Genomic DNA, 55,267 nt, shown 5'->3' with positions numbered 1-55,267 from the left:
CGGGGTCGAGGCGCAAGCGGATCTTGCCGCCCGGTTCGAGGATTTGCCCGCGATCGGTGCCCGCGAACGGGTCGAGATGCGCCATGCCGACCCGCTCGATTTTCTGCAACACGCCGCCGACAGGGCCAAGCGGTTCGAACTGGTGGTCCTGATGGACGTGCTGCGCGATGTAAGCGACCTGCACGGTGTGTTCGCGGATGTCGCCATGCTGCGGCCCCGGATGGTGCTGGGCGACGGTGTCGTGGCGGGCTCACATGACCCGGTCCTGCGGCTGGAGCCGCGGCGCGCCACTGGCGGGCCGTCCCGTCCGCCGCACATGATCCCCAGCCGCGGCGCGATCACCCAGGCCGCCGAGGCGGCAGGCTACGAGGTGGACTGGACCGACTGGACGCAGCTGCCGCCTGGCTTGCGCGACGGTCTGTCGGATTACTACCGCACCGGGCCGATCGGACGCGCGAGCTTTACGCTGATCGCCAGGGACAGCTGAGCGTGCGGCGAAAGTCTGGCACCAGGGTGGCGCAGGTGCCGCCCGGTCAGCGACTTGGCAAAAGGGCGAGGCAAAGGCGCCCTCGGGGCCAAACCCGTCGAAATCGAGTTGCCCGGCGGCAAGGCTACGCGGACGCAGCACAGAGGGTTGGAAAGCCTGCGGCCTGGTCGACATCACGCGATGTACAGACCCGGGCACCGGCACATTGGGGCCGGGCTCAGCCGTCCTGCAGGTTGGTTTCCAGCCAATGTTCCAGCCAGTGAATGTTGTAGTCGCCCGAGTGGATGTCGGGCTCCTGCAGCAGAGCGTGAAACAGAGGTACGGTGGTGTCGACGCCGTCCACGATCAACTCGCCCAATGCGCGGTTCAACCGCGCCAGCGCCGTGGCACGGTCCTGCGCGTGGACGATCAGCTTGCCGATCAGGGAATCGTAATAGGGCGGGATCTTGTAACCGTCATAAAGCGCCGAATCCATCCGCACGCCCAGGCCGCCCGGCGCGTGAAACTGCGTGATCTTGCCCGGCCGGGGCGAGAAGGTCGGCAGTTTCTCGGCGTTGATACGCACCTCGATGGCATGGCCGTTGATCTTCAGATCCTCCTGGGTGAAGGACATCGGCAGCCCTTCGGCCACGCGGATCTGTTCCTGCACCAGGTCGACGCCGAAGATCGCCTCGGTGACAGGGTGTTCGACCTGAAGCCGGGTGTTCATCTCGATGAAATAGAACTCGCCCTTCTCGTACAGGAACTCGATTGTGCCCGCGCCGGCATAGTCGATCTTGGCCACCGCATCGGCACAAATCTGGCCGATCCGGGCGCGCTCTTCCTCGGTGATGCAGGGGCCGGGCGCCTCCTCGAACACCTTCTGGTGCCGCCGTTGCAGCGAACAGTCGCGCTCGCCCAGGTGGACCGCGCGACCCTTGCCATCGCCGAAGACCTGGATCTCGATATGGCGCGGCGTGGTCAGGTATTTCTCGATATAGACCTCGTCATTGCCAAAGGCCGCCTTGGCCTCGGACCGCGCGGTCATGAAGGCGTTTTCCATGTCGGCGGCGGTCTGCGCCACCTTCATGCCGCGCCCGCCGCCGCCCGCGGTGGCCTTGACGATCACCGGATAGCCCATCTCGTCACCAAGCGCCTTGGCCGCGGCGAGATCGGCCACCCCGCCCTCAGAGCCCGGCACGCAGGGCACGCCCAACGCCTTCATGGTGTCCTTGGCGGTAATCTTGTCGCCCATCACCCGGATATGCTCGGCGGTGGGGCCGATGAAGGTCAGGTCGTGGTCCTCGACGATCTGCACGAAATTGGCGTTCTCGCTGAGAAAACCATAGCCGGGGTGAATGGCCTGCGCCCCCGTCACCTCGCAGGCGGCGATGATTGACGGGATCGACAGATAGCTCTCGGACCCGGGCGGCGGCCCGATGCAGACGGATTCGTCGGCCATGCGCACATGCATCGCGTCGGCATCGGCGGTGGAATGCACCGCCACGGTGCGGATGCCCATCTCGCGGGCCGCGCGGATCACCCTCAGGGCAATCTCGCCCCGGTTGGCCACAAGGATCTTGTCGAACATCGCGCTGCCCTTATTCGATGATCATCAGCGGCGCGCCGTATTCCACCGCGGCGCCGTCCTCGACCAGGATGCGCTTCACGGTTCCGGCACGGGGGGCGGGGATGTGGTTCATGGTCTTCATCGCCTCGACGATCAGCAGCGTGTCACCCTCCGCGACCTGCTGGCCGGTCGCCACGAAGGCGGGCGCGCCGGGTTCGGCCTGCATGTAGATCGTCCCGACCATAGGCGAGGTGACCGCGCCGGGATGGCTGGCCGGATCTTCGTTCGCGGGGGCGGCAGGTTCGGATCCTGAGGCGGCCGGTGCCGCGGCGGGCGCGTGCGGCGCAGAGGGTGCCGCCGGGGCGGGGGCCGACATCTGCTGCACGACCTTCTGCTTGCGGCTGACCCGGACATTGAGCGTGTCGTCGTCGCCGTACTCGCGCTTGACCTCCAACTCGGTCAGGTCATTCGCGTTCAGCACTTCGGCAAGCGCCTTGATAAACGCCACATCCGCGTCGTGGTTCGTCTTGGAAGTCTTGTCCGGCATCCCGTATCCTCGAAGCTAGGGTCGCGGCCCACTGTCCCGTCCGGCCGCGCCTGTCTTGTTTTGCGCGCTTATAGGCCAGGATGGGCCTACTTGAAAGCGCCTATTTGCAAGGAAATCTGAGGCATTCGGCGCAGGATTGCGAGCGGAAAATCAAACGCGTCCCAAGCGGGTGGCTTTTTGCCTTCGAAAGTCCCCGCTGACGCGCGGTGACAGAGTTTGCGATTGAACTGGCCCGCGGTCGGGGAAACACTGGCCGCAACCCCTAGGCCGCGAGGATGCGCATGAACATCGCCCATTGGCTCCAGCGTCAGGCACAGGCAGGCGGGACCAAGCCGGCGCTGTTTCACGGCACGCGAAGCATCGCCGACTACGCCGGGTTTCACGCCCGCGCCGCCGCCTTCGCCGGCGGTCTCGTCGCGCGCGGCACCGGCCCCGGCCCCGGCGACCGCGTGGCGCTCTTCATGGCGAACCACCCCGATTATCTCGTGGCGCTTTTCGGCATCTGGATCGCCGGGGCCGTGGCCGTGCCGGTCAACGCCCGGCTGCACGGACAGGAAGTAACTTGGATCCTCGACAATGCCGAGGCGTCGCTCTGCATCGCAACCGGGGCGCAGGTCGAGGCGCTGGCGGCGACCGCCTGTCCGGTCGCCTCCCCGGACGAGGTCGCGGGCGATCCGCTGCCCCTCGTGCCACGCGCGCCGTCGGACCTGGCCTGGCTCTTCTACACCTCCGGCACCACGGGGTGGCCCAAGGGTGTGCAGATCACCCACCGGATGCTTCAGACGATGAGCCTTGCCTACCTCGCCTCGGTCGACGCGGTCAGTTCCGAAGACGCCACGCTTTACGCCGCACCGATGAGCCATGGCGCCGGGCTCTATAGCCTCGTGCATGTGCTGATGGGCGCCCGCCATGTGATGCCCGAAAGCGGCGGCGTCGACCCGCGTGAAATCCTCGACCTTGCGTCGCATTACGAACGGATGCACATGTTCGCCGCGCCCACGATGGTGCGCCGGCTGACCGATTACGCAAAAGCCGAAGGTCGCGACGGGACCGGCCTGCGCAGTGTCGTCTACGGCGGCGGGCCGATGTACGTCTCCGATATCGAGGCGGCGCTGGATGTGTTCGGCCCGGTTTTCATCCAGATCTACGGGCAGGGCGAGGCGCCGATGGCGATCACGTCGCTGAGCCGCGAGGACGTCTCGGCCCGGCGCGCCCTTGCCACTGTCGGCCGTGCCCAGGCTGGGGTCGAACTGCGCGTCGGCGACGCCGCGGGGCAAGCCCTTCGGCCTTGCGAGGTTGGCGAGATCATGGTGCGTGGCGACCTCGTGATGCCCGGCTACTGGCGCAACGAGATCGCCACAGCCGAGACCATTCGCGACGGATGGCTTTTGACCGGCGACACGGGGCATCTCGATCAGGCGGGATTTCTCACCCTTCAGGATCGCTCGAAGGACGTGATCATCTCGGGCGGCCAGAACGTTTATCCCCGCGAAGTCGAGGAGGCGTTGCTGACCCACGCTTCGGTTTCCGAGGTGGCCGTGGTGGGTCGTCAAAGCGCCGAATGGGGCGAGGAGGTGGTGGCCTTTGTGGTCCCGAAGGACGGCACACTGGACGAGCCCGCGCTCGACGCCCATTGTCTGGACCGGATTGCCCGGTTCAAACGCCCCAAGGCCTATGTCGCTGTCGATGAGTTGCCCAAGAACAACTACGGCAAGGTGGTCAAGACCGCGCTGCGAGAGCGTCTGGCGCAGAGTTGATGGCGCGGGCGGAAATTTGCAAATTTCCGCAGCATTTTCTTGCAAGAAAATGGACCAGGTTTGCGTAAATCCTGATCCGGAAAATACGTATTTTCCGGCCCGATTTCTGCGCAGAAATTGGTGGCTCAGCCGTCGTCCTTGTCCCCGGACAGTATCCGGTCCGCCTTCTTGCGCACCAGCACCGTCCGCAAGTCGTGCATCGCCAGCAGCAGGGCGTCGGTCACGTCCTCCAGTTGGTCGTCCGTGGCCCGCGACTGTGCCCAGTGGGTCGTCAGGTTCAGGTAATCCACCGCACGGTGAATATCGTCGATGTCCCGCTTGGCGAGCAGCTCGGTGCGCTCGTCCATCCACTGCTTGATGACCCGCGCGTCCTCGTCGCTGAGCTCCCTGTCACCATGGGGTTTGACCTGGCCGTTCTTGATGTTGATGACCGCGATCTGGTCCATCTCGATCCGCCGCTGGCGGTTCTCGGTGTCCACGCGAAACACGAAGGCCCCGTTCTCACGGACGCGGAAATAATAGTCTGGCAACTCGCCGCTCAAGCGGGTCTCCCATGCGTCTCGCGATGGTTCCGGTTAATCGCCTGACGCATTACGACAATTTCCCGCAAAAGTCCGCAATCCGGGCGCACGCCTCCTTCAGCGCGTCATCGGATGTGGCATAGCTGACACGGAAATAGGGCGACAGGCCGAACGCCGCGCCATGCACCACGGCGACGCCCGTCTCCTCCAGCAGCGCGGTCACGAAAGCCTCGTCACTGTCGATAACCGCACCATTCGCGCTGGTCTTGCCGATCAAGCCTTGAATGGACGGGTAAACATAAAATGCCCCCTCCGGCCGCGGGCAGGTGAGGCCCGGAATGCCATTCAGCGCGTCGACCACCAGGTCGCGGCGGTGGACGAACATTTCGTTATGCGGTGCCAGGAAATCCTGCGTGCCGTTCAGCGCCTCGACCGCGGCCCACTGGCTGATCGAGCAGGGGTTCGAGGTCGATTGCGACTGGATCTTGCGCATCCCGCCGATCAGCACCTCGGGCCCCGCGGCATATCCGATCCGCCAGCCGGTCATCGCATAGGCCTTGGAAACCCCGTTGCAGGTCAGCGTGCGCTCGTAAAGGCCCGGTTCGACCTGCGCAGGCGTGCAGAAGCGGAAATCGCCGTAGGCCAGATGCTCGTACATGTCATCCGTCATCACCCACACATGGGGATGCCGCATCAGAACGTCCGTCAGCGCCTTCAGGTCGTCCCACGAATACCCCGCGCCGGTCGGATTCGACGGCGAGTTGAAGATGAACCAGCGGGTCTTCGGCGTGATCGCCGCCTCCAGCGCCTCGGGTGTCAGCTTGAACCTGGTCTCGATCCCCGCCTCGACGATCACAGGCGTGCCGCCGGCCAGTGTCACCATGTCCGGATAGCTGACCCAGAAGGGCGCCGGGATCACCACCTCGTCGCCGGGGTTCAGCGTCGCCATCAGCGCGTTATACAGGATCTGCTTTCCACCCGAGGCGATGCTGACCTGAGAGCGCGTGTATTCCAGCCCGTTGTCACGCTTGAACTTGGCGCACACCGCGTCTTTCAACTCGGGAATGCCATCGGGCGCGGTATAGCGCGTCTTGCCGTCCTCGATGGCCCGAATACCCGCCGCGCGGATGTTTTCCGGCGTGTCGAAATCGGGCTCGCCCGCGCTCAGGCCGATCACGTCTTCGCCCGCGGCCTTCATTTCCAGCGCCTTGGCGGAAATTGCCATGGTCGGAGAAGGTTTCACGCGGGAAAGTGTCGCTGATAGCGGAGACATGTCGCACCTCTGGTGGTTTTTCGGCTGTGGTCTTCGTAGGTCATGGCTCGTATGCTAGGCAAGATGCTTTCGATGAGCCAAACCCCGGAAAGGAAGACCATGACCGCCGAGACGCAAAACGACTGGTTCGATCCCGATGCCACCACGTTCGGTGACCGGCTTGCGGGGGCACGCGAGGCGGCGGGCATGACGCAAAAGGAAATGGCGCAGCGGCTGGGCGTCAAGCTCAAGACCCTCCAGGGCTGGGAAGACGACGTGACCGAGCCGCGGGCGAACAAGCTTTCCACCGTGTCGGGCCTGCTGAACGTAAGCCTGCGCTGGCTGCTGATGGCCGAAGGCGACGGCCCCGAGGCCCCCGCCGACGCCGAGGACAACGCCGACGTGACCGCCATGATGACCGAGATCCGCGCCCTGCGTACGCAGATCGTCGGCAGCGCCGAACGCCTTGGCAGGCTGGAAAAGACCCTGCGCAAGGTGCTGCAGGACCGGGCCTGATCCGCGCCTTGACCGAATCTGCGGAAACACGGCTCAAGCGGCTGCGCATGCGGTCGATGCGGCGCGGCATCAAGGAGATGGACATCCTTCTGATGCGCTTCTCCGAGGCGCGTCTGGCCGCCCTGACGCCCGCCGAACTGGACCTCTACGAGGCGCTGCTGGAGGAAAACGACCAGGACCTTTACCAGTGGGTCACGGGCCAGACCGATCCGCCCGAACACCTGGCCCCGCTGATCGGGCAGGTCCGCGCCGTCTCCGCCGGCTGACGCAAGCCGCGAAATGCTTCGCATTTTACACTGTATTTGCGGCATTTAACCGATTATTCGGCTTTCTTTGTCACATCAGTCTCCGAGCAGTATCGCATGGAGACGAGGATGAGTTTTCAACAACAGGTACCGGCCGCGGTGCGGTCGGACGGATTCATGACAGGGTATCTCGATGCGCTGTCTTTGGTGGAGCGGCTGCACCGGCTGCTTCTGGATGTCATCAAGGACGAGTTCGAGCGGATCGGCGTGTTGGAGATCAACGCGGTTCAGGCGCTTCTGCTCTTTAACGTCGGCGACAACGAGGTGACGGCGGGCGAGCTCAAGACCCGCGGTTATTACCAGGGCAGCAATGTCAGCTACAATCTCAAGAAACTGGTCGAGATGGGCTACATGCACCACCAGCGGTGCGAGATCGACCGCCGCTCGGTGCGCGTCCGGCTGACGCAAAAGGGCCGGGGCATCCGGGACGTGGTCGCCGGCCTCTTCGAGCGTCACGCAGAAGGGCTGCAATCGCGCGGTGTCATCACCCTTGACGGCGTCGACCAGATCACCGGCGCTCTGCGCCGGGTCGAACGCTATTGGACCGACCAGATCCGCTATATCTATTGAGGCAGGCGCAGGCGCGCGGGCTGTGACGGCACGAGCCGGGACAGGTTCGGCAGTTGCAGCTCGCGGATCAGCTTGCGGCGCATGGCGGCGGCGAAATCGGCATGATCCTCCGCCACCTCGGCAAAGGCGCCGGGACCGTGCAGGATGAAGGCGCGGTAATAGCCTTCCAGCGATTTGACGTTATGCAGGTTCTTCGACGTGTTCGAGCGTGACTGCGGCCCGATGACCAAACCGTTGACCGTGATATCGCCAAGGTCGGTGTCGTTCAGGTCGCGCGGATGTAGCCCTATATTGGAGGGCCCGTCGCCCGAGATATCCAGCGTTCGGCGCAGGCAAGGATCCTGACGGTTCAGGGACGCCACGCCGAAAAGGATCGCCGCGCTGATCGCTGTCGTGGGATCGTCGCCATTGGCCTTGCGCGTCGCCCGCAGGCGGGAAGCGGCCTCGGCCAGACGCGCCGCGCTGTCGATCTCGGTCCAGTCCAGCAGCACGCGCTGGTCCTGCACCCCGCTCCATTCATAGATCATCAGGCGCACCGGCGCCTCGGGGACGGCCAGGAACGCCGCCTGCACGTCCGGCGCCAGCAGCGCTGCGGCCAGCCCGTCGGTCTGAAGCCGGTATTCACCCGCATCGACCGATCCCGACACATCCATTCCCAGCGCCAGTGCCTGCCGGCAGTCGGCCTGGCCCAGTCCCGGCGACGCCGTGGCACAGGCCAGCACCAGCGCGCGCAACCTCATCCGTGCGGTCCGGGCCGCGTCACGCTGCCCAGGATGATGTCGTTGATTTCACGGTAAAGCTTCCGGGTCATCGCCTCGGTGAACTCGTCGAACCCGTTGGCCACGACCAAGAACGCCCCCGGCCCGTGCAACACCTCGGCCCCGTACCATGTCAGCACGCTGGGGTCCTCGCCCAGCACCACCAGCCCGTTTACCGTGACATCCTGCATCGGGAAATGCCGGTAGGCCTCGCGCGGGCCATAGCGATAGTTGTTCACCCCGTCGCCCGACACGTCGATCACCCGCCGCTCGCAAGCCGGCGCCTGCTGCAGCAATTGCGCGCCATACCCCAGCGCCGGCCCCATCGAGGTGGGAAACTCGTCATGGCTGCGGCGCATCTTCAGCAAGGTCTCGACCGCCGCGTCGATCGCGGCGGGGCTGTCCAGCACCGACCAGTCCAGTTGCAGCTTGTGCTGGTAAAACCCCGACCACTCGTAGACCGCCAGCGCCACATGCCCCGGTGCGCCCCGCAGGATCGCGTGACGCACTTCCTCGGCATCCAATGCGGCGGCCAGCCCAACACGTTGCAGGTCGTACTCGGCGGCATCCACCGAAGAGGACACGTCCACCGCCAGCACCAGCGCCAGCCGGCAGCCCTCGGCCCCGGCCCGCATCGGGATCAGTGCCAGCAGCACCACGGCCAGGGCGCGCCACGCGCTCACTGCGTCAACGCCCGCAGACTGTCCCGCGCCGCGTCGTCCAGCGCGTCGGCCAGGGCAGGGGCGGTGGCCAGCACCGCCGCCGCGATCAGCGGAAGACGGTGCAGATCCATCACCAGTGTCCGGTACTTTCCATGCTGGACCACGGCTCGGCGGGCTCCAGCGCGTCACCCTCCTGCAGCAGCTCGACCGAGATGTTGTCGGGGCTGCGCACGAAGGCCATGCGCCCGTCGCGCGGCGGGCGGTTGATGGTCACGCCGTTGTCTTGCAGATGCTTGCACATGTCGTAGATGTTATCGACGCGATAGGCCAGATGCCCGAAATGCCGGCTGTCATCGGGCAGCTCATCATCGCCGTCCCAGTTGTACGTCAGTTCGATCGGACAGTCCTCCTGTCCCGGGGGCGCCATGAAGATCAGCGAAAAGCGGCCCTCTTCGCTGTCCATCCGCCGGGTCTCCTTCAGGCCAAGAAGTTCGTAGAAGGCCATGGATTTCTCCAGGTCCTTCACCCGGACCATCGTGTGCAGGTATTTCAGCGCCATAAGCGTGCGGCTCCTTTGATTTTGGATTTTCCCACCACAGTTAGCCGAAAGCGCCGCGCTGTCCAGAGCGGGGCAGGGCCCTCAGAATTCCGAGCGGATGCCGAAACTGACCGAGGTCTCGTCCACGTCGAACCGGCTGATGTTCGACTCCGTCGCCTCGGTATTCAGCGACACGGTGGGCACGAAGCCCATATAGCTCCAGTCCTGGAAACTGGCCGTGACCCCGCCGAAGGTGCTATTGTCGCTGCGTCCGCCGGGGACGGGGCCGATGATCCGGTACGTGTCATAGTCGACGATGCTGTGGCCCAGTTGAAAACTCAGCTTGGCGGGTCCGATCTCGCGCCCCATCGTGTAGCTGACAATCCCGGTCCATTGATCGCGTGCCTGGTTCACGCCGTCGGTGTCGGTGGTGCGGTAATTGAGGTACCCGCCGATGCGCGCGCCGTTCGCCAGCTTGTAACTCAGCTGTGCGAAACCCTCGTATTGCATGGCGTCATTATAGGGCCAGGTCTCGTCTTCCTGGAACTCGACCGCGCTGCCAAAGCTGAGGTGCGTGTTTTCGCCAAAGCGATTATGCCGTTCGACCCCAAGCCGTGCGAAGTCGTAGAGCGGGCTGTCGCCGTACCAGATGCGCCCTCCGGTGAGATCGAATTCCCACTGTCCACGCTTCGACGGGTCGACCAGGATATGGTTCAGCCCAACCTGCAACCGCGTGGAGGAAATGTCCGACCCGCTCAGCCCCGGCACGGCATTGTTGAACTTCACCTGCCGCGTATAGGCCCGCCCGGTCAGCCGTGTCATGAACCGCTCGCCATAGGCGATGCGATAGCTGCCTTGCAGATCGGTCGTGGCGACGATGCCGTCGATGGCCTGCGCGCTGGGCGACAACACGCCCACCACCGGCACGCCGTCGATGATGTTATAGGGGCTGTTGGACCCATTGTTGACGTTGTCCGACGGCGAGACCGAGAATTTCAGCTTAAAGTTCAGCGGGTTATGGGCGCGCACCGTGCGGAACGCCTTGATTGAATCCTTCCGCACCTCCTCGGTGGGGGCGTGTTGCACCGCGCGGCGCAGCCAGAACTGCGAAAGGGTCAACCGGTCGTCGGCATAGGCCATCTGCGAGGCCAGATGCGCCGCCTCGTATTTCTGCACCGGGGTCCGGGCCGTGTTGAATGCCTTGCGGGCGGATTTGCGGCCAAAGCCATAGGCCTTGACCTGCGCGAATGCCAGCGCCTGCGTGTAATGCGCCCGGCCATCGCGCGGGTTCGCCTGCAGCAGCCCTTCGCTCAGGCGATAGGCCAGTTTCGGGCGGTTCTGCTTGAGCGCCTCCACGGCCAGCGCCTGCGCCTCGGGCAGGGACAGTTCCACACTATCGGACGTATCGACACTGTCGGCCGGGGCCGAAAGCCCCCAGGCCGACAGCGCCGCAATCAGCGCCAGTGCGGCGGCTCCGCGTGCGTTACGGGTTCGTGCCGGCACAGCCCACGGCGTCTTGAACAGGTTGGCCACATTGATCGAGAACGAAGACACCATATTCCTCTTCCGAGTCGGCGCCCAGCACGACATCGTTTGGTCCGTCAAACTCTTCGAGGCGGATGATACCGGCCACGCCAGATGCGTTTGTGCCACCAAAGATCCCGCCATAGGAACCGATGCGCTGGCCGACGACGTTTTCTCCGGGAAACTCGCTGCTTTCGTATTCGACCGAACCCAGGAAGGTACCTTCGCTGTCGATCGGCGTGTTGATCAGCACGAGCGACGGCAAGGCGGTGCCGCCATCGACAAGCTGACGGTTGATGACGTTGCCTTCGACCGCACCGTCGGCAAAGTCGGCGTTCAGGAACACGCGACCGGTGACTTCGGCTGCCTGGGAGGGGACCAACTGGCCCGGAGTACCGGCGGGCACGGGCGCGAGATCTTCGCTGCTCCCGTCGCGATTGGTCACGCCCACATAGTTGCCTGCGTAGCTGACCTGTCCCGTTCCGGGAGAGTAGGCGCCGTCGCGTTCATAGTAGCCACCGCCGAAATAGCGGTTCCGGGGCCCGCCCGAGGCGGCCACACCGGCGCGGACGCCGGAGCCGTTATTCGCTTCGGCGGCGTAGGCCGTCACGTGTCGGTCAAGGGGATCGTCCTGGTACGTATAGGCCTGATAACCGTTCCGATCGAGCCCGGGGCGTCGCCGGTATGTGAGCGGAACGGGTGAGCCATCCTGCGTCAGGCCTGTCACCGTCATGGTCCCGGCGGTTGCGTTGAAGCTTATTTGGCCCACATCGCCGGCCAGCACCGTCGGGATGCCTGCGGCGGTGACGGGGTTGTCTTCGTCCCCGCCGTTTCCGGTTCCGGGGCCGGGATCCGGCGCCGCGGGGTCCTGGGTGAACGGGTTGCTGCCCCCGCCACATGCCAGCAGAAACGCTGGCAGCACGAGTGATGCCACGAAACGGTTCATGATGAGTACTGCCCTCAATATGTGTTCGTTTTTTCTTTGTTTTGCCCGAGATTCAGGGGGCTAGCGGGCAAAGTCAAAGTTTTTCTCATGGGCTGAAAGCGGAAAATCAGGGGGTGTTGCTTTGCAACCGCCACCCGATCTGGAGGATTGTTTGCACCGTCTCACAAGATATAGTGGGGTGCGACTCGCATTAGTTGTCCGCGCCCTGCAAATGCCCAAAGGCGGAAAGACCCGATGAAGCAATACCACGACGCATTGGCCCATGTGATGGCGCATGGCGTGCCCTCGACCGACCGCACCGGCACCGGCACGATCTCGGCCTTCGGTCTGCAATCGCGCTATGCCATGGCCGACGGCTTTCCGCTGGTGACCACCAAGAAACTGCACCTGCGCTCGATCATCCACGAACTGCTGTGGTTCCTCTCGGGCGAGACCAACATCGCCTATCTCAAGGAAAACGGCGTTTCCATCTGGGATGAATGGGCGGACGCGGATGGCGATCTGGGCCCGGTATACGGCCACCAGTGGCGCCACTGGCCCGGCCCGGTGGGCGAGATCGACCAGATCGAAACCCTGATGGAGATGATCCGCGAAACCCCCGACAGCCGCCGCCTGATCGTTTCGGCCTGGAACCCGGGCGATGTGCCCGACATGGCGCTGCCGCCCTGTCACACGCTCTGGCAGGTGCGCATCGCGGGGGGCAAGCTGCACCTGCAACTCTACCAGCGCTCGGCCGACATGTTCCTGGGCGTGCCGTTCAACATTGCCTCTTACGCGCTGCTGCTGCACATGCTGGCCCATGTCACGGGCTACGAGCCCGGCGATTTCGTGCACAGCTTCGGCGACGCGCATATCTATTCCAACCATGTAGACCAGGTGAAACTGCAACTCTCCCGCACGCCCAAGCCTTTGCCGACGCTGCAGATCACCCGTGACGTCAAATCGATCTTCGATTTCCGTTTCGAGGATTTCGAGATCACCGGCTACGATCCCGACCCGCATATTTCCGCGCCGGTGGCGGTCTGATGATCTCGCTTGTGGTGGCGACCGACCGCAACCGCGCCATCGGGCGGCAGGGGGGTATTCCGTGGCACATCCCCGCCGACCTCAAGTTCTTCTCGCGCGAGACCACCGGCACCGCCTGCATCATGGGTCGCCGCACGTGGGAAAGCCTGCCCGAACGCTTCCGCCCCCTGCCGAACCGCCTGAACCTGGTCGTGTCCTCGGGCACGCCCGACGGCGCCGAGCACGTCCACCGCTCCATCGACAGCGCCATCGCCGCCGGGCACGCCGCCGGCTACGCCCATATCTGCGGCATCGGTGGGGCGGGGATCTACGAGAGCCTCTTGCCCCGCGCCGACCGACTGGTGATCACCGAGGTCGACCTGGCCGTCGAGGACGCCGACACGTGGTTCCCGGAGTATGATGCGTCGGAGTGGGATGAAACCGTGCGGTTTGTGCTTCAGGAAGAGGGGCCGCGGTGTGAGGTGGTGGAGCTTTTGCGCAAACGCTGACCACGCGTCCCGCCCGGCTCTGCCGGGCCGCGCCCGACCTCCCCCCGGAGGGCGCGATGGTGAGGTCCTTCGCCCTATGACCGGCGTGCGGTCTTGTTCGCGGCACATTGACCACCCCGGCCAAAGCGCCCTCCAGGTCGGGCGCGTCCCGCCACAGCCTTTGTCCAGGCATCCGCACCAATCGCTTTAACATTAGAAATTGACAGACCCCGGCCATCGCGTACCATATCTGGTATCCGTGGGACGGGCCGAAAAAAATTTATAACGAACGAGGACCTTATGCGCATTCTCAAACCCATTTTGGTCGCCCTGGCCGCGACCGTCACCGCCGGGCCGGCGCTCGCCGATGGCAAGCTTTATCCTTATCATTCCAAGGAAAACTATTGTCCCGGCGGCCTGCAACCGGTGTCGCTTGGCGGCATGATCTCCTGCGGCACCCCGAACCAGTCGCAAAGCTATCGTCAGGTCATGCAGCACCCGGTGCCGAAGAAAAAGCACTATGTCCACAAGGCGCGCCGCTCCTACAACTGTCCCGAAGGGCAGAAGGGCTGTTTCTGAGCTGCAACAGGCGGACCCGGAAGTTTGGAAAAGGGCGTACGCCGCGTGCGCCCTTTTTTCGTGCCTTATCAACGCCCCGAAATCCACAGCGTATATCCTGCGTATATACGGGGGCTATACGTGCTGTCGCAAATCTGTTACATCCCAGGTGCAGTCAACGACAGGAGCAGCCCCATGTTCAGGCATATCACCGGCCTTGCGCTGATCGCCCTCGGCGCCACGCCCGCGGCGGCGACCAGCCCGATCGCGGACATTCTCTGCGAACCCAGCCACACCCTGACGCAAAAGCTGTCGCGCCAGTTCGGCGTGACGCGCTTTGCCCGTGGCACGCAAGGGCCCGATCAGGTGATGGAGGTCTGGACGGATGAGAGCGGCGGCTGGACGCTCGTGGTGGCCTATGCCACCGGCACGTCCTGCATCGTCGCGATGGGGGAAAACTGGGATAAAGTTCAGGCCGAGAACCCGGCCTGAAAAAGTGCTGCGTCGCCAGGGCCTGCGGCGGGATCAGACCGCTTTGAGGTTGACCGCCATGGGACGACCGTCGCGGCCGTCCTGAAGCTCGTATTCGACCTTCTGATCGTCGGCCAGGCCGGTCATGCCGGATTGTTCCACCTGGCTGATATGCACGAAGACGTCATTGCCGCCTTCTTGAGGGGCGATGAAGCCATAGCCCTTTGTCGTATTGAACCATTTCACGGTGCCGGTCGGCATTCCGCTTCTCCTTCTTGCCGTTGTCTTTCCCGGCTAAGCCGGGCTGTGCCGCCAAGGGCCCGCGTTCCCGCATGTCGGCCCAAAGGCCGCGGGACGCAGAACCAAGACCACGTACAAGAAGATTGGGCGCATCACGTAAAAAGCAAGTGAAACACGCCGCATGGATGCTTAGATAGGGGTGAACTGATGAAAACGTGAGCGGAGCGAAAATGATCCTCTACGGGCTGAAAAACTGCGATACTTGCCGCAAGGCGCTGAAATCCTTGCCGAATGCCGAGTTGCGCGATGTCCGCGCCGATGGCGTGCCCGCCGATGTCCTCGCCCGGGCGCATGGACAATTCGGCGCAGCCCTGCTGAACACCCGCTCCACCACCTGGCGTAGCCTCGGCGAGGCCGAGCGCGCAGGCGATCCGCTGGACCTGCTCGCCGCGTATCCCACGCTGATGAAACGCCCGCTGATCGACGACGGCGGTACACTCTACCTCGGCTGGGGCAAGGACGTGCAGGCCGCGCTGGCCTGACAGGCAAAGGAGACAGACCCATGCGCAACGCGGCACTTGTCTTGGGGATCATCGGCGGCTGCCTCGCCCTGATCGTGGGCTTCTTCAGCTTCGGCTATACTGAATTCATCCGCGAATACGGCGAGGTCGAGGGGCTGGCTTCCGCGCTCGACCGCGAGGGGCTGGTGCGCACCGCTAGTTTCGTCTCGCCGCTCCTGGCCATTGCCGGGGCGGCCATGGCCAAGGCGCGGGCGCTCTGGGGCGGTATCCTGATGCTGATCTCGGCGGGGCTGATGACCTACACGTTCGGCATCGGCCCCTTCACGCTTTTCCCGATCGGCTTCGTCGGGCTGGCCGGTCTGCTGGCCATCGCCGCCGGCAAACCGGACGAGCCCAAGGCGCATTTCTGAAACGCCCGCTTGTGGGCGACACCGCCCCGGGTCAAGCCCGGGGCGGGTGACCCCAACCGATACCGTCAGGCAAGGTCCGGCGGCGTCGCGTCCTTGGCCAGCGATGCCGTGACCTCCTCCAGGCTCTGCACGCTGGTCTGCTTTTCGCCCAGCCGCCGCACCGACACGGTCTTTTCCTCGACCTCGCGCATCCCCACGGCCAGGATCACCGGCACCTTGCCCACCGAATGCTCGCGGACCTTGTAGTTGATCTTCTCGTTGCGCAGGTCTGCCTCGGCCCGCACGCCCGCGGCCTTCAACTGTTCGACCACGTCCAGAACGCACTCGTTCGCCTCGGACACGATCGAGGCCACGACCACCTGCCTGGGGGCCAGCCAGAAAGGCAGCTTGCCTTCCCAGTTCTCGATCAGGATGCCGACGAACCGCTCGAACGACCCAAGGCAGGCGCGGTGCAGCATGAAGGGCCGGTGCTTTTCGCCATCCGCGCCGATATACGTCGCCTCCAGCCGCTCCGGCAGGTTGGGGTCCACCTGGAACGTGCCGCACTGCCAGACCCGGCCGATCGCGTCGGTCAGGTAGAAATCCAGCTTCGGGCCATAAAACGCGCCATCGCCCGGCTCCAGCGTATAGTCACGCCCCACCGCCTTGATCGCGTTCTCCAGCGCGCCCTCTACGTAGTCCCAGGACTCGTCGCTGCCCACGCGCTTTTCGGGGCGCGTGGCGAACTTGATCTCGAATTCCGGAAAGCCCAGCTCGCGGTAGACATCCGCCAGAAAGTCGATGAACCGTGCGCATTCCTCCTGGATCTGCTCCTCGGTGCAGAAGATATGCGCGTCGTCCTGGGTGAACCCGCGCACCCGCATGATCCCGTGCAGCGCGCCCGATGGCTCGAACCGGGCACAGGACCCGAACTCGGCCAGCCGCAAGGGCAGGTCGCGATAGGATTTGAGGCCCTGGTTGAAAACCTGCACGTGGCAGGGGCAGTTCATCGGCTTCAGCGCGTTGATCCGCGTCTGGTCCTTGTTCTTGACGCTCGCGTCGTCATCCTCGCCGTCGCGGGACTCGTCCACCTCCACGATGAACATGTGGTGCTGGTACTTGTCCCAGTGCCCGGATTTTTCCCAAAGCTTGCGGTCCACGACCTGCGGCGTGTTGATCTCGCGGTATCCGCCCGCGCGCTGTTTGCGGCGCATGTAATCCTGAAGCTGGGTATAGATCGTCCAGCCGTTCGGGTGCCAAAAGACCTGTCCGGGGGCCTCTTCCTGCATGTGAAACAGGCTCATCTCGCGGCCCAGCTTGCGGTGGTCGCGCTTCTCGGCCTCTTCCAGGAAATTCAGGTATGCCTTCAGCTTTTCCTTGCCGGTAAAGGCCACGCCGTAAATCCGCTGCAGCATCGGGCGGCTGCTGTCACCGCGCCAATACGCACCTGCGATGGACATCAGCTTGAACGCATCCGCCGGCACCTGTCCGGTGTGCTGCAAATGCGGACCCCGGCACAGGTCCTGCCAGTCGCCATGCCAATACATCCGCAAGGGCTCGTCACCCGGAATGGCGTCGATCAGCTCAACCTTGTAGGGCTCGCCATTGTCCTTGTAGTGCTGCACCGCGCGGTCCCGCTCCCACACCTCGGTGCGCACGGGGTCGCGCAGGTTGATGATCTCGCGCATCTTCTTCTCGATGGCGCCCAGATCCTCGGGCGAGAACGGCTCTGCGCGGTCGAAATCGTAATACCAGCCATTCTCGATGACCGGGCCGATGGTGACCTTGGTCTCGGGCCAGATCTCCTGCACCGCGCGGGCCATGATATGCGCAAGGTCGTGGCGCACCAGCTCGTTGGCGGCCTCTTCGTCCTTCATCGTGTTGATGGCGATCTGCGCGTCGCGCTCAATGGGCCAGGCCAGATCCCAGTGCTTGCCGTCCACATGGGCCGAAATGGCCTTCTTGGCCAGCGAGGTCGAGATATCGGCGGCCACTTCGGCGGGGGTGATCCCGGCGTCGTATTGCCGCGCATTGCCATCGGGAAGGGTAAGGGAGATCTGAGCCATGTCTGGCCTCCTCGTCAGTTTGGCGCCCACGGAACGCCCGGTTGCGGGTTATGGTCTTGGCCCGGGTTTTGGCGCGGGCCAGGGGCCAAGTCAAGCACGCCCTGCCCAAAGAGTGCTTTCGGGGCAGGGGCTTGGTGTCCTTTGAGTGGATTCGGTGTGCAAATGCATGCGAATCCGACATGCCGCGTCGCAGCGGGTCGTTTTGTAAGGTATTGAAAAGGCGACTGAAAATATACTTTACGACGTGGCGCGAACTCCTATATAACCAATACGAAACGTGCGTTTCGTTTTACTTATCGCACGCCGCGACAACGTTAAGGAGCAGATGAACATGGCCCGCTACAACGATAAATTCGAACTCTCCGTCGAAGACATGGAGCTGATCGAAAGCGCCCTGCACAGCTCGAAGGTCAACCAGCCCGAGCCGGTGACCCGCCGCATCCACGACCTGCTGGGACGGCTGCACAACCAGAAAATCTTTTACCGTCCCAAGTCCGCGCCCTATGTCGGAGGCTAACCAGCCTCAACGACAAGGTGCGCAGTGCAAGGCACATTCGAACGACTGACAGGACAGGAAAGTGACAAGGCCGAGGCCCGCAACGGGCTTCGGCATATCTTTTCTCTAAGCCTCACGAAAATCGCCGATGGCCTCATAGACCCCAAGCTGGTGCTCAGCTGGCTTCTGGGCGTGCTTGGCGCACCCGGCAGCCTCGTGGCGCTTCTGGTGCCGCTGCGCGAGGCCGGGGCGCTGCTGCCGCAGGTGCTGTTGGCGCCGTGGCTGGAACAGCGCAAGCAACGCCGCTGGATGTGGGTCGCGGGCAGCGCGGGGCAGGGGTGCATGGCCGCGGGCATCGCCGCCTCGGCCATTTTCCTGCAAGGCTGGGCGGCGGGCCTCGCCATCTGCGTGCTCTTGGCCACGCTGGCGCTCTTCCGTGCGGCCTGCTCGGTCTCCTACAAGGACATCCTCGGCAAGACCGTCGGCCAGACCAAGCGCGGCGCGGTCACCGGCATGGCAGGCTCGGCCGCGTCCATCGCGGTGCTGGTTTTTGCCGGGCTGATGCTCTCGGGGCTCATCCAGACCAAGACCGCCGTGATCGCCGCCATCGCCTTGGCTTCGTGCCTCTGGATTGCCGCCGCACTCATCTTCTCGACCCTCGATGAGGACGACAGCACCCCGCAAAACGACACCGGCTTGCACCGCTTTCGCGACGTGATCCGCGAAGATGCCAACCTGCGCCGCTTCATCCTCGTGCGCGGCCTGCTGACGGCCACCGCTCTCGCACCGCCGTTCCTCGCGGTTATGACCACGCAAGGCGACGACAACAACCTGCGCACGCTGGGGGCGCTGCTGGTGGCGTCCTCGGCCGCCGGCTTCGTCAGTTCCTACGCCTGGGGCTGGCTCGCCGACCGCTCCAGCCGCTTGATGCTGCTGGTGGCGGGGCTTCTGGGTGCGCTGGCCATGGCGGCGGGCGTCGCCGTCAACCTTGCCGGATGGGCCCAGACCACCGCAATAATACCCGGCGTTCTCTTCGTGCTGATGGTGGCCTATCACGGCGTGCGGCAGGCACGCTCGACCTATCTTGTCGACATCTCGCCCGAGGATCGCCGCACCGTGAATTCCGCCGTCGCCAACCTTGCCATCGGGATCATCCTGCTGCTGGCGGGCGCCTTTGGTGGCGCGCTCAGCTGGGTCGGTCCGAACGCCGCCCTGATCGGGTTTGCGGCCATGTCGGCCCTAGGCGGGCTGGCCGCGCTCGGCCTTCGCGATGTCAAATAACGGCATACATCTGCATACAATTGTATCGCGCCGTATTCTCCTGTATGCGAATGTTCACTGTAACATATTGTGACAAAAAGACAATTTTCATTCTTCCATGAGATGCTAGCTTCATTCACAGGCCTGATGAGCCTCAGACGCGGAAGAAAACGAACGGTAACGAATATGACACGTCACGACACCAGCTCCGACAGCACCGGCGACTCCGGTGATGCGGATAATCCCGACGAAACGGCGGGAACCACCTATCTCGGCTTCCCGGCCAGCGCCGTCGCCGACAAACCGGGGCGCGAACGGGAATACACGCTCGACCGGATCGAGCGCACCATCGGCTCCATTCTCTGACACGGCCCAAGCGGCTTGAAACGCCGCGCGTAGGGTGACAGGTTCCCGTCAAACCTCGAAGGGGAACACCGATGTCAGAGACAGAGACGCTTACCTCGCCCCAAGGGCGACGTCTGGCCTATCACAAGACTGACGGCGACGGGCCGGGCGTGGTCTTTCTCGGCGGCTTCAAGTCGGACATGGAAGGCACCAAGGCCATCCATCTGGAAGGCTGGGCCAAGCGCACGGGCCGCGCCTTTCTGCGGTTCGACTATTCCGGACATGGACAAAGCAGCGAAGCCTTCACCGACGGCTGCATCGGTGACTGGGCCGCCGACGCGCAGGCCGTGATCGAAGAGCTGACCGACGGTCCGCAGATCCTCGTCGGCTCCTCCATGGGCGGCTGGATTGCCCTGCTCATGGCCCGCGCGATCCCCGACCGCGTCGCCGGCATGGTCACCGTCGCCGCCGCGCCGGATTTCACCGAGGACAGCATGTGGGCCGGTTTCACCGAGGCGCAGCGCGCCGAGTTGAAGGCCAAGGGCCGCCTTGCCCTGCCCAGCGACTATGACGAGCCCTACATCATCACCCACCGGCTGATAGAGGACGGGCGCGACAACCTTGTCCTGCGCGCGGACCTCAAGCTGCCTTTCCCGGTGCGGTTCCTGCAGGGCACCGCAGATGCGGATGTGGACATGTCCGTGGCCCTGCGTCTGCTGGACCATGCCAAGGGCAAGGACATGCGCCTCACGCTCGTCGACGGGGCCGATCACCGCTTTTCCGACCCCGATTGCCTCGCGCTCATCACACGCTCCATCGAGGACGTGCTGGAGCGTCTTGGGTGAAATGGTTCGCGCGGGTTCTGGGCCTTCTGGCACTGATGATCGCTGCGCTCTGGCTCTTCGGCCCGCGCGAACCCGTGACGCTCAGCGCCGATTTCGACCCGCGCAAGTTCGGCGAAGGGATCGGCGTCTATCTTGAAAGCACCGAAAGCGGTGTCCCCAACCTGCGCCCCGCCACCACCAAGCGCATCGTCTGGGCCGGGGATGCCGAGACGCGCACGGACCTCTCCATCGTCTACCTGCACGGTTTTTCCGCCAGCGCCGAGGAAATCCGCCCGGTCCCCGACCGCGTGGCCACAAGTTTGAATGCCAACCTTGTCTTCACCCGCTTCACCGGCCACGGCCGCGATGGCGCTGCCATGACCGAGGCCAGCATGGCCGACTGGATGGCCGACGCCGCCGAGGCGCTGGCGCTGGGCCGCGCCACCGGCGACCGCGTGGTCGTGATCGCCACCTCCACCGGCGCCACTTTCGCGGCCCTTGCCGCGCTCGACCCCGACATGCGCAAAGACGTTGCGGGCATGGTCTTCGTCGCTCCCAATTTCGGCATAAACAACGCCATGGCGTCGCTGCTGACATGGCCCGCCGCGCGGTACTGGGCGCCACTGCTTGCGGGGCAGGAGCGCAGCTTCGAGCCGCAGAACGCCGAACAGGCCGCCCACTGGACCACGCGCTATCCTTCCGTGGCCGCCTTGCCCGTGGCGGCCGCCGTGCAGGCCGCTGCACGTGCCGATTACAGCCAAACGACCATCCCCGCGCTGTTCTACTATGACGCCGATGACCAGGTCGTCGACGCCACGGCCACCGACGCCGTGCGCACAGATTGGGGTGGCCCAGTCTCGCTGGCGCGACCGCCGAAAGGGCCGGGGATGGACCCGCTGGCCCACGTCATCGCCGGCGACATCCTTTCGCCGGCCGGCACCGGGCCCGCCGTCACGGCCATTCTCGACTGGATCGGCGGATTGCCGTAAAGTGCGCAACTTTTCTTGGTTTTCCGCAAAGCCTGTGGCAGAATCACCTTCATAAAACAGCGCAGAGCGCGCGGGCAGGTTAAGGAACAAAGCAATGAAAGACCCCTTGGTGTTTCTGCCGGGCATGATGTGTGACGCACGCCTGTTCGGCCCCCAGATCGCGGCGCTCAGCCCCTACTTGCCCGTGACCGTCGCGCCCATTTCCCACGGCGACCGGATCGAGGAAATCGCCTCGGGCCTGCTCGATCACCTGCCGCGCCGCTTTGCGCTGGCGGGGCTGTCCATGGGCGGCATCGTCGCGCTGGAGATCGTGCGCCGTGCGCCCGACCGGGTGACGCGCCTTTGCCTGATGGACACGAACTCGCTGGCCGAAACGCCCCAATCGGCGGCCAATTACGAGCCCATCGTGACCAAGCTGCGCGCAGGCTTCATCGATCAGGCCGTCTCGACGCTGCTGCGTCCAGACCACCTGGCTCCCAATGCCGACCGCACCTCGATTATGCACATGGTCACCAAGATGGCCGAGAACCTCGGGGCCGATGCGATCACCCGGCAGGTCCGGGCCCTGCAACGCCGCCGCGACTATCAGGCGACCTTGCGCAAGATCACCGTGCCGACGCTGGTGATGTGCGGCGTGCACGACACGCTTACGCCGGTGAAGCGGCACGAATTCATGGCCGGCCTCATTCCCTATGCCGAATTGGCGTTGGTGCAGGAGGCCGGACACCTGCCGACACTGGAAACGCCCGAGGCGGTGACAGCCGCGCTGCGCGTGTGGCTGAAACAGCCGCTGGTTCTGCAAAAGCGGGTCGAGGCGGGGTAGGGCGGGTCAACTCGGCACCCGACGTCGTCCCTGGCTCGATCCGAGTAGGTTCGAGGCCACGGGATCCCGGATCAAGTCCCGGATGACGGGCGTTTGACCAAGCCGAGCGATTGCCAAGCCGCGGGATGGCGATCGCGCGGCGGCGCGGCAGGGCCGCGCCTTAGTCCCGCGGCCCCCAACTGAAATCCCGTCGTCCCGGAATTGGTCCGGGACCTCTCCGCCAGGGGTTGACCGACCTCACTCCGCCGCGATCTTCGCCTTCTTCCTGTTCTTGCGGGGCTTCGTGCGGCTGCGCGCCGCCGGATCCTCGGAATTGGCGTCGATGAAATCCAGCACCAGCGGCCGGATGTTGTTGCGCCACGACCGGCCCGCGAAAATGCCGTAATGGCCCGCCTCGGGCTCCAGGTGGCTGGCCTTCATGCTGTCGGGCAACCCGGTCAGCAGGTCCAGTGCCGCCACGCATTGTCCGGGCGCCGAGATATCGTCCTTGCCGCCCTCGACCGTCTTCACCGCGACCTTGCTGATCGCGCCGATATCCACCTTGTGGCCATCGACCACGAAGGCGTTCTTGGCGATCTCGCCCGCCTTGAAGATGCGCTCGACCGTCGACAGGTAGAATTCCGCCGGCATGTCCATCACGGCCAGGTATTCGTCGTAGAACTTGTTGTGCGGGTCGCGGTCGCTGGCCTCGCCCTGCGCCACGCGGCTGATCTGGTTCAGGAAGGCCTGGCTGTGACGCTCGGCGTTCATCGACATGAACGACGACAGCTGCAACAGGCCGGGATAGACCTTGCGCCCCACGCCCGGATATTTGAAGCCGACGCGCTGGATCATCGTCTCCTGCAACTGGCCCATGGTAACGCTATGCCCGAAATCCGTCACCTCCGTCGGCGTCGCGTCGGGGTCGATCGGCCCGCCGATCAGCGTCAGCGACCGGGGCTGCGCATCGGGGTCCAACTCGGCAAGATAGGCGGTCGCGGCCAGGGTCAGCGGCGCGGGCTGGCACACGGCGATCACGTGCAGATCGCTGCCCAGCTCGCGCATGAAGTCCATCAGGTAAAGCGTGTAATCCTCGACATCGAACTTGCCCGCGCTGACGGGGATGTCGCGCGCGTTGTGCCAGTCGGTCACGTAAACCTCGCAATCGGGCAGCAGCGATTTCACGGTCGAGCGCAACAGAGTTGCGTAGTGTCCGGACATCGGCGCCACCAGCAAGACGCGGCGGTCCATCTCGTCCCGGCCCTGCACGTTGAAGTGAATGAGGTCGCCAAAGGGCTTGTCCACCACTGTCTCGATGCTGATCAGGTGGTCGCGCCCGTCCTCGCCGGTGATCGATTCGATCCCCCAGTCGGGCTTGGCGACCATGCGTTGGAACGTGCGCTCGGTGACTTCGCCCCAGGCGGCCAGCCATTGAAACGCGGGGTTTGGGGTCAGCGCGAAGATGGGGTAAGATGCCATGGAAAAGGCCGTAGCGCCCAGCCACTGGTTGGTGTTGCGGATGGTTTCCATCAGGTCGTAGGTGGCCATGTAACGCATTACTTACTCCTTCGGCCGGGCCGGCCGAGTTGGTTCCATTCGTCGCAGTCCCACAGGCTCGCAGGGCCAGTATACGCGGGGCGACGTTAACACATGCATACCAGACGCGGTCCCACCGCGCCATGCTGCATAGCAGAAAGAGTAGAGGATTTCGCAGAAATGGCAACGCCCGACACCGCCGAAGAAAAAAATCTGGAGCGGATGAACGAAAATCTCGAAAAGGTCGAGGCCTTGTCACAAAGGCTCGTGCAGGCGCTGAGCCACCGAAATCCCCCCGCACCCGAGTTGAACGGCCCGGGCCAGGAGCTTTATGCACGCGCAGCAGCCTCCTACTGGCAGGCCCTGATGGAGAACCCGGGCAAGATCTACGAACAGCAGCTGGAATACTGGGGCAAATCCGTGCGCCATTTCATGGAGGCCCAGCAGGCGCTGCTGCAAGGCCACGCCCCGGCCGATGCCGGAGAGGACGACTCCGACCCGCTGGAAGGTGACAAGCGCTTCACGAATCCCCTGTGGAAGACGCACCCCTATTTCCGGCTGGTCAAAAAGCAATACGCACTCAACAAGCAGGCCGTGGAAAAGGCCGTGGCCGAGGCCGACGACCTCGATCCCAAGGATCGCAAGCGCCTGAACTACTTTGCCTCCCAGATCGTCGACATGATGAGCCCGACGAATTTCCTCGGCACCAATCCCGACGCGCTGGAACGCGCGCTCGAGACCGAGGGCGAAAGCCTGGTGAAGGGGCTGGAAAACCTCGTGTCGGACCTCGAGGCCAACAAGGGCGAGATGGTCGTGCGCCTGTGCGACGAGGACGCCTTCAAGCTGGGCGAAAACGTTGCCGTGACCGAAGGCGAGGTGGTCTATCGCAACCGCATGATGGAGCTGATCCAGTACAAGCCCACCACCGCGCAGGTCCACAAGACTCCCGTGGTGATCTTTCCGCCCTGGATCAACAAGTACTACATTCTCGACCTCAAGAAGGAAAACAGCCTGATCAAGTGGATCACCGATCAGGGCTACACGCTCTTCGTCGTGTCCTGGGTCAATCCTGACGCGTCCTACAGGGACGTCCTTATCGACGATTACATCGAGGAGGGGTTCCTGACCGCCATCCGCGAGGCCAAGGCGATCACTGGCGAAAAACAGGTCAACGCCGTGGGCTATTGCATCGCCGGCACCACCCTGCACCTGACGCTGGCGCTGATGGCCAAGCGCGGCGACAATTCGGTCAAGTCCGCCACCTTCTTCACCGCGCTGACCGATTTCGGCGAGCAGGGCGAATTCGTGCCTTTCCTGCAAGACGATTTCGTTGACGGTATCGAGCGGGAAGTCGAGGAACAGGGCGTGCTTCGCTCCTTCATCATGGGGCGCACCATGTCCTTCCTGCGCTCGAATGACCTGATCTACAAGCCCGCGATCCGCAGCTACATGATGGGCGAAACGCCGCCCGCCTTCGACCTGCTCTACTGGAACGGGGACGGGGCCAACCTGCCCGGCGACATGACCAAGCAATACCTGCGCGACCTCTGCCAGGCCAACGCCTTCGTCGACAAGGGCATGAAGGTGTGCGGCGAAACCGTGCATATCAGCGATGTCACCGTGCCGATCTTGGCCGTCACCTGCGAAAGCGATCACATCGCCGCCTGGCGCGACTGTTACCGCGGCTTCATGCAGACCGGATCGACCGACCGCAGCTTTATCGTGTCCGAGTCCGGCCACATCGCCGGCATCGTCAATCCGCCGTCGAAAAAGAAGTACGGCTATTACATGAACAAGGACCTGCCGCCCACGCCCGAAGAGTGGCTGGCGGGCGCGACAGAGCGCGAAGGCTCCTGGTGGCCGATGTGGGAATCCTGGCTGCGCAAGCGCTCGGGGACCAAGATTAAGGCCCGCGAACCGGGCGATTCCGAGCATCCCAGCCTTGGTCCGGCGCCCGGAACCTACGTGCTTCGCAAGGCAAACGCCTGACGCGAAACGCTTTTTCCAACTGTGTGAAAGTTTTGCTGCAGTGCAGCAAAAGGGGTTGCAATGCTGCGTTGCGGCGTCTATATATGCTGCAGATGCAAAAAAGCGGACCAACCGCTTGCAAACAGAACACGACTGAAACCGAACACGTAGGAGCCGTACCAATGGCAAAAGCACAAGCACAAGACTTCAACGCGATGATGAAAGACGTGATGGGCGCGTTCCCCGTCGACACCAAAGCGATGGAAGAAGCGTTCAAGAACCAAGCCGCTCTGAGCGAGAAAATGTCGGGCGTCGCCCTCGAAGCCGCCACCAAATCGGCCGAGCTGTCGGGCAAATGGACCCAGGAAACCCTGACCAAGCTGCAAGACGTCACCAAGGCGAAATCCGAGCCGGCAGACTACGCCAAAGCCATGACCGACTTCGCGTCGGCCAACGCTGAAACGGCTGCCGAGCACATGGCCGCCTTCGCCGAGATCGCGAAGAAAGTCCAGATGGACACGGTCGAGCTGATGATGGCTGCTGGAAAAGACTTCCAGGAAGACGCCACCAAAGCCGTGAAGAAAGCCACCGACGACGCGACCGCCGCGGCCAAGAAAGCCTCGACCGCCGCAGCCAAGTAAGCGCGGACCGGTAACCGGTTTAACGAGTACGGGCCATCTTCCTCCCTTTTGGCCCGGAACACCGAAGGGCGAGCCTCCCGGGCTCGCCCTTTTTGGCGTCCGTTGCCGGGGAGGGCAGGGACGGCAGATGGCATCGCATCCAGTCACGGCACTGCCCGGGCCGGGCCCGTCGCCGTCACCTGCCGGGATCGTGCCGCCGGCGCACCGTCGACGCGCGCCCCGGAAGGGAAAGCGCCGCATCCTCGCGCGGCATCCGGCTGACCAGCCTGCCGTTCGAGATCACCGCGAGGCGCGCGGGCCGAAGGCGCAACGCCTCGATCGGCGACCCGGCATCCAGCACGACCAATGAGGCGCGTTTGCCGGGCGCGATGCCATACCCCTCCAGCCCCAGGATTGCGGCGTTCTGGTGCGTGACCATGTCGAAACACCGCGCCATCTCTTCGGGGCTGGTCATCTGCGCCACGTGCAATCCCATGAAGGCGACGTCCAGCATGTCCGCTGTCCCCAGCGAGTACCACGGATCGAGCACGCAATCCTGCCCCCAGCCCACGGTGATCCCATGCGCCTGCATCTCCTTCACCCGGGTCAGGCCGCGCCGCTTGGGAAAACTGTCGTGCCGTCCCTGCAGCGTGATGTTGATCAGCGGGTTCGGGACGGCGGCCACCCCGGCCTCGGCCATCAGCGGCAGCAGCTTCGAGACATAGTAATTGTCCATCGAATGCATCGAGGTCAGGTGACTGCCCGTGACCCGGCCCTGCAACCCCAACCGCTGCGCCTCGAAGGCAAGCGACTCGATGTGGCGGCTCATCGGGTCGTCCGTCTCGTCGCAATGCAGGTCGACCATCAGGCCTCGGTCTGCGGCCATCTCGCACTGCTCGCGCACCGAGGCCGCGCCATCGGACATGGTGCGTTCGAAATGCGGAATGCCGCCCACCACGTCAACGCCCATATCAAGCGCGCGGATCGTGTTTTCCCGTGCCGTCGGATCGCGGTAGAAGCCGTCCTGCGGAAAGGCCACCAACTGCAGGTCGATATAGTCGCGGACCCGCTCGCGCACCTCCAGCATCGCCTCGACGCCCAGCAGGCGGTCATCGCAGGTGTCGACATGGCTGCGGATCGCCAGCAATCCCTGGCTGACCGCCCAGTCGCAATAGGACAGCGCGCGCTCGACCATCTCGTCCTGCGTGACGATTTGCTTCAACTCGCCCCAAAGCCCGATCCCCTCCAGCAACGTGCCCGACGCATTGATCCGTGGCAGCCCATAGGACAGCGTCGCGTCCAGGTGGAAATGCGGATCGACGAAAGACGGGCTGACCAGATCGCCCTCCGCCTCGATCACTTCGCGGGCCTCGGCGCCAGACAGGTCCTCGACCGCCTTGATCCTGTCGCCTTCGATCCCGATATCCGCCACGCGCCCGTCCGGCAGCGTGCCGCCCCTGACGATAAGATCAAACATCAGCGTTCCCCCTTGTTGAACGGCACCATCAGTGCCGCCGGCACCTCGGCCCGGCGCGACATGACGATCAGCGCCAGGATGGACAGGAAATAGGGCATCATCAGGAACACCTGGTAAGGGATGTCGGCCCCAAGCGGCGTCTGCTGCACCCGGATCTGCAGCGCGTCGAACGCGGCAAAGAGGATCGCGCCCAACAGCGCCTTGCCCGGTTTCCACGCGCCGAACACGACCAGCGCGATGCAGATCCAGCCGCGCCCGTTGACCATCTCGAAAAAGAAACTGTCAAAGGCCGACATGGTCAGGAACGCGCCGCCGACGGCCATCAACCCGCTGCCCACGATCACCGCGCCCATTCGGATGCCGGTCACCGACAGGCCCTGCGCCGCCACCGCCGCCGGGTTTTCCCCCGCCGCGCGCAGCGCCAGGCCCAGCGGCGTGCGATACAGCACCAGCGCCACGACGCCCACCAGGATGAATGCCAGGTAGGTCAGCGGCGTCTGCGCGAAGAGCGCCGGACCGATCAGCGGGATGTCGGACAACAGCGGAATCTCGAAAGGCTGGAAGGCGTCAATCTTGGGCGGGCTCGTGACCTCGGGCAACGCCAGGCGGTAGGCGTAATAGGTCAGGGATGTCGCCAGCAGCGTCACGCCAAGGCCGACCACATGCTGCGACAGGCCGAAGGGCACAGTCAGCAGGCTGTGGATCAACCCGAACAGCATCCCCACCACCATCGCCACGGCCACGCCCATCCACAGCCCCATACCGGAATAGACCGCCATCCAACCGGCAAAGGCACCGGCCACCATGATCCCCTCGATCCCGAGGTTCAGCACGCCCGCACGCTCGCAGATCAGTTCTCCCAGCGTGGCAAAGATCAACGGGCTCGCGATGCGGATCGCGGCGGTCCAGAAGCTGGCGGAAAGCAGGATTTCGAAGATGTCCATGGCCTACTCCCTCACCACGCGGAACCGGGTCAGCAGGATCGCCAGCACCATCAGCAGCAGCGCCGTGGCCAGCATGATATCCGCAAGGTAACTGGGCACCTCGACCGCGCGGCTCATGCTGTCCGCGCCGACGAAAATGCCCGCCACGAACAGCGCCGCCGCCACAACCGCCAGTGGGTTCAGCAGGGCCAGCATGGCAACGATGATCCCGGTGTAGCCATAGCCCGGGCTAAGATCGAGCGTCAGGTTGCCCTTCAGCCCCGCGACCTCGGAAAACCCCGCAAGCGCCGCCAGCCCGCCCGACAGAAGCGCCGTCTTGATCAGCACCCGGTTCACCGGGATGCCCGCAAACCCCGCCGCCTCGCGGTTCAGGCCCACGGCGCGCATCTCGTATCCAAGCGTCGTGCGCCGTTCGATCACCCAGACCACCACCGCCGCGATCAGCGCCAGCGCAAACCCCCAGTGCAGGCGCAGCCCCTCGACGATACGCGGCAGCCGCGCCTCGGCCACCAGACGCTCGGACTTGGGCCAGCCCATGCCCATCGGGTCCTTCAGCGGGCCTTCCAGCAGCATCGAGATGAACAGCAGGAAGATGAAATTGAACAGCAGCGTCGTCACCACCTCGTCGACGCCGAACCGCACCTTCAGCAGCGCCGGCACCAGCAGCACCAGCGCCCCGGCCAGCATCGAGGCGAGCGCCAGCGCGGGCAGCAGGGCAAGCGCCCCCCATTGCAGCATCCCGGTGCCCAGAACCACGGTCATCAACGCGCCTGCATACAGCTGCGCCTCGGCCCCGATGTTCCACAGGCGTGCTCGAAAGGCGACCGCCACAGCAAGGCCGGTGAAGATCAGCGGCGTCGCCCGGTTCAGCGTCTCCAGCAGGGCGAATTTCGACCCGAACGCGCCCTTGAGGATCAGGCCGAGCACCGAGAACGGGTTGGCCCCTGCCGCCATCGCCAGCAATGAGGCGATCACCACGGTCGAGCCGATGGCAATCGCGGGCGGCACGGTCGTGCGCCAAAGCGACGGGTTCGCGACCGGTTCAAGACGCATGGGCGGATTCCTTTTCAAACCCCTGGCCGGCCATCCAGACGCCCAGCTCGGCGGGCGTCACCGATCCGCGCGCGAATCCCGGTGACAGGCCGCCTTCGGAAATCACGTGGATCACGTCCGACAGCGCCATGATCTCGTCGAGGTCCTCCGAGATCAGCAGCACGGCCGCGCCCCTGTCCCGTGCCGCCAGCAACTGCCCATGCACGTAATTGACCGCGCCGATGTCCAGCCCCCGCACCGGCTGGTTGGCAAGAATGATACGCGGTCCGGCCTCCAGCACACGGCCAAGGATCAGTTTTTGCATGTTCCCGCCCGAGAGCAGCCGGATGCGCGTGCCCGGCCCGGGGCAGCGCACGTCATAGGTCTCGATGATCTCGCGGGTAAAGGCCTCGGCCCGGCCCCAGTTCATCAGGCCCGACCGGCTATAGGGCGGCTGGGCATAGGTCTCGAGAATCGCGTTCTCGGTCAGATCGAACTCGGCGATGGTGCCGGTCTTGTGCCGGTCCTCGGGGATGCGGGCGATGCCCGATTGTACCGCCGCGCGCGGCGACCATGTGTCCAGCCGCGCGCCGTCCAGCTCCATCCGTCCCTCGGCTGGCGCGATCAGCCCGCCGATCAGGTCCGCCAAAGCCCCCTGACCGTTGCCAGAGACCCCCGCCAGCCCCACGATCTGCCCCGCATGCAGCGCCAGCGACACATCCGCCAGCCCCGGCGCATTGCCGCGCGCGGGCGTCGTGACCGCATCCAGCCGCATCAGCACGTCACCGGGCCGCCCCGGCGCGACCTTGGGCGCGGCGACATCCGCCCCCACCATCAGCGAAGCCAGCGTTTCCTTGTCGACCTCGGCAATCGGCCGTTCGGCCACCAGCCGCCCATGCCGCAGGATCAGCACGCGATCCGATATCGCCATCACCTCGTGCAGCTTGTGGGAAATGAACACCACCGACAGGCCCAGCTTGATCGCCTTGCGCAGGGTGGCGAAAAGGTCCTCGGTCTCCTGCGGGGTCAGGACGGCGGTCGGCTCGTCCAGGATCAGGATGCGCGCATCCCGGTACAGCGCCTTCAGGATCTCGACCCGCTGGCGCTCGCCCACCGTCAGGCTGCCCACCTTGGCATCGGGATGGACCTGAAGCCCGAAATCCTGCGCCAGCTTTTCCAGCTTCGTGCGCGCCGCCCCCCGGTCGAGGCGCGGCGACAAAAGCGGCTGGGTGCCGAGAATGACATTCTCCAGCACGGTCATGTTGTCGGCCAGCGTGAAATGCTGGTGCACCATGCCCACCCCGGCATCGAGCGCCGCACGCGGGTTGCCGGGCGGCAGGGCTTGGCCAAAAACCTCCACATTGCCCTCGTCCGCCGTGTACTGGCCGAACAGGATGTTCATCAGCGTGGTCTTGCCCGCGCCGTTCTCACCCAGCAGGGCGATCACCTCGCCCTCGCGCAGCGACAGGCTGACCGCGTCATTCGCGACCAGCTTGCCGAACCGCTTGGTAATGGAATCGAGGCGCAGGACCACCTGCGCCGCGCCGTCGCCTGCCATTCAGGACGACTTGGGTTCTTCGTCGTTGATCTCGACCGTGTACTCGCCGGACATGATCTCCTGCTTGCGCTGCTCGACAAGGTCCAGCGCCTCCTGCGGCACCTTGCCTTCGAACGTGCCCAAGGGCGCCAGTGACGAGCCGCCCTCCTTCATGAAGGAATAGACGCCGTAATCGGCGGCGCTGAACGTGCCGGCCTTCACCTCGGCAATCGCCTTGTCCAGCGTCGGTTCGAAATGCCAGATGGCCGAGGCCACGACCGTCTCGGGATAATCGGCCTGCGTGTCGATCACGTTGCCGATGGCCAGGATGCCCTTTTCCTGCGCCGCGTCCGACACGCCGAACCGTTCCGCATAAAGCATGTCGGCCCCGTTCTCGATCATGGCGAACGCCGTTTCCTTGGCCTTGGGCGGATCGAACCAGCTGCCGATAAAGCTGACCTGGAAGGTGATGTCGGGGTTCATCTCGCGCGCGCCCGCCATGAAGGCATGCATCAGGCGGTTGACCTCTGGAATCGGGAAGCCGCCGACCATGCCGATATTGCCGGTCTCGGTCATTGCCCCCGCGATGATCCCCGTCAGGTAGGACGCGTCCTGGATGTAGTTGTCAAAGACCGCGAAATTCGGTAGCGCCTCGTCCTGCTTGAAGCTCGAGCCCATCAGGAAGGCGATATCGGGATATTCCGCCGCCACCTCGCGCGCCTCTTGCTCGACGGCAAAGACCTCGCCGATGATCAGCTCATAGCCCTGCTCGGCATATTCGCGCATGACGCGGGCGTAATCGGTGTTCGACACGTTCTCGGAAAAGACATAGTCGATATCGCCCCGCTCCTGCGCGGTGCCGGCGGCCTTGTGGATGCGGCTGACCCATTGCTGCTCGACCGGCACGGTGTAGATGCCCGCGACCTTCAGCGGCTCGTCCGCCTTCAGCGCCCCCGGCGCGCCGGCTGCCACAAGCAGCGCGGTGCCGGCTGTGGTGCTCAGGAACGTCCGGCGGGAAAGGCCGGTCGGGCTGGTTTTTCTGTGTTGCGTCATGGAACTTATCCCCCTGTTGGAACGTGGCGTGCCCAGAATGTTTGACCAAATGATAAAAAGAACCCGGGTGCCGGCCAATAGAAGATTGCGCGGCCCGAAAAGTCCAGAGCGGACGCCAAGGTTTTACGCATCGCGCCGAAGCCTGCCGTAAGAATAGGCAGTTCGTCAGGGGATCCAGGAAAGGCAGGGGGCGAGGCGTGCGATAATTCGCAAGAACACCTCATGCAAAGCAGACCGCGAAGTCGTCTCCATTCTCGAAAGTCGTCGTTCCCTGGTTGCCCGGAACGCGCCGATTGCCGGTCTCACCGACCCGAAAGAAGAATGCTGCTGAGTGACTTCGAGATTTTTTCCGCATGAGTTCGCGTGCCGCGTGCCGGCGTTGCATCCGCCGATCCGACCTCAATTCCCTCAAGATAAAGGATATGCGGAGACGCGAACGAGATTTGAAACAGCACCTCTTCCCGAGGTTCCGTCATCTCGATGAAGAGATTGTCCACGAGCAGAGCCGCTTCGACCAATGCGCAGTCTACCCCGAAGGCTTCTCTCGCCCTCCAGTTTCGGACCAGGACCGTCTGGTCTTGAGGGAGAACAAGATCCGAAGTGGGCCCCGTTTCATCCAGGGCATATGGCTTGAACCTGATGAAATTTGTTCGAAGGGTGCGCCGGGAGATGTTGGTCACGCGTGCAATTCCTGCATCTCGCGTTATGACACGATCACCGATTTCGATGAACTCGGCCGGTATTGGGCCATCGGCACAAAGAACCCGCGTTCCGGCGGCATAGCCTCCCTTCTTTCTTATCCGATCCATCATTACCCCTATTCCAGATTGCCAGAAGGTTGCGGGCGGTGCAGAACTCCAACTGTCCAAAGAACTGGTAAAAACTGAAATTTCCTTCGGTAGATTGATGCTTTGGTGACCTGAACTCCGCTTGTCGAAGGATCTTGAACTTGGTTATTCCCAAAGATCGCCAATAGGTGGCCTGAAGATGGTATTGCACAATTCTAGGGTGCATCCAAGCATTAAGGGGATCAATGCTGGCTGTGGAAGCGGTCCGTTTCAGGAGTGGAGCCAATCATATCTGCCATACGAAACAACAAACTGAACACACTTTTTAATTGGTCTCAAATACGCCCATGAGAATTTATGGCGCTCATCCAACTGAAATTACTGAGAAACAGTCTGGCTAAGGTTGAATCTGATTCGTTCGCCAGAGGATGCAAACGAGTAGTCGGTGCCGCCTCTAACGATCGTTGGTGGCACCTGCATCGGGTAAGATCGTGCGGGGAAGACTGATACCATATTTGAATTCACCTGACTGCCCGACGCCATTGGGTCTCAGGTTTCAAGACCCGGTCACCAGACCGTTCTTGCATCGCTGACCTTCGACATTACTGCGGCACCGGTCAAACTGGGTTCCAGGCCGACTTTCGCCGGAACTCGTTCAAATGACCGCTATCTGCTGATCGCGGACATGCATTTGTGACCGCGTAAGCACAATACGGGACCAATTGATTGCCATCAGGTGACAGTCCCATAAGGTGGCGCTGAACCTCAACGACTCATCGGACTGACACATGCCCTTTGCCGCGGTAAGATACTTCTTTCTTCTCACATGCAGCCTTCTCGTCGCTGCCTGCGCAGGACCGATGTCCTCGGACATGCCCGGCGGGGCAACTTACCCCGAGTACAGCCAGATGCAGGAGGGGCACATCACCATCGACGCCATCGAGCCGCAATACCTGCGCGAACCGAACCGTCGCACCTCGGTGACATATACCGGCGACGAGGCGCCCGGCACCATTGTCGTCGACCCCTATGCCAAGTTCCTCTATTACGTCCAAGGCCCCGAAAGCGCCATTCGCTACCCCGTCGCCGTTGGCCGTGAAGGGCGCGGTTTCAGCGGCAGAGCCACGATCGGGCGCAAGGCCGAGTGGCCGGGCTGGACGCCAACGGCCAACATGATCCGGTCCGACCCCGAGGCCTACGCCCCATTCGCCAAGGGCATTCCGGGCGGCAAGGCAAGCCCGCTGGGTGCCCGCGCGCTTTACCTCTACCGGGGCGGCCGCGACACCTATTACCGCATCCACGGAACCAATGACCCGGCCACGATCGGCAACCAGGGCAGCGCCGGATGCATCCGTCTCTTCAACCAGGACGTCATCGACCTGCACGACCGCGTGTCGGTCGGCGCTCCGGTCGTGGTCCGCAGCTACGAGGAATCCGTCGCGGCGGAAGGCGTCGAGACGGCCAACCGGGGCGGCGAAATGGTCCCGAAACCTGTCGATCCGGAAAGCGTCTATGCCTATGTCGAAGAAGAGGCGCAGCGCAAGGCCGAGTACGAAGCCAGCCAATAAAGGCCGGGGCGTCCGCGCGAGTCCAGCAAGGATGAGCGGCTGACGGGCGCCCTGCCGCATCCCGAGGACGGGACGCGATCCCGCCGATCTCCGGTGCGCATGGCGTAAAGGTCGCGTCCTCGTCCCATCGCGTTCCGGCCATGCGCCGCACAACCACACGCCCTTTCTTTTTGTTCTGCGCTGGCATAGGCTTTGCTGCAGTGCACGCATTCCGGGGAGGACACACGTGGCCGAAGACGAAAAACCGCTGCTGATCAAACGGTACGCCAGTCGCCGTCTCTACAACACCGAGACGTCCGACTACGTCACTCTCGAGGATATTTCCGAGTTCATCCGCGACGGCCGCGAGGTGCAGATCATCGACCTGAAATCGGGCGATGACCTCACCCGGCAATACTTGCTTCAGATCATCGCGGAACACGAAAGCCGTGGCGAGAACGTGCTGCCGATCAACGTGCTCACCGATCTCGTGCGCAGCTATACGACCCACGCCACCTCGATGGTCCCCGATTTTTTGTCTGCCAGTTTCGAGATGCTTCAGCAGGGCCAGTCGCAGATGATGGAGAACATGGCCAAGGCGAACCCGCTCGCCAGCTCCTTCAACCAGATGCCCGGGATGGACAGCATTCGCGCTCAGCAAGAGGCGTTCCTCAAGGCCATGACCGGTGGCGGTATGCCCGGTATGACCGGCAAGGCTCCCGAAGAGGGCGAGCCGGCCAAGCGCGCTGAAAGCGACGAGGGCCTGGACGACATCAAGAAGCAGCTGGCCGATCTGCAGGACAAGCTGTCCAAGCTCAGCAAGTAAGGCCCGGCCATGGTCGACAGCCCCGGCCGCATCACCCTGTGGGGGATCGAGGTGTTCATGGCCGCGGCCGACGAACGCTCGATCTCGGCCGCCGCCAAGCGTTTGGGCGCCAGCCCGTCTGCAGTCAGCCAGCAATTGACCAACCTCGAAGGCGCGGTCGGCGCCACGCTCCTGCAACGAAACGCAAGGCCGATCCGCCTGACGCCCGCGGGCGAGATCCTCAAACGCCGCGCCCAGGTTATCCTCAACGAGGCCGCACAGGCCCGCGCGGAACTGGCCATGTCCGACATGTCGATGCTGACGCGCTTCCGCCTCGGCATGATCGAGGATTTCGAGGCCGACGTCACGCCGCAGCTTCTGACCCATGTCGCGGGCGAGCTCAAGACCAGCCAGTTCCTGCTGGAAACCGGCGCCAGCCATTATCTCTACGACCTCCTGGAAAGCCGCACGCTCGACATGATCGTTGCCGCCGAACTCAACGCCGGCGACGACTGGACCGAGGTTCACCCGCTCTTGCGCGAAGGCTTCGTGGTGGCCGCCCCAAGGGGCCGGGTCGATCCCGACGGGGACGTGTTGCGCCAACTCAAGCGCCTGCCGCTCATCCAGTACACCCAGCGGCATTACATGGGCCGGCTTCTCTCGGCGCATCTCACCCGGCAGAAACTCAGCCTGCCACACCGGTTCGAGCTCGACAGCTACCACGCCATCCTGGCGCTGGTGGGGCAGGGGACCGGCTGGACCATCCTGCCCCCCTTGGCGCTCATGCGCGCCCGCCGATTTGCCGAACAGATCGACGTGATGCCGCTTCCGTTCGAGCCGCTTTTCCGCACGATCAGCCTGACCGCGCGCAAGGATATTCTGCAGGAGCTGCCGGCGCAGTTGGCCGAAACCCTGCGCCCGATCCTGCGCGACACGATCCTGAACCCGGCCCTGGCCGAGTATCCGTTCCTGGGCGACCGGCTGGAGCTGCTTTAAGTTCCGTAAACGCGCTCGGGCTCCATCGGCGCCGCCGCCGCCTCCGCCGCCGCGATCAATGCCTCGGCCACGAAATCGAGGTCGTCCCGGCTCAGCCGGGCGGGCAGCCGCACGTCACAGGCCCGCATCAGCATCGCCCGCGTCTGCGGCAGGTCCGGCGTCGGTCCCGGCAGGAACTGCCAGTTCCAGAAGGCCCGCGCATTATCCGCCGACATGCCGAAGACCTGCACCTTCACACCACGCTCCGCGGCGGCGTCGGCAAAGGCCCGCACCTCCGCATCGCTCATGTCCAAAAGGTTGAACTGGATCGAATCCGGCGCCCGTTCCTCAGGGCCCAGCTTGTCCGGCACCCGCATCCAGGGCGAGCTGTTCAGACGCCCGGCCACGTAATCGTGATTGTCGCGCCCGTCGCGCACGCGCCGCGCCACTTCCGGCAGTTGCGGTCGAATGATGGCGGCGCTCAGGTTGCCCATGCGCAGGTTGTAAAGCGGCAGACGGTTCTGCCAGTCGGCAAAGGCGGCCGCCAGCATCGGGTCGTCCCCCGCCATATGCTTGGCCCAGTTATGCTCATACGCGCCCGACATGATCACCGCCCGCGCCACAAGGTCGGCATCGTCGGTCACCAGAATGCCGCCTTCGCCCGCGTTGACCAGCTTGTAGGACTGAAAGCTGAAGCACCCGACGCGCCCGATCGTGCCGATCTTGCGCCCGCCCCAGACGGTGCCCAGGCTGTGGGCGGCGTCCTCGATCACCGGGATGCCGCGCACGTCGCACAGCCCCATGACCCGGTCCATGTCCGATGTATGCCCGCGCATGTGGCTGACGATCACCGCGTCGATGCCGCTCTCCAGCTTCGCCTCGAAATCGGCCATGTCGATCCGGTAATTCTCGCCCACCTCGCACAGCACCGGCACGCAATCGGCATGCATGACCGACGACGGCACCGCGGCAAAGGTAAAGCCGGGGATCAGCACCCGCGCGTCCCGTGGCAGTCCCAACGCCTTCAGCGAAAGGAACAGAGCAGCCGAACAGGACGACACCGCCAGCGCATAGCGCGTGCCCATCAACTCCGCGAATTCCCGCTCCAACAGGCTCACCGGCGCGTCCCCGGGCGCGGTATAGCGGAACAGGTCACCCGACTGCAGCAACCGGTCGATCTCGGTCCGGGCCGCCTCGGGGATGGGTTCGGCATCATAGACGTTGGGGACAGGGGGCGTGCTGGGCTGGGTCATATTCGGATTTCCTGAAGCTCGTTTTTTGATTTTCCGAAAACCTTACACCAAGTCGCCCGCCTCCCAAAGCAAAGTTTTCGTGACGGCAGGGCTCCGCCACCTTTTCCTCTGGCCATAAATATCCCGGGGAGCGCGAGGCGCTGGCCCCTCGCATCGGTCATACCCTGAACGTCGCGCAACTGCCCTGCGTCAGATCCCCAGCCGATCCCGCGTCGCGTACCACGTCATTGCCAGCACCAAGAGCGGCGAACGGAACGCGTACCCCCCGGGGAACGTCTGTGCAGGCACCCGCGCCAGGGTATCGAATCCCTCGGCCTCGCCCCGCACCGCATCGGCCATCAGCTTGCCCGAGAACGTGGCCATGCCCACCCCGTGCCCGGAATATCCCGAGGCGGACAGGATATTCGGCGCCACCCGTGCCAGGTAGGGCATCCGCTTCATCGTGATCGCCAGCGTCCCGCCCCAGGCATAGTCGATCCCGACGTCGCCCAGATGCGGGAAGATCTGCGTCATCGGCTTGCGCACCAGCGCCGCGATATCGTCCGGGAAGCGATAGCCATAAGTCTCGCCGCCGCCAAACAGCAGCCGCTTGTCGTGGCTCAGGCGAAAGTAATTCACCACGAATTTGCTGTCGGCCACGGCCACATCCCGCGTCAGCACCTTGTCCGCGTCGTCCCCCAAGGGCTCCGTCGCCACCACGAAATTGTTGATCGGCATCACCTTGGCCGCAACCTTGCGATTGAGCCCGCCCAGATACCCGTTGCAGCCCAGGATCACGTGCTCCGCCGTCACGCGCCCCGCATCCGTGGCCACCACTGCCGGTGATCCCTCGTCGATCCGGTGCACCTCGGCCCGCTCGTATATCCGCACGCCCGCATCCCGCGCCGCCCGGGCCAGCCCAAGGGCAAAGGCCAGCGGATGCAGATGCGCCGCCGACATGTCCAGCGACCCGCCCACGTATTTCGGCGAGGGGCAGAGCGCCTGTGCTTCGTCCCGGTCCAGCGTCTCCAACTGGTCATAGCCAAACCGGCGAAACAGGAACTCGGCATAGTCATGCTCTTCGCGCACCTCCGCCCTGGAAAAGCACATATGCGCGATCCCCGGCTTCAGGTGACAGTCGATCCCGTGCTTGACCACCAGCGCCTTCACCAGCGCCTTCGACCCTTCCGCCAACTCCCACAGCTTGGCCGCATCGTCGCGCCCCACCATCTTTTCTAGCGTCTGCTGATCCTGCCGCTGACCTGACCCAAGCTGCCCGCCATTGCGCCCCGACGCGCCAAAGCCGACGCGATGCGCCTCCAGCAGCACCACGTCCAGCCCCGCTTCGGCCAGATGCAGCGCCGCCGACAGCCCGGTGAACCCACCTCCCACCACGCAGACATCTGCGGTCACCTCGCCCCTCAGCGGCGCGAAAGGCTCCAAGGCCTGCGTGGTCGCGGCATACCAGCTGTCGGGGTATGTCCCGGGCTTGTCGTTGGAATAAAGCAGGTTCATTGCGGCACGATCCTGTAATGGCTCAGCGAAAATGACGGCGCGTCAAGCGTGTCCACCCGGATGCCGTCGACCGTCGCGACATCCAACTCGATCTTGAAACAGTCGGGGCAGGGGCGACCCAGATGCGCCTCGGCCATCTCCGCCAGCCGGTCCGCCACGAAGGGCGGCTCGGGCGGCGCAAACGCGGGCATGTCGGCAAAGGCATCCTCGGCTTGCAACGCCTCGACCATGCGCTCGGCCAGATCGACCGTCAGCGTCGGCTCGATCACAATGATTCCGCCCAACCCGCGCAACGCGCCGTCGGCGTCGCGCAAATACCCGTCGATCCCTTCTCCCAGGACCGGCCAGCCCTGCAGCGACGGGTACTGCCGCCCGATCCGCATGGGATTCAACCGATAGGCATCGGTCTCGGGAAAGGCATGGGTGAATCCGGCGACGAACCGCGCCTCCAGCGCCGCTTCGTCAAACGGTTCCACCGGCTGGTGCCCGCTCTCGTCGGCCTCCAGCAGGATCGCGGGCAGGCTCAGCCGCACCCGCTTGGGAAACACGATCGTTCCCGGTGCGGGCAGGTTCGGCGGCTCGATCATCACCGCGTCCGCATCCTGCATCAGCTTGAACATCCGCGCCCGAGCCGTGTCGTGGTGGTCAAAGCTCTCGGTCACCAGTTCCACCGGCTCCGACGCCTCGACCAGCCCCGCCATGTCCCGCTCGTGTGGTGGATCGAAGGCCTCGTTCCCGGCACAAAAGGCCCGGTAACAGCGGTACGTCTCGACGGCCTGCTTGTCTTGCAGCACCGTCACGAAGGCACCGTCGGGCGGCATGCCCGGCGGGCTCAGGAACACGACCGACAGCAACGTCCGCTTCAGCTGCGCGCCCGGATTGTCGGTGTAATAGGCCTGCCCCTGCGCCGCCTTCAACGCGGCGGCATCCCGCACCACGCGCAGCCCGTCGCCGGTCACCTGATCGTGCAGCAACAGCGCATAGCCCCCTTCGTCCAGCGGCAGCCCCTCCAGAAAGGCATACCGCTTGACCCCGGAGGTGTCATCGGCAGCCGGCGCCGGGGCAGGGCCCTCGCGCAACGCCCACAGCCCCGCCACCAGCAGGGCCATCACGCCAAGGGCCAGTCCCGCCGCCTTAGACATTCATCAGCAGATGCTCGCGCTCCCACGGGGAAATCACCTGCAGGAACTCGGCATATTCCGTGCGCTTGACGATGGAATAGACCCGCGCGAACTCGGGGTGCAGGACCTCCTGCAACTCGGTCGCCTCGTCGAACAAATCCAGCGCCGCGCCCAGCCCGTCGGGGAAATCCGGCTCGCCCTCATAGGCGTCGCCGCGGTATTGCGGCTTGGCCCGCAGCTCGTTCTTGATCCCCAAAAGGCCACAGGCCAGGCTGACCGCGATCCCGAGATACGGGTTGCAATCCATCCCCGCGATCCGGTTCTCGACCCGCCGCGCCTCGGGCTTGGACAGCGGCACGCGGATGCCCGTGGTGCGGTTGTCGCGCCCCCATTCAAGGTTGATGGGCGCGGCGTTGTCCTTGACGTAGCGGCGGTATGAATTGACGTAGGGCGCCATCACCCCAATCGCCGCCGGCATGTATTCCTGCAAGCCGCCGATGAAGTGATAGAACATGTCGGTCTCACCGCCCTGCGGCCCGGAAAACGCGTTCTTGCCGGTCTCCATGTCGATGATCGAGTGGTGGATATGCATGGCGCTGCCCGGCTCGGCGGCGATGGGCTTCGCCATGAAGGTGGCAAAGCAATCGTGCCGCAGCGCCGCCTCGCGGATCAGCCGCTTGAAATAGAACACCTCGTCCGCCAGCTTTACCGGGTTGCCATGCCGCAGGTTGATTTCCAGCTGGCCCGCGCCGCCTTCCTGCGTGATCCCGTCGATCTCGAACCCCTGCGCCTCGGCAAAATCGTAGATGTCGTCGATGACGGGCCCGAACTCGTCCACCGCCGTCATGCTATAGGCCTGCCGCGCGGCCGCCGGACGGCCCGACCGGCCCACCATCGGCGCGATCTCCTGCCGGGGGTCCAGGTTGCGGGCGATCAGGAAGAACTCCATCTCCGGCGCGACCACGGGCTTCAGCCCCAGCTTCTCGTATTGCTGCACCACCCGCTTCAGCACGTTACGCGGGGCAAAGGGGATGGGTTTGCGGTCGCGGTCATAGGCGTCGTGGATCACCTGCAACGTCCAGTCCCCGGTCCACGGCGCGGCGGTGGCCGTGCTCATATCCGGGGTCAGGATCATGTCGCGCTCGATGAACCCTTCGGCGCCGGCCGCCTCGCCCCAGTCGCCGGTGATCGTCTGGTAGAAGATCGAGTCGGGCAGGTGGAAATAATCCTGCCGCGCGAACTTGGTCGCCGGCACCGCCTTGCCCCGCGCGATGCCGGGCAGGTCGGCGACAATGCACTCCACCTCGTCCAGCCGGCGGTTCTCCAGGTAGGCCTGCGCGGCCTCGGGCAGGCCGGTTGTCCAATCCTCGGCCATGTCAGGCCCCTTTCCTGAAATGCGCCGCCATGCGCGCGGCAAAGGCGGCGGCGTCCGTGGGCGTCTCGGCACTGGCGGTCGCTTGGGCCAGCTGGTCGTCGGGCACCACGCCCGCGCCGCGCTGGTCGATGATGGTCTGCAACACATGCGCGGTGAATTCCGGGTGGGGCTGGATCGTCAGGATTCTGTCGCCGATCATCAGCGCCGCGTTCTCGCAAAAATCCGAATGCCCGATCACCTCGGCGCCCTCGGGCACCTCGATCACCTGGTCCTGGTGCCAGGCATGCATCGCCACCGGCTTGCCCTCGATCTGGTACTCGGTGCGCCCCACCGACCAGCCGCCGGGAAATTTCACCACCTTGCCGCCCAGAGCCTGCGCGATGATCTGGTGGCCAAAGCACACCCCGATCAGCGGCTTGCCCGCGTCGCGGATATCCCGGATGAACGCCTCCAGCGGGGGGATCCACGGATGGTCCTCGTAAGCGCCGTGCTTGGAGCCGGTAATCAGCCAGCCATCGGCGTCATCGGGACTGTCGGGGTAAACCTCGTCCACCACGTCGTAGCGCTCGAAGGTAAAGCCGTCCCGCCCCAGCAGGTCGGCGAACATCGCGTCATAGTCCCCCGTGCTCTCGATCAGGTCGGGCAGGGCGTGGCCGGTCATCAGGATGCCGATTTTCATGGGTCACCAGAAATTTGATCAAATTAACGCTAGCCGAGCCAATCGGCCCGTTCAAGGCCGTTCTAGGCCATTTCCGGCGCCCACGCCACGGGGTCTCGGCGTTCGGCGTGTTAACGATTTCGGTTTTGGAAAAATACCGCCGCGATACCACCCGGATACCGACGTGGGTTTGCGGCGTTAACCTTTGAGTCGCTCAGACCGTCTCAAGGTAGACTTTCCAGTGCTCCGCCGGGTCCATCTCGGCGAAAAGCGCCAGTTCCTGCCGCTTGGTCATCACCAGGTTCTGGATCAGCATCGGGTCGAACACCCGTGCCAGAATGGGCGCGGTCTCAAACAGGTCAATCGCGCTCTCCCAGTCCTCGCAAAGCTGCAAGAGGTTGAGATCATAGGCATTTCCCGTTATCGGCTCGGGCGGCTCCAACGCGTCGTCGATGCCCGTCAGCGCGGCTCCCATCACGCCCGCAAAGGTCAAATAGGGGTTGGTATCGCCCCCGGCGACCCGGTGCTCGATCCGCCGCGCCTTGGGGCTGCCCCCCGGCACCCGAATGGCCGCCGTGCGGTTCTCATAGGCCCAGGCCACCCCCGTCGGCGCATGCGCCCCCGGCACCAACCTGTCATAGCTGTTGGCATGGGGTGCAAACAGCAATGTGCTCTCCCGCATCGCCGCGATGCACCCCGCAACCGCCTGTTTCAAAAGGAATGTTCCTTCGTCTCCGCCATTGTCGAAGACGTTCTTTCCGTCCTCGTCCCAGACCGAGAAATGCAGGTGCATCCCGTTGCCCGCATCGTCGGCAAAGGGCTTGGCCATGAAGGTCGCGGCGAACCCGTGGTTGCGCGCCAGGTTCCGAATGAGCCGCTTGAACAGCCACGTGTCGTCGGCCGCCCGCATCGCGTCCTGATGGTTCAGCGTGATCTCGAACTGGCCCACACCGCTTTCGCTGGTCATGGTCTGCGCGGGAATTCCCATGGCCGCGCAGGCGTCGTAAAGCTCTGACAGGAAAGGGTCGAACAGGTCCAGCTGCGCCATCGACAGGATCTCTTCCGACCCGATCTCACGGCCCGTTAGGGGGTTCTTAACCGGGCTGAGCGTATCGTCACTGTCATCGACCAGGGTGAATTCCAGCTCGGTCGCGGCCACCACGCGCCATCCCCGCTTGGCATAGCGCGCCAGTACGGCGTCCAGGGCATGGCGCGGGTCGCCTTCAAAGGGGCGGCCATCCTCGTGATACATGGCCATCGGCACCAGCGGCTGCTCGGTTTCCAGCCAGGGCAGGGGCAAGGCGCCGCGCCCGGTGGGCAGCAGGATGCCATCGGCATCGCCGGTCTCGAAGACCAGCGGGCTGTCCTCGATATCCGCCCCGAAGATGTCGAGGTTGAGCGCCGAGATGGGCATCCTGACCGCTCCCTTGTCCAGCTTGCCGGCATAGTCACCCGGCACGCGCTTGCCGCGCATGCGCCCGTTAAGGTCGCACGCCGCCACGCGAAAGGTCTGGTATGTCGAAAGGTCCATGAGGCGCTTCTTTATCCAAGAAGAAAGCCGGGGGCCAGATACATTCGACCGCCCGGCTTTTTTCTTGATAAAAAATACTTGATTACAGTGGGTTAACCCGAAACTGACGCCCGGTGGATGCTGTCGATTGACGTTGCGATCGTGTCGTTGAACGCCTCGTCCGACTGCTGCGCCGACAGCCCCTCGGTCAGCGCGCGCGAGAAACTCGCGATCATGCCGGTGTTCTTCGACAGCCGGTCATTGGCCTCCTCGCGCGAATATCCGCCCGACAGCGCGACGACCCGCAGCACGCGGGGGTGGTCCACCAGCGACTTGTAGTGATTGGCGGTCTCCGGCAGCGTCAGCTTGAGCATCACCTCGCGGCCCTCGGGCAGGGTGTCGAGGTGTTTGGCGATCTCGTCGCGCAGGATCGTCTCGGCCTCGGCCTTGTCACTGATCGAAATCGTGACTTCCGGCTCGACGATCGGCACGAGGCCGTGGTCAAGGATGATGTTACCTATCTCGAACTGCTGGTCGACGACCGCGGCAATCCCCGAGGACGATGCCGCGTTGATCACCGACCGCATCTTGGTGCCGAAGATACCTGCATCATTGGCCCGGCCCAGCAAGCTCTCCAGATCAGGGATCGGTTTCATCAGCTGCACGCCGTCAGCTTCGTCCGCCAACCCCTTGTCAACCTTCAGGAAAGGCACAACACCGCGCTCTTGCCACAGGTACTGCGCAGACGGCTTGCCACCCATCTCGCGGTCCATGGTCATCTCGAACAGGATCGCGCCCAGCACCTTGTCGCCGGTAAAGGCGGGGGCCTGTGCGATACGGGTCCGCATGTCGTGGACCAGATCGAACATCTCTTCGTCCGAGCCATAGGCATTTTCCTCGACCCCATAAAGGCGCAGCGCCTTGGGGGTCGATCCTCCCGACTGGTCCAGCGCCGCGATAAACCCTTGCCCTGCGCGCACCTGCTCCGTTTGTTCAGCCTTCGACATGCCATCCCTCTTGCCGGTAAATCAGAATTTCCCGTTTCATACGTGAGCGCCGCGTGCCGCGCAATGCTCGGTGGCGCCTACGCGGCGGGTCCGCGCGCAGGTAGTGCATCGGTCGCCTTGATACGATGCAGCAAGTGCAGGCCGCAGGCGCGTCAGTTCAAGCCGTCAGCAGGATAGCGGGACGATGATGAATCAGAACGCGCCGCAAGCTCAGTCCGCTTTGGAATACCGGTCGGCCAGGTCACGCTCGATCCAGTCTGTCAGCGCGCGGGTCTGGATTTCGGACCGCAAGTCCGCCCATGCCGCGCTCACTTCGGCGCCGCGATTCTCGAAGCGGTTCTCGATATCTTCGCGGAGGGGACGGGCGCCGATATCGCCTGCGGCCTCGGCAATCAGAGCGAAGTAATAGGCTTGCCGGTACGAACGCGGCGCACCAAGCCCGGTGAAATAGGCCAGCGCTTGCGCCCGCACCGCGCGGATCTCGTCGCCCGGGGGCAAGTCGGCGGCAGCGCCCTGCACCTGAAGATGCGCGTCCTGCGCCGCAATGACCTGCATCGTGGTCAGCCGCTCTTCCAGCCGGTCCAGCATGGCAATCGCTCCGGGCTGTCGGCCCGCGGATGCGGTGAGCGTATTCCGGTAGGCGGCCGCCGGGTCGGTTCCGGCCTGCGCCTGTGCCGTCAGCAGCGCGGCCTCGGCGGCCTCGGCTCCGCCGCCCTCTACAAGCGGCGACAGGATCTCGGGCACCAGCGCCTCGGCGCGTGGCACACCGCTGCCGGTCAAAAGCGCGCGCGCCACGGTCAGACGCTCGGTCGCACTGACATCGCCGCTATCCAGCCGTACCAGGATGCCGGCATCCAGCAGTTCGGATTGCGCCAGCGGCGCAGTGCGGGCGTCCGGCGCCAGCGCCTGCAACAGCTCTTCAGGTCTTTCGTAGACTTCAGGTTCCAACACGATGCCGCCTTCGGGCAGTTGCGCCTCGATCGTGATCTCGCCGGGCGCGCGCACGAAGCCGGCCACATGCTCCATCAGGTCGTCGATGAACCGCCGCTCGGTCGCGGTCAGGGCGCGGGTGCCGTTGTTGCTGAGCATGTTGGTCAGTTCCTCGGTACCAAGGCCCTGGATCACCTCGGGCTGGCGCAGGTTCTCGGGGATAAGCGATGACAGCCGCTCCCAGCCGCCTTGATCCTGCAGGCCCACGACAGCGCGGCGCACGCGGATTGCCGGATCGCCCGGAAGACCGAACTGGTCCAGCCGCGGCAGGATCGCGCCGGCCGCCTCCAGGTCGAGGATCGCCAGATCGTTCACCGCCGCCGAGCCGTTGACCCGGATCTCGCCGGTGCTGTGCACGTACTCGACCTCATAGGTCAGCCGATCCACCTCGATCGCGTTGTACCCGGCCGAACGCAGGCTGAGCCCCACATCGCGCGGCACGCAGGCGATCGCGGCATTGGCCCCGACCATCGTGCTTGAAATCGTCGCCACGCCGAACGCCGCCGCGGGCTGACCCAGATCGACGCTGACCCGCTGCACCGTGATCTCGCACTGGCGGGCGCGATCGTGCGGCAGTTGCGGGCGCAGCGTCACCCCGGTCAGGGCCACGGTGCCGCGCAGAATATCGGTCTGCAAATGCTCATACTCGACCTCCATCTGCGTGCGTAGCGCCGATATGGCGATGCTGGCCAGGCTTTCGGCGATACCGTCGACGGTGACAAGGTCAAGCAGGCTGGGCTTCGGGTCGCCTTCGGCACCGCCCGGCGTGGCTAGGCCAAGGCAAAGGACGGCGGCGATGGCAGGTGTGAAACGGCGCATGATGGGCTCCCCCGGTGAAATCGTGCTGGGTCAGGCTAGGCCCGCATCGAACGATACCACAGTCCGGGATTCCATACCTTTGAAAAACGGTCCCCGACCCCGGGGCCGCAGGGACGGTCTCAGCCGCCCAGGGCGGCCACACCCGGCAGCGTTTTACCTTCCATCCACTCCAAAAACGCGCCACCGGCGGTGGAGATATAGGTGAAATCCTCTGCCGCGCCCGCCTGGTTGAGGGCTGCCACGGTGTCACCGCCCCCTGCGACCGAGGTCAGTAGTCCGTCACGGCTGCGCTTAGCGGCATGAGCGGCGGCGGCGTTGGTGGCCGCATCGAATGGCTCGATCTCGAAGGCACCCAGCGGGCCGTTCCAGATGAGAGTCCGCGCGGTGTCGAGCGCGGCGGTGATCCGCGCGACGGCCTGCGGCCCGGCATCCAGGATCATGGCATCGTCGGGGCAGGCATGGGCCGGAACCGTCTGGTGCGCGGCGCCTGCGCGGAATTCCTCGGCCACCACGACATCGGCTGGCAGCAGAATCTCGCAGCCCGCGCCACCGGCCTTGACCATGATCTCACGCGCCGTGTCCGCCATCTCGTGTTCGCACAGAGATTTGCCCACGCTCAGGCCCTGCGCGGCCAGGAAAGTGTTGGCCATGCCGCCGCCGATCACCAGCTTGTCCACCTTCTCGACAAGGTTGCCCAGCAGGTCCAGCTTGGTCGAGACCTTGGCCCCGCCCACCACAGCCACAACGGGCCGTTCGGGGTTGCCAAGCGCCGCTTCGAGCGCCGACAGTTCGGCCTGCATCAGCCGACCCGCGCAGGCGGGCAGGTGGCGGGCCAGCGCCTCGGTCGAGGCATGGGCGCGGTGCGCGGCCGAGAAGGCATCATTGCAATAGACATCGCCAAGACCGGCAAGGCGCGCGGCGAAATCGGGGTCGTTGGTCTCTTCGCCGGGATGAAAGCGGATATTCTCCAGCAGCAGCACCTCGGCCGCCTTGGCCTCGGCGGTGGGTTCTTCGGCCCCGTCCAGCGTTTCGATGAACTGCACGGTATGCCCCGTCGCCTGTTGCAGGGCGGGCACCACCTGGCGCAGTGACATCGCGTCGACCACCTTGCCCCTGGGACGCCCGAAATGCGCCAGCAAGAGCGGCTTGCCGCCTGCTGCGAGGATGGTGTCGATGGTGGGCTTGATGCGTTCCAGCCGCGTGGCGTCGGTGACGCGCCCGTTCTCGACTGGCACGTTGATATCCACCCGTGTCAGTACGGTCTTGCCATCGAGGTCCATGTCATCGAGCGTCTTCCAGGCCATCTCGTGATCTCCATTGGGTGGCAGTCGCGCGCCTTTTGGCGCGACCTTGCAGGGGCGTCAAGCTCTGGCTTGGCAATCCCGGGCTGAGCGCCTAGGTATTGCCCAACCCAAGTTAACAAGGAGGCCCGCATGGCCGAGATCAAAGACCCCGAGAACACGATCCTGATGGAGCTGAAGGACGGCACCGTGACGATCGAACTCCTGCCCGACGTGGCCCCGGGCCATTGCGAGCGTATGAAGGAACTGGCGCGCTCGGGCCAGTATGACAACGTGGCCTTTCATCGGGTGATCGACGGCTTCATGGCCCAGACGGGCGATGTGGCCAACGGCAACATGGAAAAGGATTTCAACATCCGCAGCGCCGGCACGGGCGGCAGCGACCTGCCCAACCTCAAGGCAGAATTCTCGGGCGTTCCCCATGACCGCGGCACGCTGGGCGCGGCGCGCAGCCAGAACCCCGACAGCGCCAACAGCCAGTTCTTCATCAACTTCTCGGACAACCATTTCCTCAACCGGCAATACACGGTCTACGGCCGCGTCATCGAGGGTATGGAGCATGTCGACGCCATCACCCGCGGCGAGCCGCCCGCAAGCCCCGACCGGATGATCAGCGTGAAGGTAGCCGCCGATGCTTAAGCTTTTTGCTTTCTTCACCCTTCTGGCCACACCGGCGCTGGCCACCGGCCTTGAAATCGAGGTCGCGGGCGAGGCCAACGGCACGATCAAGGTCGACCTGCTGGAGGACGTCGCCCCCGGCCATGTCGAACAGATCACCGAACTGGCCCGGGAAGGCGCCTACGACAACGTCGTCTTCCACCGCGTGATCGACGGCTTCATGGCGCAGACCGGTGACGTGGAGTTCGGCAAGATGGGCGGCGACATGTCCATGGCCGGGCGCGGCGGTAGCGACCGCCCCGACCTGGCCGCCGAGTTCTCGGACATCACCTTTGACCGCGGTGTTGTCGGCATGGCTCGCAGCCAAAGCCCTGACAGCGCCAACAGCCAGTTCTTCATCATGTTCGCGCCGGGCCCGTTCCTGGACGGGGAATACACTGTCGTGGGCCGCGTGACCGAAGGGCTTGATGTGCTCGATGACATCAAGCGTGGCGAAGGCCCGAACGGGGCTGTCATCGGCGAGCCGGACCGCATGGTGTCCGTCACGGTGACGGAGTAAGACGCGTGACGACCACGGGGTACGAGCCACTGAATGTGCTCAAACCCGTGGCCGACCGCATTTGGATCATCGACGGTGCGCCGGTGACGGTGATGGGCTTTCCCTTTCCCACCCGCGCCACGGTGATCCAGCTAGAGAACGGCGACCTCTGGGTGCATTCTCCGACCCCGCTCACGAACGATCTGAAGGATGCCCTGGCGGTGCTGGGACCGGTGCGGCACCTCGTTGCGCCGAACCAGTTCCACTTTCTGCACATTTCCGAATGGGTGCATGCCTATCCCGACGCGGCTTTCTGGATGGCACCGGGTACGAAAGAACGTGCGGCAAAGCTCGGGCTCGACATGCCGGACGGGCAGGAATTGCAGCCCCGGGAGGCCGACGCGCCGTGGGCGGGCCAGATCGCCCAGCTTCTGGTGCGCGGCAGCCGGACGCACAAGGAACTCGCGTTCTTTCACAAGGCGTCAACCACGACCATCCTGACCGACCTGATCGAGGCTTTCGAGACCGACAAGCTGCCGGCGCGATGCCGGCCTTTCGTGTGGCTGAACGGGATCGGCGATCACGACGGCAAAACGCCGCCCCTGATCCGCTGGACCTTCCGCGACAAACAGGACTTTGCCGAAGATATCGAGACCATCGTCGGCTGGGGTGCGCGGCGCGTGATCATCGCCCACGGGCGCTGGTACGACCGCGACGGCACAGCAGAGTTGGAGCGGGCCTTTCGCAAGTTGCTGGCGCCGCGACAATGGGACCGCGCGATGCGGGACATGAAAGCCCGCGAAAGGGATGACGATCCGGCCTAGGCTAGGGCGGGCGCTGCGGCTTGGCGCATTCCTGCAAAGCTGGATCAGTCTCAGCGAATGATGTTCGGGCGAAAACGAATGCGGGCGCGGCGTTCCCGGGGCAGGTGACGGTTCAGCCGCCGGTTCGCCAGTCCGAAGATCGAGATCACCACCAGCGTCAACAGGATGAAGTAGCCCGCCAAAATCGGGTAGGGCACGAACGGGTTGAACGTCTTGTCGGCAAAGTAATTCGCGTAATAAAGCGCGTCGCCCCGTTGCTGCCACGCCGGGAAGGCCGAGAAGAAGACCAGAGTGGTCGCGTGGAAAAGAAAGATCGCTTCGTTGGTGTAGGCGGGCCAAGCCAGACGCAGCATGGTGGGCCAGATGATCCGCCGGAACCGGGTGAACCCCGAGAACCCATAGGCATCCGCCGCCTCGACCTCGCCCTTGGGGATCGAGCGCAAGGCGCCGTAGAAGATCTCGCCCGAATAGGCGGCCGTGTTGAGGAAAAGCACGATCAACGCGCCCAGCCAAGCAGCGGTGAACGCATCGAAGACCGGGTAAACAGACTTGAGGTTCAGAAAGGCCGCGTAGGCGAAGAAGAACTGGATGAAGAGCGGCGAACCCCGGAAGATGTAGATGAACCAGGCCGACGGCTTTTGCAGCAAGCGGTTGGGCGAGGCCTTGCCCACGGCCACCACCGTGGCGAGGCCAAAGCCGAGGATGATCGCCAGCACGCCGAAATAGATATTCCAGATCATGCCGGAACCGATCAGCGTGACCTGCTGGCAAAGCGTGAAATCCTCACGCGGCAACAGGCGCTCACCCAGACCGATGGAGCGCAGCGCGTAATCCTGGATGGTCTGCCAGCAACTCATCACGCCGCCGCCTTTCGCAGCGCTTCGCCGCCCGTGGTGGCCTGGCCGTGCGACAGCTTGATCATCAGCCGGTCGAGCACGATCTCGGACACCCGCGTCAGGCCCAGGTAGAAGACCAGCAGTGCCAGGAAATACCACATGCGCCAGTCGCCATGCGGGTAATCGGTGAATTTCGGCAGGGCCGTACCCGCCAGCTCCCGCGCCCAGTAGACGATATCCTCAACGCCCAGCAGGAACAGAAGCGGGGTTGCCTTGGTCAGCACCATCCAGACATTGCTGAGACCGGGCAGGGCATAGACCCACATTTGCGGCACGAGGATCCGCCAGAAACTTTGTCGCGGAGTCATGCCATAGGCTTCGGCGGTTTCGATCTGGCCGCGGGGCACGGTGCGCATCGCGCCGTAAATCACGTTGCCCGCGAATGCACCGAACACCAGCGCAAAGGTCAGCACCGCAAGGAAGAAACCGTAGATCTCGTGCACCCACTGGTCCGCCTCGCCCAAGGGCATCTTGGCGGCCTGGCAGACGATGAAGTCGTTGCCCTGGCGGATGGGTTCGCTCCAGTCCGGGCATTTGACCTTGTGCCGGACCCATTCGACGCCCTGGTCGAGCGCGATGATGAAAAAGAGGAAAAATGCCGTGTCGGGCACGCCGCGCACGAGGTTGATGTACCCATGCGCCAGCCAGGCCAGTGGCGGAAATTTCGAGCGTGCCGCGGTTGCGGCGCCAAAGCCGAAGGCCAGTGCAGTCGGCGCAGTGATCGCCAGCAGGACCAGCACAAGGCCGACGGCGAAATAGAGATTGGCGTGTTTGGCGGTGGTGAGATAGCAGGCAAGCCACTGCACATCGCCAAGGGCCGAGGGGTCGGCGCAGAACTCAAACATCACGATCTCTCGCGGCCCGGCCCAAGGGCGAAGGCCCGAGCGTGACGCCGGGCATGAAGATGCGCGTGGTATCGGCCATAAGTCCCCGTCAGGCCTGAAGCGCGCGCCCCGGAATGCCCGGGGCGCGGCTGTTTCAGCTTATTCGAAAGTCGATGCGACTTCCCATTTCTTGATCAGCTCGTTCAAGCTGCCATCGTCCTTCATCGACTGGATGGCCGCATCGAACGTCTCTTTCAGCTCGGTGTCGGATTCGCGGACACCCATGCCGACGCCTCCGCCGAGCGCAACATCGTCGCCGACGAACATCATGTCGCTGTCCTCGGCCACGACCGGGGCAAGGAAGGACTTGTCGGCCAGAACCGCGTCGGCCTCGCCGTTGCGGACGGCGGCGATGGTTTCCTCGGGCGTGGCGAATTCCACCAGTGTCGCACCGGATTCGGCGACATAACCCGCCTGGATCGTGCCGGTCTGGGCCGCGATCACGCCGCCTTCGACATCGACGCCTTCCGACATGCCGGCATAGGCCGAGGGATCCGGCGGCGTGTAGTTCTGGGTAAAGTCGATGACTTCGTCACGCTCGTCGGTGATCGACATGCCCGCGATGATGACATCATAGTTGCCGCCTACCAGGTTGGGGATGATCGAATCCCAGTCGTTCTTGACCCATTCGCAGGTTAGCTCGGCCCGCGCGCACAGCTCGTCGCCCAGTTCGCGCTCGAAGCCATCGATCTCGCCCGCGTCGTTGACGAAGTTCCACGGCGCATAAGCGCCTTCGGTGCCCAGGCGGATCGTCTTGTCCTGGGCCATCGCCATGCCGCCGGCAACTGCCAGGGCAAGTGTGGAAAGAACTAGCTTTTTCATAAGTGTCTCCCTTGCTTGGTTCTTTTGATTCAGGCGGCCATCGTCGAGCTTAGAAACTGACGCAGCCGCTCGGATTTCGGGGACCCGAAGAGCGTCTCCGGATCACCTTCTTCTTCGATCAGGCCCTGATGCAGGAATATGACGTGGTCAGACACGTCATGGGCCATTTTCATGTCGTGGGTCACAATCATCATGGTCCGCCCTTCGGCGGCCAGGTCCTTGATCACGCGCACGACTTCCTGTTCCAGTTCGGGGTCGAGCGCCGAGGTGGGTTCGTCGAACAAGAGCGCCTCGGGCTCCATGCAAAGTGCCCGCGCGATGGCGGCGCGCTGCTGTTGCCCGCCCGACAGTTGCGCCGGGTAGACATCGCACTTGTCGCCGATTCCGACCTTTTCCAGGTACCCGCGTGCAGCCTGCTCGACCTCTGCCTTGGGGCGACCCAGCACGGTGACCGGGGCCTCCATCACGTTTTGCAGGATGGTCAGGTGCGCCCACAGATTGAACTGCTGGAACACCATCGACAGGTTCGTGCGAATCCGCAGCACCTGCTTGGAGTCTGCCGGGTGCCGGTTCAGGCCAGAGCCTTTCCAGGTCACCGGCTCGCCCTTGAACAGGATGTCTCCCTGCTGGCTGTCTTCCAGCAGGTTGGCACAGCGCAGAATAGTGGATTTGCCTGACCCCGAGGAGCCGATGAGCGACACCACGCTGCCCTTGGGTGCCGTGATGTCGACGCCCTTGATGACCTCAAGGTTGCCATAGGCCTTGTGCAGATTGCGGATCTCGATGACGGGTTTTTCGTCAGGCAAAGGCAGCTTCCGGTTTGCAGGTCAGGCAGTCACACCGGACAATAGGGCAGCAATTTTGGGCCAATGCAACTTGCAAAACGAGGTTTTTTCGTCCGTTTCGTGGGGATTGCCCGGGTTTTGGGCGAATGCGGCGGGGTGCCGTAGCGTCAAGCGGGCGGCGGGGCCGGTGTCTGAACCGCCAGGTAGGCCTCGGGCGGAATTCGCACGATTCCGCGCAGGTCGAGGACGTCGCGGGTCTCACTTGGCAAGTCCTCGACCGCGGTCTGAAGGGCGGAGAAAATCGCGTCGGCATCCTGTCCGTTCGCCGTGATGAAGGGCAGGGCGGGTGTGGGCGATGTCGCGGCAATGACCTGCACCTTGTCTGCGAAACTGTCGTAGCGCTGCATCAGCTGCCAGCTTTGCGCGTCGAGCGCGGCCAGATCGACCTGACCTTCCGCCACGGCGCGGGCCGAGGCCTGATGGCTGCCGGTGCGTCGCGTGTCGGTGAAGGCAAAGCCGCGCGCTTCGGCATAGGCGCCGGGCGCGGCCCAGCCGCTTTGCGACATCGGTTCGTTATAGGCAAAGGGCGCGGCAGAAAATTCAGCCGGATCGCTACGGGGATCTTGCTTGCGCGCCACGAAGACCGAGCGGTATTCGCCCGCCCCGCACCCGTCCAATCCATAATGCGGCGTGCCGACGATTTGGACTTTGCCATGCAGGCGGGCGCGGTAGGGGTATCCGCAGGTCTGAGACAGCAAAAGATCCGGGGATTGCCATTGGTCCCACGGGTCGCCCTTGCGCGTAAGTGTGTCGGGGCCGCGTCCAAGCGCCTTGCGTATGGCCTGCCAGAAACTGTCCGTCGCGGCCCGAATCTCGGGCCGGTCGTACATCGGCAGGCTGGCAATCATTCCTTTTCCTGGCGTTGGCGGGCAAGGGCGCTGTCCATGTCGGTCACGCCGAGGAAGTTCGATGCCATCCGGATGATTGCGTCCTCGCTTGCATCGCGCTCGCCATCGGCCAGCGCCACCTGCCACAACGCCTCGACCACGCGAAGCCGGTCGTCATAGGCCACGGCGTCCTTGATGGCGCGGGTAAAGCGCACGGTGTCCGGCGCTTCGCCTTCCAACTGCTCCGCCTGCTCCAGCAACGCACCAGCATCCGCTTCGGACAACTGGTAGCGTGTTTGCGCGATGGCCAGGATGCGCTGCCGCTCCTCGGCATCGAAATGCCCGTCCGACCGAGCGATGCGCACCAGCAGAGCCGTCAGCGCCAGCCGTGCATCTTCTTGGGGCAGGGTTTCAGGGGTCGACTCGGTGAGTTTTTTCAGAAAATCAGCAAACATGAAGGGGATATAGGCAACCAGCTGGCTGCCGCCAACGAGAATCTGCGCGTCGGGACGCTATTGGCTGCCACCGAGTTCGGTTTCGGCCCGGGCGCGTGCGGCGTCGCTGTCGTCTGGTGACAGGCCCAGCGTTTGGCGCACATCTTCCAGCACTTCCAGTTCTTCCTCGTGCCGGACGCCATCGGCCAGCGTCACTTCCCACAGCGCTTCGAGAGCGTCGACACGCGCTGCAAAGCTGACGGTCTTGCGAAGGATGTCGCCGAATTCCTCGGTGTCGGGTGCGTCGCGCTCCAGCCGCTCGGAGGTCGCACGCATCTTGGCCGCCTCGATCGGCCCAAGCCCGAAAAGTCGGCCCAGCAGCA

59 protein-coding genes (2 of these 59 only partly in view) are annotated in these 55,267 nt (G+C 64.2%); 25 read left to right on the top strand and 34 right to left on the bottom strand.

The window, feature by feature from the left end:
• Positions 1-487 carry the 3' portion of a class I SAM-dependent methyltransferase gene (locus PVV74_RS02790; protein WP_274592148.1) on the top strand. The gene continues 218 nt to the left of window position 1, outside the view, so the window shows 487 of its 705 coding nt (coding positions 219-705); its start codon lies off the left edge, out of view; it ends in the stop codon at positions 485-487.
• A 217-nt stretch (positions 488-704) separates the two neighbouring features.
• Here PVV74_RS02790 and accC read toward each other — a convergent pair whose 3' ends face one another.
• Together accC and accB are read right to left on the bottom strand one after the other, a co-directional pair.
• Positions 705-2,057 carry an acetyl-CoA carboxylase biotin carboxylase subunit gene (accC, locus tag PVV74_RS02785; RefSeq protein WP_274592147.1) on the bottom strand — a complete coding sequence of 451 codons (1,353 nt, stop codon included), beginning with the start codon at positions 2,055-2,057 and terminating at the stop codon, positions 705-707.
• A 10-nt stretch (positions 2,058-2,067) separates the two neighbouring features.
• Complete coding sequence (gene accB / locus PVV74_RS02780) at positions 2,068-2,583, bottom strand: acetyl-CoA carboxylase biotin carboxyl carrier protein (RefSeq protein WP_274592146.1); 516 nt, start codon at positions 2,581-2,583, stop codon at positions 2,068-2,070.
• 281 nt (positions 2,584-2,864) lie between these two features.
• On the opposite strand from accB, the gene PVV74_RS02775 reads away from it, so the two are divergent.
• A complete protein-coding gene (locus PVV74_RS02775) occupies positions 2,865-4,340 on the top strand; it encodes a class I adenylate-forming enzyme family protein (protein WP_274592145.1) in 1,476 nt (491 codons plus the stop codon).
• A 125-nt stretch (positions 4,341-4,465) separates the two neighbouring features.
• On the opposite strand, the gene PVV74_RS02770 is transcribed toward PVV74_RS02775, so the two are convergent.
• Both PVV74_RS02770 and PVV74_RS02765 read right to left on the bottom strand, forming a co-directional pair.
• Positions 4,466-4,882 carry a hypothetical protein gene (locus PVV74_RS02770; RefSeq protein WP_274592144.1) on the bottom strand — a complete coding sequence of 139 codons (417 nt, stop codon included), beginning with the start codon at positions 4,880-4,882 and terminating at the stop codon, positions 4,466-4,468.
• Positions 4,883-4,931: 49 nt separating this feature from the next.
• Positions 4,932-6,134, bottom strand: a complete 1,203-nt coding sequence (locus PVV74_RS02765; RefSeq protein ID WP_274592143.1) for a pyridoxal phosphate-dependent aminotransferase — start codon at positions 6,132-6,134, stop codon at positions 4,932-4,934.
• Between the two features lie 99 nt (positions 6,135-6,233).
• On the opposite strand from PVV74_RS02765, the gene PVV74_RS02760 reads away from it, so the two are divergent.
• The 3 genes from PVV74_RS02760 (at position 6,234) to PVV74_RS02750 (ending at position 7,504) form a co-directional block, all read left to right on the top strand.
• Positions 6,234-6,629, top strand: a complete 396-nt coding sequence (locus PVV74_RS02760; RefSeq protein WP_103761900.1) for a helix-turn-helix domain-containing protein — start codon at positions 6,234-6,236, stop codon at positions 6,627-6,629.
• Between the two features lie 8 nt (positions 6,630-6,637).
• The gene (locus PVV74_RS02755) at positions 6,638-6,895 is read left to right on the top strand and encodes an FAD assembly factor SdhE (RefSeq protein WP_274592142.1); all 258 of its coding nucleotides are present in this window, start codon (positions 6,638-6,640) and stop codon (positions 6,893-6,895) included.
• Positions 6,896-7,003: 108 nt separating this feature from the next.
• A complete protein-coding gene (locus tag PVV74_RS02750) occupies positions 7,004-7,504 on the top strand; it encodes a MarR family winged helix-turn-helix transcriptional regulator (protein ID WP_103761649.1) in 501 nt (166 codons plus the stop codon).
• Here PVV74_RS02750 and PVV74_RS02745 read toward each other — a convergent pair.
• The 5 genes from PVV74_RS02745 to PVV74_RS02725 all read right to left on the bottom strand — a co-directional run bounded on the left by PVV74_RS02745 (position 7,498) and on the right by PVV74_RS02725 (position 11,932).
• The gene (locus PVV74_RS02745; protein ID WP_103761648.1) at positions 7,498-8,244 is read right to left on the bottom strand and encodes a DUF1194 domain-containing protein; all 747 of its coding nucleotides are present in this window, start codon (positions 8,242-8,244) and stop codon (positions 7,498-7,500) included. The genes PVV74_RS02750 and PVV74_RS02745 overlap by 7 nt on opposite strands.
• Positions 8,241-8,945 carry a DUF1194 domain-containing protein gene (locus tag PVV74_RS02740; RefSeq protein WP_245890380.1) on the bottom strand — a complete coding sequence of 235 codons (705 nt, stop codon included), beginning with the start codon at positions 8,943-8,945 and terminating at the stop codon, positions 8,241-8,243. The genes PVV74_RS02745 and PVV74_RS02740 overlap by 4 nt, the downstream gene beginning before the upstream one ends.
• A gap of 109 nt (positions 8,946-9,054) precedes the next feature.
• Positions 9,055-9,483 carry a VOC family protein gene (locus PVV74_RS02735; protein ID WP_274592141.1) on the bottom strand — a complete coding sequence of 143 codons (429 nt, stop codon included), beginning with the start codon at positions 9,481-9,483 and terminating at the stop codon, positions 9,055-9,057.
• 81 nt (positions 9,484-9,564) lie between these two features.
• Positions 9,565-11,019, bottom strand: coding sequence for a surface lipoprotein assembly modifier (locus PVV74_RS02730; protein ID WP_274592140.1), 1,455 nt, complete (start codon positions 11,017-11,019; stop codon positions 9,565-9,567).
• Positions 10,946-11,932, bottom strand: a complete 987-nt coding sequence (locus PVV74_RS02725) for a thymidylate synthase (RefSeq protein WP_274592139.1) — start codon at positions 11,930-11,932, stop codon at positions 10,946-10,948. Before PVV74_RS02725 ends, PVV74_RS02730 begins: the two co-directional genes overlap by 74 nt.
• A 234-nt stretch (positions 11,933-12,166) precedes the next feature.
• Here PVV74_RS02725 and PVV74_RS02720 point away from each other — a divergent pair, with 234 nt between their 5' ends.
• From PVV74_RS02720 to PVV74_RS02705, 4 genes are all read left to right on the top strand, one after another.
• Positions 12,167-12,958, top strand: a complete 792-nt coding sequence (locus PVV74_RS02720) for a thymidylate synthase (protein WP_274592138.1) — start codon at positions 12,167-12,169, stop codon at positions 12,956-12,958.
• Positions 12,958-13,446 carry a dihydrofolate reductase gene (locus tag PVV74_RS02715; RefSeq protein ID WP_274592137.1) on the top strand — a complete coding sequence of 163 codons (489 nt, stop codon included), beginning with the start codon at positions 12,958-12,960 and terminating at the stop codon, positions 13,444-13,446. The genes PVV74_RS02720 and PVV74_RS02715 overlap by 1 nt, the downstream gene beginning before the upstream one ends.
• Positions 13,447-13,725: 279 nt before the next feature.
• Complete coding sequence (locus PVV74_RS02710; RefSeq protein WP_274592136.1) at positions 13,726-14,004, top strand: hypothetical protein; 279 nt, start codon at positions 13,726-13,728, stop codon at positions 14,002-14,004.
• Between the two features lie 174 nt (positions 14,005-14,178).
• Complete coding sequence (locus PVV74_RS02705) at positions 14,179-14,475, top strand: hypothetical protein (RefSeq protein WP_274592135.1); 297 nt, start codon at positions 14,179-14,181, stop codon at positions 14,473-14,475.
• Between the two features lie 33 nt (positions 14,476-14,508).
• Here the strand turns inward: PVV74_RS02705 and PVV74_RS02700 are convergent, their stop codons facing one another.
• On the bottom strand, positions 14,509-14,715 hold the full coding sequence (locus PVV74_RS02700) for a cold-shock protein (protein WP_103761643.1): 207 nt from the start codon (positions 14,713-14,715) through the stop codon (positions 14,509-14,511).
• 209 nt (positions 14,716-14,924) lie between these two features.
• On the opposite strand from PVV74_RS02700, the gene PVV74_RS02695 reads away from it, so the two are divergent.
• The gene (locus PVV74_RS02695) at positions 14,925-15,236 is read left to right on the top strand and encodes an arsenate reductase family protein (RefSeq protein WP_274592356.1); all 312 of its coding nucleotides are present in this window, start codon (positions 14,925-14,927) and stop codon (positions 15,234-15,236) included.
• Positions 15,237-15,256: 20 nt separating this feature from the next.
• Complete coding sequence (locus PVV74_RS02690) at positions 15,257-15,625, top strand: hypothetical protein (protein WP_152474383.1); 369 nt, start codon at positions 15,257-15,259, stop codon at positions 15,623-15,625.
• A 65-nt stretch (positions 15,626-15,690) separates the two neighbouring features.
• On the opposite strand, the gene thrS is transcribed toward PVV74_RS02690, so the two are convergent.
• Entirely contained in the window at positions 15,691-17,670 is a 1,980-nt protein-coding gene (thrS, locus tag PVV74_RS02685) for a threonine--tRNA ligase (RefSeq protein ID WP_274592134.1), read from the bottom strand.
• Positions 17,671-18,001: 331 nt separating this feature from the next.
• Between thrS and PVV74_RS02680 the strand changes: the two genes are divergently transcribed.
• The 6 genes from PVV74_RS02680 to PVV74_RS02655 all read left to right on the top strand — a co-directional run bounded on the left by PVV74_RS02680 (position 18,002) and on the right by PVV74_RS02655 (position 22,407).
• A complete protein-coding gene (locus PVV74_RS02680) occupies positions 18,002-18,187 on the top strand; it encodes a hypothetical protein (protein ID WP_103761897.1) in 186 nt (61 codons plus the stop codon).
• A 24-nt stretch (positions 18,188-18,211) separates the two neighbouring features.
• A complete protein-coding gene (locus tag PVV74_RS02675) occupies positions 18,212-19,447 on the top strand; it encodes an MFS transporter (protein WP_274592133.1) in 1,236 nt (411 codons plus the stop codon).
• Between the two features lie 165 nt (positions 19,448-19,612).
• Positions 19,613-19,792, top strand: a complete 180-nt coding sequence (locus PVV74_RS02670) for a hypothetical protein (RefSeq protein WP_274592132.1) — start codon at positions 19,613-19,615, stop codon at positions 19,790-19,792.
• Positions 19,793-19,863: 71 nt separating this feature from the next.
• Complete coding sequence (locus tag PVV74_RS02665) at positions 19,864-20,616, top strand: alpha/beta fold hydrolase (RefSeq protein ID WP_274592131.1); 753 nt, start codon at positions 19,864-19,866, stop codon at positions 20,614-20,616.
• Complete coding sequence (locus PVV74_RS02660; protein ID WP_274592130.1) at positions 20,613-21,584, top strand: alpha/beta hydrolase; 972 nt, start codon at positions 20,613-20,615, stop codon at positions 21,582-21,584. Before PVV74_RS02665 ends, PVV74_RS02660 begins: the two co-directional genes overlap by 4 nt.
• Before the next feature lie 94 nt (positions 21,585-21,678).
• Positions 21,679-22,407: an alpha/beta fold hydrolase gene (locus tag PVV74_RS02655; RefSeq protein ID WP_274592129.1), complete on the top strand. Its 729-nt coding sequence runs from the start codon at positions 21,679-21,681 to the stop codon at positions 22,405-22,407.
• Between the two features lie 237 nt (positions 22,408-22,644).
• On the opposite strand, the gene phaZ is transcribed toward PVV74_RS02655, so the two are convergent.
• Entirely contained in the window at positions 22,645-23,943 is a 1,299-nt protein-coding gene (phaZ, locus tag PVV74_RS02650; RefSeq protein ID WP_103761635.1) for a polyhydroxyalkanoate depolymerase, read from the bottom strand.
• 159 nt (positions 23,944-24,102) lie between these two features.
• Between phaZ and PVV74_RS02645 the strand changes: the two genes are divergently transcribed.
• Positions 24,103-25,911 carry a PHA/PHB synthase family protein gene (locus PVV74_RS02645; RefSeq protein WP_274592128.1) on the top strand — a complete coding sequence of 603 codons (1,809 nt, stop codon included), beginning with the start codon at positions 24,103-24,105 and terminating at the stop codon, positions 25,909-25,911.
• 161 nt (positions 25,912-26,072) lie between these two features.
• Entirely contained in the window at positions 26,073-26,531 is a 459-nt protein-coding gene (locus tag PVV74_RS02640; RefSeq protein ID WP_103761633.1) for a phasin family protein, read from the top strand.
• Between the two features lie 175 nt (positions 26,532-26,706).
• On the opposite strand, the gene PVV74_RS02635 is transcribed toward PVV74_RS02640, so the two are convergent.
• From PVV74_RS02635 to PVV74_RS02610, 6 genes are all read right to left on the bottom strand, one after another.
• Positions 26,707-27,987, bottom strand: a complete 1,281-nt coding sequence (locus PVV74_RS02635; protein ID WP_274592127.1) for an amidohydrolase family protein — start codon at positions 27,985-27,987, stop codon at positions 26,707-26,709.
• A complete protein-coding gene (locus PVV74_RS02630) occupies positions 27,987-28,931 on the bottom strand; it encodes an ABC transporter permease (RefSeq protein WP_274592126.1) in 945 nt (314 codons plus the stop codon). Before PVV74_RS02630 ends, PVV74_RS02635 begins: the two co-directional genes overlap by 1 nt.
• A gap of 3 nt (positions 28,932-28,934) precedes the next feature.
• Positions 28,935-29,984 (bottom strand): ABC transporter permease, encoded by a 1,050-nt coding sequence (locus tag PVV74_RS02625; RefSeq protein WP_274592125.1) that lies wholly within the window; start codon positions 29,982-29,984, stop codon positions 28,935-28,937.
• Positions 29,974-31,521, bottom strand: a complete 1,548-nt coding sequence (locus PVV74_RS02620; RefSeq protein WP_274592124.1) for an ABC transporter ATP-binding protein — start codon at positions 31,519-31,521, stop codon at positions 29,974-29,976. The genes PVV74_RS02625 and PVV74_RS02620 overlap by 11 nt, the downstream gene beginning before the upstream one ends.
• On the bottom strand, positions 31,522-32,553 hold the full coding sequence (locus tag PVV74_RS02615) for a BMP family protein (protein ID WP_274592123.1): 1,032 nt from the start codon (positions 32,551-32,553) through the stop codon (positions 31,522-31,524).
• Positions 32,554-32,855: 302 nt separating this feature from the next.
• The gene (locus PVV74_RS02610) at positions 32,856-33,365 is read right to left on the bottom strand and encodes a Hint domain-containing protein (protein WP_274592122.1); all 510 of its coding nucleotides are present in this window, start codon (positions 33,363-33,365) and stop codon (positions 32,856-32,858) included.
• An 836-nt stretch (positions 33,366-34,201) separates the two neighbouring features.
• Between PVV74_RS02610 and PVV74_RS02605 the strand changes: the two genes are divergently transcribed.
• The 3 genes from PVV74_RS02605 to PVV74_RS02595 all read left to right on the top strand — a co-directional run bounded on the left by PVV74_RS02605 (position 34,202) and on the right by PVV74_RS02595 (position 36,689).
• Complete coding sequence (locus PVV74_RS02605; RefSeq protein WP_245890378.1) at positions 34,202-34,909, top strand: L,D-transpeptidase; 708 nt, start codon at positions 34,202-34,204, stop codon at positions 34,907-34,909.
• 226 nt (positions 34,910-35,135) lie between these two features.
• Complete coding sequence (gene phaR, locus PVV74_RS02600; RefSeq protein WP_103761625.1) at positions 35,136-35,714, top strand: polyhydroxyalkanoate synthesis repressor PhaR; 579 nt, start codon at positions 35,136-35,138, stop codon at positions 35,712-35,714.
• Between the two features lie 9 nt (positions 35,715-35,723).
• Positions 35,724-36,689, top strand: coding sequence for a LysR family transcriptional regulator (locus tag PVV74_RS02595; protein ID WP_103761624.1), 966 nt, complete (start codon positions 35,724-35,726; stop codon positions 36,687-36,689).
• Here the strand turns inward: PVV74_RS02595 and PVV74_RS02590 are convergent.
• The 9 genes from PVV74_RS02590 to PVV74_RS02550 all read right to left on the bottom strand — a co-directional run bounded on the left by PVV74_RS02590 (position 36,686) and on the right by PVV74_RS02550 (position 48,199).
• Complete coding sequence (locus tag PVV74_RS02590) at positions 36,686-37,921, bottom strand: DegT/DnrJ/EryC1/StrS family aminotransferase (RefSeq protein WP_274592121.1); 1,236 nt, start codon at positions 37,919-37,921, stop codon at positions 36,686-36,688. The two genes, PVV74_RS02595 and PVV74_RS02590, sit on opposite strands and share 4 nt — an antisense overlap.
• Before the next feature lie 189 nt (positions 37,922-38,110).
• Positions 38,111-39,415: an NAD(P)/FAD-dependent oxidoreductase gene (locus PVV74_RS02585; RefSeq protein ID WP_274592120.1), complete on the bottom strand. Its 1,305-nt coding sequence runs from the start codon at positions 39,413-39,415 to the stop codon at positions 38,111-38,113.
• On the bottom strand, positions 39,412-40,557 hold the full coding sequence (locus PVV74_RS02580) for a hypothetical protein (RefSeq protein ID WP_274592119.1): 1,146 nt from the start codon (positions 40,555-40,557) through the stop codon (positions 39,412-39,414). Before PVV74_RS02580 ends, PVV74_RS02585 begins: the two co-directional genes overlap by 4 nt.
• Positions 40,550-41,911 (bottom strand): glutamine synthetase family protein, encoded by a 1,362-nt coding sequence (locus PVV74_RS02575; RefSeq protein ID WP_103761620.1) that lies wholly within the window; start codon positions 41,909-41,911, stop codon positions 40,550-40,552. The genes PVV74_RS02580 and PVV74_RS02575 overlap by 8 nt, the downstream gene beginning before the upstream one ends.
• Position 41,912: 1 nt before the next feature.
• Entirely contained in the window at positions 41,913-42,590 is a 678-nt protein-coding gene (locus tag PVV74_RS02570; protein WP_274592118.1) for a type 1 glutamine amidotransferase, read from the bottom strand.
• 193 nt (positions 42,591-42,783) lie between these two features.
• Positions 42,784-44,100, bottom strand: coding sequence for a glutamine synthetase family protein (locus tag PVV74_RS02565; RefSeq protein ID WP_274592117.1), 1,317 nt, complete (start codon positions 44,098-44,100; stop codon positions 42,784-42,786).
• Positions 44,101-44,192: 92 nt separating this feature from the next.
• The gene (locus PVV74_RS02560) at positions 44,193-45,086 is read right to left on the bottom strand and encodes a fructose bisphosphate aldolase (RefSeq protein ID WP_274592116.1); all 894 of its coding nucleotides are present in this window, start codon (positions 45,084-45,086) and stop codon (positions 44,193-44,195) included.
• Between the two features lie 210 nt (positions 45,087-45,296).
• Positions 45,297-46,895, bottom strand: a complete 1,599-nt coding sequence (locus tag PVV74_RS02555) for a hypothetical protein (RefSeq protein WP_274592115.1) — start codon at positions 46,893-46,895, stop codon at positions 45,297-45,299.
• Between the two features lie 119 nt (positions 46,896-47,014).
• A complete protein-coding gene (locus tag PVV74_RS02550) occupies positions 47,015-48,199 on the bottom strand; it encodes a phosphoglycerate kinase (protein WP_274592114.1) in 1,185 nt (394 codons plus the stop codon).
• A gap of 129 nt (positions 48,200-48,328) precedes the next feature.
• On the opposite strand from PVV74_RS02550, the gene PVV74_RS02545 reads away from it, so the two are divergent.
• From PVV74_RS02545 to PVV74_RS02535, 3 genes are read left to right on the top strand one after another with little or no spacing between them, the layout of a single operon-like run.
• Positions 48,329-48,835 carry a peptidylprolyl isomerase gene (locus PVV74_RS02545; RefSeq protein WP_152474407.1) on the top strand — a complete coding sequence of 169 codons (507 nt, stop codon included), beginning with the start codon at positions 48,329-48,331 and terminating at the stop codon, positions 48,833-48,835.
• Complete coding sequence (locus tag PVV74_RS02540; RefSeq protein ID WP_274592113.1) at positions 48,828-49,373, top strand: peptidylprolyl isomerase; 546 nt, start codon at positions 48,828-48,830, stop codon at positions 49,371-49,373. Before PVV74_RS02545 ends, PVV74_RS02540 begins: the two co-directional genes overlap by 8 nt.
• 5 nt (positions 49,374-49,378) lie before the next feature.
• On the top strand, positions 49,379-50,176 hold the full coding sequence (locus tag PVV74_RS02535; protein WP_103761612.1) for a DUF4336 domain-containing protein: 798 nt from the start codon (positions 49,379-49,381) through the stop codon (positions 50,174-50,176).
• Between the two features lie 50 nt (positions 50,177-50,226).
• Here the strand turns inward: PVV74_RS02535 and PVV74_RS02530 are convergent, their stop codons facing one another.
• The 7 genes from PVV74_RS02530 to PVV74_RS02500 form a co-directional block, all read right to left on the bottom strand.
• Positions 50,227-51,033: an ABC transporter permease gene (locus PVV74_RS02530; protein ID WP_103761611.1), complete on the bottom strand. Its 807-nt coding sequence runs from the start codon at positions 51,031-51,033 to the stop codon at positions 50,227-50,229.
• Positions 51,033-51,917 carry an ABC transporter permease gene (locus PVV74_RS02525; protein ID WP_103761610.1) on the bottom strand — a complete coding sequence of 295 codons (885 nt, stop codon included), beginning with the start codon at positions 51,915-51,917 and terminating at the stop codon, positions 51,033-51,035. The genes PVV74_RS02530 and PVV74_RS02525 overlap by 1 nt, the downstream gene beginning before the upstream one ends.
• 138 nt (positions 51,918-52,055) lie before the next feature.
• Positions 52,056-52,778 carry a transporter substrate-binding domain-containing protein gene (locus PVV74_RS02520; protein ID WP_103761609.1) on the bottom strand — a complete coding sequence of 241 codons (723 nt, stop codon included), beginning with the start codon at positions 52,776-52,778 and terminating at the stop codon, positions 52,056-52,058.
• 29 nt (positions 52,779-52,807) lie between these two features.
• A complete protein-coding gene (locus PVV74_RS02515) occupies positions 52,808-53,584 on the bottom strand; it encodes an ABC transporter ATP-binding protein (protein WP_103761608.1) in 777 nt (258 codons plus the stop codon).
• A 146-nt stretch (positions 53,585-53,730) separates the two neighbouring features.
• Positions 53,731-54,471, bottom strand: a complete 741-nt coding sequence (locus PVV74_RS02510; protein ID WP_274592112.1) for a phosphate/phosphite/phosphonate ABC transporter substrate-binding protein — start codon at positions 54,469-54,471, stop codon at positions 53,731-53,733.
• Complete coding sequence (locus PVV74_RS02505; protein ID WP_274592111.1) at positions 54,468-54,905, bottom strand: tellurite resistance TerB family protein; 438 nt, start codon at positions 54,903-54,905, stop codon at positions 54,468-54,470. The genes PVV74_RS02510 and PVV74_RS02505 overlap by 4 nt, the downstream gene beginning before the upstream one ends.
• A 57-nt stretch (positions 54,906-54,962) precedes the next feature.
• On the bottom strand, positions 54,963-55,267 hold the 3' portion of the coding sequence (locus PVV74_RS02500) for a tellurite resistance TerB family protein (RefSeq protein ID WP_245890377.1). It continues 163 nt past the right edge of the window; the window shows 305 of its 468 coding nt (coding positions 164-468); its start codon lies off the right edge, out of view; it ends in the stop codon at positions 54,963-54,965.

The organism is Roseovarius sp. SK2, from assembly GCF_028807495.1.
GTDB lineage: Bacteria > Pseudomonadota > Alphaproteobacteria > Rhodobacterales > Rhodobacteraceae > Roseovarius > Roseovarius confluentis.
Note: the sequence above shows the minus strand (reverse complement) of the source record. Positions and strands in the feature narration are given on the sequence as shown.

Coding starts and splice junctions, on each gene's coding strand:
- PVV74_RS02765 (WP_274592143.1), bottom strand. CDS start 6,134: ATGTCTCCGCTATCAGCGACACTTTCCCGCGTGAAACCTTCTCCGACC.
- PVV74_RS02550 (WP_274592114.1), bottom strand. CDS start 48,199: ATGGCCTGGAAGACGCTCGATGACATGGACCTCGATGGCAAGACCGTA.
- PVV74_RS02590 (WP_274592121.1), bottom strand. CDS start 37,921: ATGACCCAGCCCAGCACGCCCCCTGTCCCCAACGTCTATGATGCCGAA.
- PVV74_RS02520 (WP_103761609.1), bottom strand. CDS start 52,778: ATGAAAAAGCTAGTTCTTTCCACACTTGCCCTGGCAGTTGCCGGCGGC.
- accC (WP_274592147.1), bottom strand. CDS start 2,057: ATGTTCGACAAGATCCTTGTGGCCAACCGGGGCGAGATTGCCCTGAGG.
- PVV74_RS02555 (WP_274592115.1), bottom strand. CDS start 46,895: ATGCGCCGTTTCACACCTGCCATCGCCGCCGTCCTTTGCCTTGGCCTA.
- PVV74_RS02630 (WP_274592126.1), bottom strand. CDS start 28,931: ATGGACATCTTCGAAATCCTGCTTTCCGCCAGCTTCTGGACCGCCGCG.
- PVV74_RS02730 (WP_274592140.1), bottom strand. CDS start 11,019: ATGGTGTCTTCGTTCTCGATCAATGTGGCCAACCTGTTCAAGACGCCG.
- PVV74_RS02720 (WP_274592138.1), top strand. CDS start 12,167: ATGAAGCAATACCACGACGCATTGGCCCATGTGATGGCGCATGGCGTG.
- PVV74_RS02635 (WP_274592127.1), bottom strand. CDS start 27,987: ATGTTTGATCTTATCGTCAGGGGCGGCACGCTGCCGGACGGGCGCGTG.
- PVV74_RS02560 (WP_274592116.1), bottom strand. CDS start 45,086: ATGTCGAAGGCTGAACAAACGGAGCAGGTGCGCGCAGGGCAAGGGTTT.
- PVV74_RS02705 (WP_274592135.1), top strand. CDS start 14,179: ATGTTCAGGCATATCACCGGCCTTGCGCTGATCGCCCTCGGCGCCACG.
- accB (WP_274592146.1), bottom strand. CDS start 2,583: ATGCCGGACAAGACTTCCAAGACGAACCACGACGCGGATGTGGCGTTT.
- PVV74_RS02510 (WP_274592112.1), bottom strand. CDS start 54,471: ATGATTGCCAGCCTGCCGATGTACGACCGGCCCGAGATTCGGGCCGCG.
- PVV74_RS02625 (WP_274592125.1), bottom strand. CDS start 29,984: ATGCGTCTTGAACCGGTCGCGAACCCGTCGCTTTGGCGCACGACCGTG.
- PVV74_RS02735 (WP_274592141.1), bottom strand. CDS start 9,483: ATGGCGCTGAAATACCTGCACACGATGGTCCGGGTGAAGGACCTGGAG.
- PVV74_RS02540 (WP_274592113.1), top strand. CDS start 48,828: ATGCTTAAGCTTTTTGCTTTCTTCACCCTTCTGGCCACACCGGCGCTG.
- PVV74_RS02750 (WP_103761649.1), top strand. CDS start 7,004: ATGAGTTTTCAACAACAGGTACCGGCCGCGGTGCGGTCGGACGGATTC.
- PVV74_RS02645 (WP_274592128.1), top strand. CDS start 24,103: ATGGCAACGCCCGACACCGCCGAAGAAAAAAATCTGGAGCGGATGAAC.
- PVV74_RS02525 (WP_103761610.1), bottom strand. CDS start 51,917: ATGTTTGAGTTCTGCGCCGACCCCTCGGCCCTTGGCGATGTGCAGTGG.
- thrS (WP_274592134.1), bottom strand. CDS start 17,670: ATGGCTCAGATCTCCCTTACCCTTCCCGATGGCAATGCGCGGCAATAC.
- PVV74_RS02595 (WP_103761624.1), top strand. CDS start 35,724: ATGGTCGACAGCCCCGGCCGCATCACCCTGTGGGGGATCGAGGTGTTC.
- PVV74_RS02575 (WP_103761620.1), bottom strand. CDS start 41,911: ATGGCCGAGGATTGGACAACCGGCCTGCCCGAGGCCGCGCAGGCCTAC.
- PVV74_RS02610 (WP_274592122.1), bottom strand. CDS start 33,365: ATGATGGATCGGATAAGAAAGAAGGGAGGCTATGCCGCCGGAACGCGG.
- PVV74_RS02715 (WP_274592137.1), top strand. CDS start 12,958: ATGATCTCGCTTGTGGTGGCGACCGACCGCAACCGCGCCATCGGGCGG.
- PVV74_RS02565 (WP_274592117.1), bottom strand. CDS start 44,100: ATGGACCTTTCGACATACCAGACCTTTCGCGTGGCGGCGTGCGACCTT.
- PVV74_RS02640 (WP_103761633.1), top strand. CDS start 26,073: ATGGCAAAAGCACAAGCACAAGACTTCAACGCGATGATGAAAGACGTG.
- PVV74_RS02585 (WP_274592120.1), bottom strand. CDS start 39,415: ATGAACCTGCTTTATTCCAACGACAAGCCCGGGACATACCCCGACAGC.
- PVV74_RS02700 (WP_103761643.1), bottom strand. CDS start 14,715: ATGCCGACCGGCACCGTGAAATGGTTCAATACGACAAAGGGCTATGGC.
- phaZ (WP_103761635.1), bottom strand. CDS start 23,943: ATGCGTTACATGGCCACCTACGACCTGATGGAAACCATCCGCAACACC.
- PVV74_RS02725 (WP_274592139.1), bottom strand. CDS start 11,932: ATGAACCGTTTCGTGGCATCACTCGTGCTGCCAGCGTTTCTGCTGGCA.
- PVV74_RS02680 (WP_103761897.1), top strand. CDS start 18,002: ATGGCCCGCTACAACGATAAATTCGAACTCTCCGTCGAAGACATGGAG.
- PVV74_RS02760 (WP_103761900.1), top strand. CDS start 6,234: ATGACCGCCGAGACGCAAAACGACTGGTTCGATCCCGATGCCACCACG.
- PVV74_RS02505 (WP_274592111.1), bottom strand. CDS start 54,905: ATGTTTGCTGATTTTCTGAAAAAACTCACCGAGTCGACCCCTGAAACC.
- PVV74_RS02615 (WP_274592123.1), bottom strand. CDS start 32,553: ATGACGCAACACAGAAAAACCAGCCCGACCGGCCTTTCCCGCCGGACG.
- PVV74_RS02710 (WP_274592136.1), top strand. CDS start 13,726: ATGCGCATTCTCAAACCCATTTTGGTCGCCCTGGCCGCGACCGTCACC.
- PVV74_RS02570 (WP_274592118.1), bottom strand. CDS start 42,590: ATGAAAATCGGCATCCTGATGACCGGCCACGCCCTGCCCGACCTGATC.
- PVV74_RS02695 (WP_274592356.1), top strand. CDS start 14,925: ATGATCCTCTACGGGCTGAAAAACTGCGATACTTGCCGCAAGGCGCTG.
- PVV74_RS02580 (WP_274592119.1), bottom strand. CDS start 40,557: ATGTCTAAGGCGGCGGGACTGGCCCTTGGCGTGATGGCCCTGCTGGTG.
- PVV74_RS02620 (WP_274592124.1), bottom strand. CDS start 31,521: ATGGCAGGCGACGGCGCGGCGCAGGTGGTCCTGCGCCTCGATTCCATT.
- PVV74_RS02655 (WP_274592129.1), top strand. CDS start 21,679: ATGAAAGACCCCTTGGTGTTTCTGCCGGGCATGATGTGTGACGCACGC.
- PVV74_RS02665 (WP_274592131.1), top strand. CDS start 19,864: ATGTCAGAGACAGAGACGCTTACCTCGCCCCAAGGGCGACGTCTGGCC.
- PVV74_RS02605 (WP_245890378.1), top strand. CDS start 34,202: ATGTCCTCGGACATGCCCGGCGGGGCAACTTACCCCGAGTACAGCCAG.
- PVV74_RS02690 (WP_152474383.1), top strand. CDS start 15,257: ATGCGCAACGCGGCACTTGTCTTGGGGATCATCGGCGGCTGCCTCGCC.
- PVV74_RS02775 (WP_274592145.1), top strand. CDS start 2,865: ATGAACATCGCCCATTGGCTCCAGCGTCAGGCACAGGCAGGCGGGACC.
- PVV74_RS02530 (WP_103761611.1), bottom strand. CDS start 51,033: ATGAGTTGCTGGCAGACCATCCAGGATTACGCGCTGCGCTCCATCGGT.
- PVV74_RS02670 (WP_274592132.1), top strand. CDS start 19,613: ATGACACGTCACGACACCAGCTCCGACAGCACCGGCGACTCCGGTGAT.
- PVV74_RS02545 (WP_152474407.1), top strand. CDS start 48,329: ATGGCCGAGATCAAAGACCCCGAGAACACGATCCTGATGGAGCTGAAG.
- PVV74_RS02745 (WP_103761648.1), bottom strand. CDS start 8,244: ATGAGGTTGCGCGCGCTGGTGCTGGCCTGTGCCACGGCGTCGCCGGGA.